Genomic DNA, 40,706 nt, shown 5'->3' on the forward strand with positions numbered 1-40,706 from the left:
CAGGCGCCGCGGCGCGGGATCAGGTCGCGATCAATCTGAAGGACGGCCGCACAGTTGCGGGCGAACCAGTCGCCCGCGCCACCGGCCACCCGTCCCGGCCGCTGACCGACCAGCAACTGCATGACAAGTTTGCCGACTGCCTGCAGGCCGGTCGGTCTCCGATCCCGGCGGACATGCTGTTCCACCGCCTCGCCTCACTGCAATCCATGACCGCCCGCGACCTCACCGCTCGAGCGTGACCCGCCTCGTTCGACGGACCGTGCTTGGGTCGGCCCTGGCGGCGCCGTTTATCCGCACCGCCCGCGCCGACCCGATCGAGATGCGCGTGTCGGTGGACACCACCCCCAGCCACGGGCGCACGCAGTCGATCGCCGACTTCGTGAAGAAGCTGGAAGCCGCGACACGGGGCCAGATCGTCCCGCGCCTGTTCGACAGCGGGCAGCTTTTCGCCGACCGCGACGTGATCAAGGCGCTGGTGCTGGGTCAGGTCGAGATGGCCGCGCCGGGAACCTGGCTGGTCTCGGCCTACGTGCCGGACGCTGATCTGGCGCAGCTTCCAGTGTTCTATGGTCAGCCCGTTGATGTCATCCACCGGGCGATCGACGGCATTCCCGGCGATCTGGTGAACCAGCAGATCACCAGCAAGCTGCGGGTCGCCATCCCCGGCCGCTGGATCGACCTGGGCTACACCAACTGGTACAGCACGCGCCGGCCGCTGACCTCGCTGAACGACCTGAAAGGTCTGAAGATCCGCAACGGCGGCGGCTTCGCCCAGGCATGGCGCGCGCGGTTCTTCGGCGGCATCCCCAACCTGACGGCCTGGCCGGACGTGCCGCTGGCGCTGTCGCAGGGCACGTTTGACGCGTTGCAGAGCACCGACGAAAGCTGCGCCAGCGCCAAGCTGTGGGACGCCGGCCTGCACTTCGGGCTGATCGACCACCAGTTCATGGGCGATTACATTCCGATGATCAGCGGCACCTTCTGGTCCCGCCTGACCCCGGCGCTGAGGATCCTGATGACCGACCTGTGGGCCGCCAATGTCGGCGCCTATCGCGACAACCTCGCGGCGGCGCAGGACAAGGCCGAAGCCACGTTGAAGGCCCGCAACGTCCGGCTGACCTATCTGGCGCCCGAGGAACTGGCCGAACAGCGCAACCGGATGATGGCGGACCAGGAAAAGGTCGCGCACGAGATGAAGATTTCCCCCGACATCCTGGCCCGCGTCATGGAGGCTGCCACCGCGTCGAACTAATGGTTGGTCATATTCGGAAACCAGCGGCGTTCGCCGCCTCCAGCAAGTCGCCACTCTCATTTCCCACCCGAGCCCGTTCGGCCGCCATTCGGATCGTGTGCCCTGTCAGGAGAGGCGCCAGGGTGCGAGGCACGGTCTTGTCGAACAGCATCAGGGCCACGACCTGCCGCGGCTTGATAAAGCGCCAGGACCGTCCGCCCAGGACCGTCCGCCCAGGACCGTCCGCATCGCATGATCGATTGATCGCAGGGCGCTCTTCACGCCCGAAGCGAGAGTTATGCCGAAGCCAACAAGCTATCCCCGCGGCATCCGCCCCTCGATCGGATAAGCCGGATCATTATACCCCGGCGTCGATGGATGCCCGGGGGAAACCAGCCCGTCGATCAGCGCCTCATCCGCCGCATCCAGCCGATACGACATCGCACCAACGTAATCCTCCCACTGCGCTTCGGTCCGCGGACCGCCGATGGCCGCCGTGACGAAACGGTTGTTCAGCACCCAGGCCATGGCGAATTGGCCTGGCGAAACCCCGCGTGTTCGCGCATGATCGGCGATCCGACGGGCGATCCGCAGGCTGTCCGGCCGCCATTCCGATTCCAGCATCCGCCGGTCCTGCCGCCCCGCCCTGGTGTCCGCCGCCGGCGGCGCGTCGGGTTGATACTTGCCGGTCAGCACACCGCGCGCCAGCGGGCTGTATGGCACCACGCCGAGGCCAAGATAGCCGCAGGCTGGCAGGTGCTCGGTCTCGACCTCCCGGTTCAGCGCATTGTACAGCGGCTGGCTCGCCACCGGCCGATCGATGCCGGCCTGGTCGCACAACCGGCAGATTTCGGCGATCCGCCAGCTTCGGTAGTTCGAAACGCCGAAACCGCGGATCTTGCCGGCGCGGATCAGGTCGGCCAGCACATGCACGGTTTCCGCAAGCGGCGTTGAATGATCCTCCTTGTGCAGGTACAGCACGTCGATCGTGTCCACCGCCAGCCGCCGCAGGCTGGCCTCCACCGCGTGCTGCACGTGGCGCCGCGACAGGCCGCGCGCGTTCGGCCCCTGCCCCGTCGGGTTGGCGCATTTCGTCGCCAGCACCCACCACGACCGGTGCTCGCTGATCGCTCGCCCGACCGCTGCCTCCGACCGGCCGCCGCTGTAGGCGTCCGCCGTGTCGATGAAGTTCACCCCCTGATCGCGCGCCCGCGCGACAATCCGCTCCGCCGTCGGATCATCCGTCGCACCGCCGAACATCATCGTTCCCAGACACAGCGGCGAGACCTTCAATCCGCTCGCACCCAACGACCTGTATTCCATCGCCCCGCTCCCGTTGCCTCCGCCGAATTGCCCCTGTCAAGCCTGACCCGGACAGGCTTGAATACAAGCATGCAAACCCGATCGACCAGCCCACCGTCCCTGGCCTCGCTGTTCCTCAGCTTCGTCAGCATCGGCATGATGAGCTTCGGCGGCGGCGTCGCCGCCTGGACGCGGCGCGAGGTCGTGCAGAAGCGCGGCTGGCTCGATGACCAGCAGTTCCTGTCGGGCTACGCCCTTTCGCAGCTCGTGCCGGGCGCCACCAACGTCAACCTGGCGGTGTTCATCGGCACCCAGATGCGCGGCGCCGCCGGCGCGCTCGCCTGCTTCGCCGGCCTGACCGCCCTGCCGATCGCCATCGTGCTGCTCGCCGGCATGCTGTACCTGCACGCCCGGTCGAATACCGGGTCGGCCTGGCTGAGCGGCGCGCTTGCCGGCATGGGGGCGGTCGCAATCGGCCTCAATCTTGGCACCGGCGTGCGACTGGCGGTCCGCAACATCAACGGCCTGGTGCCGGTCCTCGTGACCGCCGCCGTCACCGTGGCGATCGGCATCCTGGGATTCCCCCTGCTGCGCGTGCTGCTGGTCATGCTGCCGGTCAGCCTGCTGGCCGCCTGGCTGACGCGCCCGTCATGAATCCGGTGCTGCTGCAACTGGCCGGCCTGTTCGCGATGCTGTCCGTGCTGGCCTTCGGCGGCGGCACCAGCGTGCTTCCCGCCATGCAGCGCGCCGCCGTGGACCAGCACCACTGGCTCACCGCCAGGGAATTCCTCGACATGTTCGCGATCTCCCGCGCCGCGCCCGGTCCGGGATCGCTGATCGTGCTGCTGATCGGCTTGAAAGCCGCCGGACTGATCGGCGCCGCGGTGTCCTTCATCGCCATGTTCGCGCCCTCCTGCCTCGCGGTTCACGTGGTCGGCCGCTACTGGCACCGCGCCGCGCGCTCCACCTGGCGCCCGCTGGTGGAGCGCGCGCTGGCACCGGTCGCCGTCGGCCTGACCTTCGCCAGCGGCCTGGCGCTGATGCGCGGCACCGAGGCTGGCTGGCTGCCGTGGAGCATCACCATCATCAGCACCGCGCTGTTCGGCGCGACGAACACCAATCCCATTCTGCTTTTGGCCCTGGGCGCGGGCACATTGTTGCTTGTTGGATCGTGACCACACGCCGTATAGGACAGATACGGTTGTCATTGGGGGAACAATGCCATTTTGGGTTGAAATTTTGATGCATCCGTGCAACCAAAATGTCCTGCGCCACACCATCGTCAAGGCGTCGAGCGGCCGTCGCGCGGCCGCTGACGACAAGGGCGATTGCCAACATTGCCAAGACGACCGACCGGCTCGGACTCGCTTGCATCGCCGCGCACGTCGCTAGCCGATGCCGGATCACGCGCCGCGGAACCCGGCCGCCGCCGGTCCGCCCGTCGACCCGCGGGAGGCCGCGATCATGCGGTCGATGGCTGGGTTCTTCGACGCGGACTGGTATCGCGCCCGCAACCCCGACATCAGCGCGTCCGGCCTCGACCCGCTCCAGCACTTCATTCGTCACGGCGCCGAGGAAAGGCGCGATCCCAACCGATTCTTCGACAGCGCCTGGTACGACGAGCACTATCCGGATGTCGCGGCGAGCGGGCTTCATCCGCTGCTGCATTACCTTGCGGCGGGGGCCGCCGAACTGCGCAATCCGCACCCCCGGTTTGATGCCGTCCACTACGTCGATCAGCATCCCGAGGCAGCGCCCAACCCGTTGCTCTACCATCTGCGAGAAGGCGAGGCGCGCGGGTATGTAACGGAAAGGATTGTCGAGATCGGCGGTTACCTGCCCTCCGAGGAGCCGGCTTTGCCGCTCCCGCACCGGGTGTTCGCCGACATTGTCATTCCGGTTTATCGCGGCCTGGAGGAGACCCGGCGCTGCCTGAACTCGGTCCTGGCGGATAACAATCGGCCGCTGGGACGCATCATCGTCGTCGATGACTGCTCACCCGAGCCGGGGCTGACCGAATGGCTCCGGGACCTGGCGGCCGACGGGCACATCTACCTGCTCCGCAACCAACGCAACGTCGGTTTCGTTGCTTCGGTGAACCACGGCATGGCAGCCGCCGCGGAGCATGATGTCGTGCTGCTCAACAGCGACACGGAGGTACCGGACGGCTGGCTGAACCGCTTGATGGCGCAGGCTTATGCCGACGCGCGGATCGCCAGCGTCTCGCCGCTGTCCAACAATGCGACGATCTGCAGCTACCCGGACAATGCCGGCGGCCCGATCGCGTTCGGGCAGACCCTGGCGCGGATCGACGCGGCCTGCCAAACCGCCAATGCCGGGCGCTGGGTCGACGTGCCGACGACGGTCGGCTTCGCCATGTATATCCGGCGAGAGGCGCTGGCCGACGTCGGCGACTTCGACGCCGAACGCTTCACCGTCGGCTACGGCGAGGAGAATGATTTCTGCCTGCGCGCCAGCGCCCGCGGCTGGCGGCATCGGCTGGCCTGCGATACGTTCGTCTATCATAAGGGCTCGGTCAGTTTCGGCGACAGGATGCGGACGCTGTCCGCCCGCGCCATGCAACTGATCCTTGAACGCTTTCCCGGCTATACGCGAAGCATCGCCCAGCACGTCGCCCTGGGCGCCGCCGATCCGTTCCGCTTCGCCCTGACCGCGGCGCTGTTCCGGACATCCGGGCTGCCGGTCATCCTGATGGTCACGCACGGCATGGGCGGCGGCATCCGGCGGCACATCGACGGCCTCGTGGCGCGGTATCACGACGCCGCCCGCGTGCTGCTGCTGGAGGCAACCGACCGGGGCGCGGCGCTTTCGGTTCCGGCCCTGCCCCACCATCCGGTGCTGAGCCTGCCGGCGGACCGCATCGACGATCTGATCCTGCTGCTGCGGTCGACCAACCTGTCCCGCGTTCACATCCATCACCTGCTCGGCCTCGACATCGACATGCGCCAACTGATCCACCGGATCGGCGTGCCGTTCGACGTGACAGTGCACGACTATTACGCGATCTGCCCGCAGATCAACCTGCTGCCCTGGCGGCACAGCCTGTATTGCAATGAACCGGACGTCGCGGCCTGCAACGACTGCATCGCCCACCGCGCTTCCCATGGCGCACGCGAGATCCTGGTCTGGCGAGCGGAGCGGGCCTGGCCATTCCACGAGGCCGACCGGGTGCTCTGTCCGAGCGCCGATGTGCTGTCGCGGCTGCAGCGGTACGGTCTGGCCGACCGGGCCGTGCTCGCACCGCATGAACCCGTCGCCGCGGGCCCCTGGAATCTATGCGTCCCATCGCTCGCCCACACGCGCCTGCGGATCGCCGTGCTGGGCACCCTGGTCGATCACAAGGGTGCCCGCACCGTCGCCGCCGTGGCCGAGGCGGTCGATCCGAAAACCACCGAAATCCACCTGATCGGCCACACCGACGGCCCGTTTCCGGACGCGGCGCGAAAACGCATGAAGATCACCGGACGCTACGACGATGCCGACCTGCCGGCGCTGATCAGGTCGATCGCGCCGCACATCATCTGGTTTCCGATGACCTGGCCGGAGACGTTCAGCTACACCCTCAGTGCCGCGGTCGACGCCGGTGCCGTCATCGCCGCCACGCGGATCGGCGCTTTCAGCGAACGTCTCGAGGGACGGCCGCTCACCTGGCTGGCCGATGTCGCGACCGCACCCCGATCCTGGGTCGCGCTTTTCGAGGACATCCGCGCCGCATTGCGCAAGCAAGGTCCGATCGACGACACCCCGCCGCGGCCGCCGGTCGCTGACTTCTATGCCGAGCGGTATCTGCTTCCCGCCGAGGTGCCCACGATTTATCCGCCGCGCCCGCCCAGGGGACAGTTCAGGGGACAGCCCAGGGGACAGCCCAGGGAACACCCACGTCGACGTGTCGCCATCGTGCCGGAGCGTTTCGAATCCGGTTATCCGACGCCCCGTGCCTATGTCCGGCTGCTCCAGCCGCTGCTTTACCCGGCCATCGCGCGCGATGCCGACGTGCGGGTCACGGACGCCAAGGGCGTGTTCACCGAGGCGGCCGATGTCATCGTCACGCAACGATGTGCCATTTCCGACATTGAGGCGGTGAACGCCGTCTCGGCGCATGCCCGCCGCACCGGCGCGGCTTTGGTGTTCGACCTCGACGACGATCTGCTGGACGCTCCGCGCACCCACCTCGACGCGCGGGCGCGGCGTATCAGGGCGCACGCCGTGCGCCGCATGCTGGATGTCGCGGATGTCGTCTGGCTGTCCACGGCTGGCCTCGCCGCGCGGCTGTCGTCGATCCGCCCGGACGCGGTTCTGCTGGAAAATCGGCTGGACGAGCGGATCTGGACGCAGCCGCCTTACGGACCCGTTCACGCCGAGCCGGTGCGCATCCTCTGCATGGGAAACAGCACGCACGACCAGGAATTCGCGATGATCCAGCCCACGCTGCTGCGGCTGAAGAACGAATATGGCGGCCGGTTGGTGATCGACATACTCGGGATGACCAGCCGGCATGAACTCCCGGCCGGGCTGAACCGAATTCGCCCATCGATCCACGCCAGCCAGTCCTATCCAGGATTCGTCAACTGGCTCACCGCGGCGCAGCCGGCTTGGCATATCGGCCTGGCGCCGCTGCTCGACACGCCGTTCAACCAGGGCAAGTCCTGCATCAAGGCGCTGGACTACGCCGCGATGGGCTTGCTGGTCCTGGCCTCCGACACGCCGGTCTATCGCGGCTCGGTCGCTGACGGACCGGCCGGTCAGCTTGTGTCGAATTCGCCCGAGGCCTGGTATGCCGCGTTGGACTGGCTCATGCGGAACCAGGATATGCGCCGCGCCATGATGGCGCGGGCGCGGGATGCCTTCCTTGCCCACGGCACCCTGGCCGGCCAGGCGGCGGCGCGGCGCGATGCCTGGATGCAGGCGCGATCCGCCAGACGCGCCGACACGGCCGCCTGAGGCCGCTGAATGAGATTCATGCCAACCAACATGACGGCTGACCCATTAGCAGGTCTCATCCTGCCAGAATGGTGGCCCCGCTCGCCTGACCACGTTCCGCATCGAGCTTGACGAATGGCCAGCGACTCACCCGAGCCATCCGTTGTCGCCTCCGAAGCCGCCAGCCAAGCTGGTTTCAGCCGACTGGCGGCGGCATTTGTCGATCCAGCCTGGTACCTGGTCAGGCACCCTGATATCGCGGCGGCCAACATCGAGCCAGTGCGGCACTTCATCCTTCATGGCGCCGACGAGAAGCGCGACCCAAACGGTTTCTTCGACAGCGCGTGGTACGCCGGACATTATCCGGATGTCGCCACCAGCGGATTGAATCCGTTGCAGCATTACCTGTGGACAGGTGCGGCGGAGCTGCGCAATCCGCATCCCAGGTTCGACGCCGTCTACTATGTCAACGAGCATCCGGAAGCCGCGGACAACCCGTTGCTCCACCACCTTCAGGTTGGCCAGGCGCTCGGCTATCCGACCGAAAAGCCGTTTGACATCCGCGACTACCTTGCATCCCGGCATTCGGCACTGCCGCTTCCGCGCAAGCTCGTGGTCGATGTCATCATCCTGGTCTCCGGGGGCCTGGAGGAGACCCGACGCTGCATTGCCGCCGTTCTGGCGGACCAGGGCAAGCCGCTGGGACAGGTGATCGTGGTTGACGACCGGTCGCCCGAGCCGTCGCTGATCGGTTGGCTGCGGCAGTGCGCCGCGGACAGGCGGATCCATCTGATACGAAACCCGCGCAAGGTGGGGTTGATCGCCTCGGTGAACCGCGGCATCCAGGCCGCCGGCGACCATGATGTCGTGGTGCTGAACACCGACATGGTGGTTCCCGCCGAGCTTCCCCCCGCTGGGCTTCCCCCTGCTGGGCTTCCCGACAGGGCGGCGGTGCCGGATGGGTGGCTCCGCCGTCTGGCCGCTCAGGCCTACGCCCGACCTGGGATCGCCACCGTCTCGCCATTCTCGAACACCGCGACGATCTGCGGCTATCCGGATCGTGCGGGCGGCCCGACCGTGTTCGGGCAGACCGCGGCACAACTCGACCAGGCATGCCGGACCGCCAATCGCGGCCGCTCCATCGACGTCCCCACGACGCTGCTCTTTTGCATGTACATGCGCCGGCAGGCGTTGCGGGAAGTCGGTCTATTCGACTCCAGGCATGCCTCCCTCGGCTTTGGCGCGGATAAGAAATTCTGCCTTCGTGCCACCGCCATGGGCTGGGGGCATCGGCTCGCCTGCGATATCTTCGTTCACCATCAAGGTTCTGTCAGCGGCGGCAACCGATCGGAGAGAGCGTCCAGCGGCCTCCACGCTGCTTCAACTGACATGTGTAATGACTCGCAAACCCTTGGCAGGACCCTCGCCCAGCACGTGGCCCTGGATGCGGTCGCGCCGTCTCGCTTCGCCGTCACCGCGGCGTTGTTCCGCGCGTCGAACCTGCCGGTCATCCTGATGATTTCGCACGGCCTAGGCGGCGGCGTCCGGCGGCATATCGACGGCCTGGTCGAGCGCTATCGCGACACCGCGCGCATTCTGCTGCTGGAAGGAACCAGCCGCGGCGCCGCGCTGTCGCTGCCATTGCTGCCCGAACATCCGGTTCTGACACTGCCCGCGGATCAGATCGACGACCTGGTCATTGTGCTGCGGTCGATGAACCTGTCCCGCGTCCATGTCCATCACCTGGTACGCATGGACATCGACATACGCCGGCTGATCCACCGCCTTGGCGTGCCGTTCGACGTGACGGTGCACGACTACTACGCGATCTGCCCGCAGATAAACCTGCTGCCCTGGCCGGAGAGCCTTTATTGCGGCGAGCCGGACGTCGCGGGCTGCAACGCCTGCATCGCGCATAATCCCGGCGCCCATGATGCACGGGACATCGTCTCCTGGCGACGGGAGCGCGTTTGGCAGTTCCAGGAGGCGGAGCATGTCATCTGCCCGAGCGCGGACGTGAAAACCCGGCTCCAGCGTCATGGCCTGGACGCCCGCGCGATTGTCGTTCCGCACGAACATGCGACAGCGGCAGAGTGTTCTGTTGCTGTAGAAAAACCATCAGGACCGTCTCCTCGCGCGCCGCTTCGGATCGGCCTTCTCGGAGCGCTTGCGAATCACAAGGGTTCGCGTGCGGTGGCGGCCCTGGCGGAGGCTGCCGCGCCTGGAACGCTCGAAATCCATCTGATCGGCTATCTGGAAGATACCTTTCCGCAACCAGCAGCCAGGCTAATCAAGCAGACCGGCCGATACAACGAGGAAGACCTTCCAAGGCTGTTGCGCAAGGTCCGGCCGCACGTCGTCTGGCTGCCATCTTCCGCGCCGGAGACCTACAGCTACACGCTCAGCGCCGCGATCGCCGCCGGCCTGCCGATCGTGGCAACGAAGCTGGGGTCCTTTCCCGAACGTCTGGCCGGACGGCCATTCTCATGGTTGGTGGACCATCGGGCATCGACGAACGACTGGATCGCGGTGTTTCACGAGGTGCGGCGGGCGTTGCGGGAACACACCGGAAAATCCCCCGCGTGGCCCAGGCAGCCGGGCCCGGATTTCTATGACGACCGTTATCTTGTGCCAAGGCCGCAGCCTGTGCCAACCGGGGATCTACCGGCCGCGCGCCTGCGGGGTGGACGCCCGCCGGCTGGACGTCCGCTGGTGGGGCTCAGCGCGAAGCCGATCATCGCGATCGTGCCCGAGCGCTTCGACAACGGCGCCTTGTCGCCCTGTGCCTATATCCGCTTGCTTCAGCCGCTCGACCATCCCGCCATCGGCGATGGGTTCAGGCTGATGTTGGCCGATGCGGACTCGGTGCTGGATTGTCAGGCGGACATCATCGTGACGCAGCGTTACGCGCTGCCCGACATCGCCGCCGCGGACGCGCTGGCGGCGCATGCGCGGCGGACCGGTGCGACCCTGCTGTTCGATCTGGACGATGACCTGCTGAATATCCCCCGCACGCACCCCGATGCGCGGGAACTGCGCCCGCGCGCCAATGTCGTGCGCCGCATGCTGGATCATGCCGATGTCGTCTGGGTTTCCACGCCGAACCTGGCGGAGCGGCTGTCGTCGATCCGCGAGGATGCGGTGGTCATCGAGAACGGGCTGGACGAGCGGATCTGGAACCACGCAGACGCGCCGCCGCCGCTCCAGGTCGATCCGGTGCGCTTCCTGTGCATGGGAACCAGCACGCACGACAGTGACTTCGCAATGATCGCGCCGGCACTCGGCCGACTGAAGGCGGAGTATGGCGACCGGGTGAGCGTCGACGTCCTTGGCATGACCAGCCAGACCGATCTTCCGGCCGGGGTAAACCGGATTGGCACCTCGATCCACGCGCGGCAGTCCTACCCTGGCTTTGTGCATTGGATGAATTCGGTGCGGCCGGCCTGGCACATCGGTCTCGCGCCCTTGCTGGACACGCCGTTCAACCGAAGCAAGTCGGCGATCAAGGCGATGGATTATGCCGCGATGGGCATGGTCGTGATGGCGTCGGACACGCCTGTCTATCAAGGCTCCATCACCGACGGTCCCGCCGGGCAGCTTGTCCCGAATGATGCTGGCGCCTGGTATGAGGCGCTGGCTTGGATGGTACGCGACCAGGATCTACGCCGGTCGATTGCCCTCCGGTCACGCGCGGCGTTCCTGGCCCGCGCCAGCCTGGCTAGTCAGGGCCAGGCGCGACGGGACGCCTGGATGCGGCTTTCGCACGCTTACCGTGGCATCACCGCGGCCTGACGCTCCGCGACTTGCCGTCGGCGGGTCCAACGCCCACTATACAGACATGAAACGGCTGGCTCATCTTTCGGAACGCGGCGTCATCACGGTCGAAGGCGACGACCGCGTCGCGTTCTTGCAAGGACTGGTGTCGAACGACGTCGCCGCGGCGAAGCCCGGACAGGCGGTGTGGGCCGCGCTGCTGTCGCCGCAGGGCAAGTGGCTGGCCGACTTCTTCGTCTTCGCCGTGGACGGGTCCCTGAAGCTGGATTGCGAGCGGGCACAGATCCCCATGCTAATCCAGCGCCTGGCCCGCTACCGCCTGCGCATGCGGGTGGCCTTGGCGGAGGATGTGCAGTCGCAAGTGTATGTCGCCTGGGGTGGCCAGCCGGGCGTCGCCGGTGCGGTCGCGCCTGATCCGCGCTTGCCGGATTTTGCCTGGCGCATTCTGTCCGCCGCCGACCTTCAAACCAATGCCTCGCCCGTGGACTGGGACCGCCACCGGCTGAACGCTGGCCTGCCGGACGGGTCTCGCGACATGGAAACCGACCGCAGCGTGCTGCTGGAGGCCGGCTTCGATGAACTCGCCGGGGTGTCCTGGACGAAAGGCTGCTACATGGGACAGGAACTGACGGCGCGGACGAAATACCGCGGCCTGGTCAAGCGGCGCCTGGTGCCGGTGGCAATCGACGGCCCGCTTCCGCCACCCGGCACCCCGGTGCTGCGAGACGGCGTCGAAGTCGGCACCATGCGCTCCAGCCTGGATCAGTCCGGTCTTGCCATACTGCGGCTCGATAGCCTCGGCCACCCACTGCACTGCGGCGCGGCACGTCTCATCCCCCAGATACCGGCCTGGATGCACCTGCCCGAAGCCGCATCGGCGCGGGTTTAGGGGTTGAGCATGGGCCAAGGAAGACCAGGGCGCTGCCCTGGACCCGCAAAGGGGCGGATGCCCCTTTGATCCCCGTCCAGGGGTTTGGCGGAGAGGGGGCGACACAGCCGTTGCGATCGCCTCGGTCGCCCCCTCTCGCCCAAACCCCTAAATGGGTTGCAAGGGCGTCAGCCCTTGGCGGGGTCGAGGGGCAGAGCCCTCGCCTGCCTTGTCGCTGACGCCCACCATGCCCTAATCCAACGCCGCATGTGCCTCGGCTGGCGCGGCGGAGCTCAGGCGGGGGCGGCGCATCAGCAGGAGCAGCAGGAGGGACGGCAGGGTGGTGAAGATCATCATCTTGTAGTCGTCGATATAGGCGATGATCTGCGCCTGTTGGTTGACGATGTGGTCGAGCGCCGTCGCGCCATGCGGCGAAGCCGGATTCCAGCTTCGGCTGACCGCACCGCCGCCTTGCAAGGCACGGTTGAACGGCGTTACCAGGGCGCCGATCTGCTCGTGCAGGACCTGGGTGTTGCGCGCGAGCATCGACGTGGTCACCGAGACGCCAACCGCGGCGCCGATGTTGCGGAACAGGCTGAACAGCGAAGCGCCATCTGTGCGGTATTGGCCGGGTAGCGTGGCGAAGGCCAGCACCTGCAGCGGCAGGAAGATCGAGCCGATGCCGGCGCCCTGCACCATGATCGTCACGATGATCCGCCACTGCGCCACGTCCGGCGTCCAGGTGGTCATCTCCCACAGCGACCAGACCAGCGACAGGATGCCGCAGGCCATGATCTTGCGCGGGTCGATCTTGGTCGCCAGCCGGCCGCAGGTCATCATGGCAAACATCGTGCCGATGCCGCGCGGCGCCATGATCAGGCCGGCCGCTTCCACCGGATAATTCGCCAGGTTCTGCAGCCAGGGTGCCATCAGCGATGAACTGGACACCAGGATGGTGCCCGCCGCGAACATCATCACGACGCCGGCGGCGAAATTGCGGTCCTTGAACAGCAGCGGCGGGATGAACGGCTTCTTGGCGGTGATCATGTGCACGATGAACAGATAGATGCCCAACCCGCCGAGTATGGCCTCGGTGATCACTTCGGTGGAACCGAACCAGTCCTGGTCCTGGCCGCGGTCCAGCATCATCTGCAAGCCGCCGATCCCCATCGACAGCACGCCGAAGCCGATCCAGTCGAAGCGCATGTTGAAGTTGGGATGCGAGCGCGGCATGAAGAACAGCAGGCCCAGCGTTGCCAGGATGCCGAACGGCAGATTGATGTAGAAGACGAAGCGCCAGTTGTACATCTCGGTCAGGTAGCCGCCCAGGGTGGGTCCCAGGATCGGCCCGACCATCACGCCAACGCCCCAGATCGCCATCGCCTTGCCGCGCTGCTCGATCGGGTAGATGTCCATCATGGTGGACTGCGACAGCGGCACCAGGGCCGCTCCGAACACCCCTTGCAGCAGCCGGAACACCACCATCTGCGGCAGCGACTGCGCGGCGCCGCACATCATGGAGGTGATGGTGAAGCCGACCAGGCAGGTGATGAACAGGTATTTGCGGCCAAACCGCGCCGCCAGCCAGCCCACCGGCGCCGTCATGATCGCCGCGGCGGTGATGTAGGAAGTCAGCACCCAGGTGATCTCGTCATAGGTCGCCGACAGGCTGCCCTGCATATAGGGCAACGCCACGTTGGCGATCGTCTGATCGAGCGCCTGCATCAACGTCGCGCCAACGGTGCACAGCGTGATGATCAGCCGGTGCGGCACCTGATCCTGGGATACGGACGCCATCGGTCAGGCTGCCCTGAAGGTCACGGGCGACATCCCGCTGCCAACGCCTTTTTCGTCGTGGCGCGGCCGATCCGGGCCACCCATGCCAGCATGTGCCACGACCGGTGCATTCGGCAGCCGTGGCCATGGTCGTGACAAAACACGGAGCGGCACGATAAAAACGATTCTGATCAACCCGACTATACCTTGGTCTGACAGCCTTACAGACCGGTAATAAAGCTCTTGATCCGGCTTGCCAACATGTCCATCACGAACGACTTGGTCAGCACGTGCATGCCTTGGGCCAGTTGACCATGCCGAAGCGCGGCGGTTTCGGCACATCGGTGATGAACAGCACCTTCAACTCTGGACGCACCGCCCGCCCTACATCGGCGCCTCACGCGCCTCGCAGACCAGCGTAACCCGTTAACAAAATATTAGGCATTCCGCCGCATGCTTCGCCGTCATGCAGGCACGGCGATATCTTTCCTCGAGCCTCCTGGCAGGCTTGTCGCTTTGTATCGCCGAGAGCGCCACGGCGCAGATGCTTCCGTCGCTGTTTCCCGAGGGTGTGCCCGGATACGACACCGCACCGGGCGTCACTGTCCAATCCCGCCTTCATCCCGACTTCACCCCGCTGGGTCTGCGCGACGGCGCCTTCCAGATCTTTCCTTCAATTGACGAATCGATTGGCTACAACAGCAACGTGCTGCCTGGTTCGGCGGGACGTGGTAGCTGGCAGGTCACCACCGCACCCGCGCTGATCTTCGGATCGGACTGGCCGCGCGACCAGGTCGGCGCCGCCGTGACCGTGCAGAACACGCGCTACCTCTCGCTGCCCAGCCAGGACCGCACCGATGTCAGCGCCTCCGCCGGCGGCCGGATCGACATCGGCGAGGATCAACTCACCATCGCCGCGGCCCATGCGTCGCGGCACGAGGACCGTGGCGAGATCGACACGATCATCAGCGACCGCCCGATCGCCTTTCAGGTCGACGACCTGCGCGCCGCCTACACGCTGACCGACGGAAGCTGGAGCCTGACGCCGAACCTGGACGTAGCGAACTGGCGGTTAAACAACACCACGATTTTGGGACTGCCGGCGAGCCAGGCCTACCGCGACCGCATCGTCGGCCAAGGTGATCTGACCCTCCGCTATGAATTGGCACCGTTGCGGAACATCCTGTTCGTGGCCCGCGCCCTCGGCCAGGATTACACGCACATCCCATCCGGCCAGCCGTCCACCAATTCCCACGCATTTCAGGTCCTGACCGGGTTCGATTTCGACGCCAACACGGTCTGGCGCTGGCGGCTGCTGCTGGGCGGCGAAACCCGCCAGTTCACCGCCTCGGTCTACCGGCCGCAGAACACGCTGATCGCTGAAGCCGAGGCAAGCTGGTCGCCCAGCGGCATGACCACGATCCACGCCGGCGTCAGCCGCGACACGCAGGACGCCGCGCAGGAGGGCATCGCCGGCCTGACCTATTCCACCGCGCGTCTGACCGTCGACCACGAATACCTGCGCAATGTCATGCTGACAGCGTCGGTCGGCCTCCAGCAGGCGGACTACTTCCAGGGCGGCCGCCAGAGCGGTTTCACCGCCGGCGCCGGCGTCACCTGGTTGCTGAACCGGTCGGTGCGCCTGTCGCTCACCTACGACCAGACCGATCTGCATGGCGGTTCGGCCTCGGCGCAAACGTCCGCAACGCGAACGTCCGAGTCGCAGAGCCTGGCGACCGGTTACAGCCGCAGCCTGACCCTCCTGACATTTCATTTCGCACTATGATCAGCTCTCGCCTGCTGCTTGGCCTCGACTTTGCTGATCTGACGGTGGACCAGGCCGCCTCGCACATCGCCGCGCGCCCGCCTCTGGCGCCGTTCTCTTACGTGGTAACCCCGAACGCCGATCATCTGGTGCGCCTGGCTGGCGACCAGACGCTGCGCGCGATCTATCATGGTGCCGCCCTGTGCCTGCTGGATTCTCGTGTCGTCGGCGGTCTCGCCCGTCTGCTCGGCCTGACCGCACCTCAGGTCGTGACCGGAAGCGACCTGACCGAACGGCTGCTGGCGAACCACGTCCATTGCGGGGAGCGTATCACCATCGTCGGCCTGTCGCCGGCCTGGTTACCGAAATTGTGTCACCGGTACGGACTGGCCGAACCCGCGCATTTCGACCCGCCGATGGATTTCGACAAGGATCCGGCCGCGTTCTCCGCGACGGTGGACTTCGTCCGCGTCAATCCGGCGCGGTTCGTCTTCCTGGCGGTCGGTTCGCCACGGCAGGAACACCTTGCCGCCGCCATCGCCGCGACCGGTGCCGCCACTGGAACAGGGCTATGCATCGGCGCCGCCCTGGCCTTCCTGACCGGGGCGCAGCGCCGGGCTCCGGTGGCGATGCAGCATGCGGGGCTGGAGTGGCTGTTCCGCCTGGCGACCAATCCAAGGCGGATGGCGCGGCGCTACCTGATCGATAGCCCGCGCATCATCGGTCTGATGCTGCGACAGCGCCTTGCGGATGGCGAAGCCGGCCGAGCACCTCGTGTCTGATGCGAGTGACAAATGATCCGCGGTGCGCCTTGTCGTTGCGCGCCACATAGGCGGCAGCCGCCCGCGGCAGCATCCGGCTGCCATTCCGGCTGCCCTTGCGTGGCGCCATGCCGCGCGCCGCCGACAGCGCCCGCAGGGTCTGGATCAGCAGCCCGTTGCGCAATCCCTTCAGCAGGTAGCCCATTGCCCGCGGCGCCAGTTCAGCCCAGCGCCGGCCCAGTTTCAGCTCGATATACAGGCGGTTCCGCACGAAATAGAACCATCTGTCGGCGGACCAGGCGACGCGCCGCTCGGCGCTGACCTTGTGACGGATCACGATGTCGCCGCGGTAGCGCACCCGCCAGCCAAGCGCGATGGCGCGCAGGCAGAAGTCGAACTCCTCCCAGCAGAAGAACAGCGTGCCGTCGTAGCCGCCTGCCTGTTCCCACGCCGTCCGGCGCAAGGCATGGCCGGCGCCGACATAGGTGACCGTGTCGAAGCACTCGCCGGCGCAGGGCAGCAGGCTGTTGGGATAACCCCAGGATCCGATATCGTCCCGTCCATCGGCATGGGTGACGATCCGGCATCCCACCGCTGCCAGACGCGGTTCGGCATCCAATGCGATCAGCATCCGTGCGACCGTGTCGGCGGTGGCGAATTCCGCATCGTTGTCCAACGCGACGATCACGCGCCCATGCCCCTGCCCGGAGGTCAGGTTGCGGCCGCCCGCCACACCAAGGTTGCCATCGGCCGCCAGCAGGGTCGCGTCGGTCCGGCCGCGGACCTCCGCCGCCAGACGGTCCAGCGCCTGGGGCCGAGACCCCTGGTCGAGGATCGTCAGATGCGCCGAAAGACCGGTCTGGCCGAGTGCGGATCGGATGGCGGCGATGGTGTCTTCCACCCGATCCAGTGAAAGCATGATCATGTCCACGTCGTAGCGGCCGACCGGTGGGGCGCCGGCACCGGCGACGTGACGGATTGTCACCGGCCGAGCGCTGATATCAACGGGTGGTGAAACAATCGTCTGGAAACTTGTTTCTTGTCCAAACAACAGGCTCAGGGGCGTGACGTTGCTTGCCTGTTTGGCGGCCGGTGCTCCAGGCAGGCTCATGGGCCGCTCGAAAGGCATGCTTATGCCGCTAGTCCGCGGCTTTCCCCGGCTGGAATGCTGTCGATCAATGCACACGTCGCTTGCGCCAGCACGCTGCGCTCTCGATGTCACAACGGATTGCATCGGCCGCTCCTCAGTTGCAGCCGCTATTCTTCCATTGACTTCGAGACCATCCCGTTCGTGAATGACCAGGTCTGGCCGATCAATGACTGCCGAGGAAGGTGCAGAAGTCATTCCGGGTACTCCAGCGGCGGGATTGCCAGATACGCAAGTCGTTTCAATTCCTTGCGGCCGCGCGAGACCGAATCCAGGATCAGCCCACAGGCCAGCGACAGGAACCCCAGCAGCACCAGCCCGGTGGAAAGCAGCGCGGTCGGCAGCCGCGGCACCAAGCCGGTTTGAACGAACGTGACCACCACCGGAATGCCAAGCCCGATGCCACCGGTCAGCAGTATCAGTGCCGCGAGGGAGAACACCTGCAACGGCCGCTCCTGCTGGATCAAGGTCGCAATTGCCCGCAGGATGCGGATCCCGTCCATCACCGTGTTGAGCTTGGACGCGGAGCCGGTGGCACGATTGCGGTAGGCCGTCCGCACCTCCACGACCGGCATGTGCAGCGCCAGCGCATGAACCGAGAATTCCGTCTCGGTCTCGAACCCGACCGAGAGGGCGGGGAAGGATTTCACAAAGCGTCGGCTGAACACCCGGTAGCCGGATAGCATGTCGCTGATGCCGCCGCCGAAGGCCCAGCCGACCAGGCCGCTGAGCACCATGTTGCCAATGCGATGACCGCGCCGATAGGTGTTTCGCGTCGCGCCGAAGCGGGCGGCGATGACCATGTCGAGTTGCCGATCTATCAGCAGCTTCAGCATGGCGGGTGCGGCAGCCGCATCGTAGGTATCGTCGCCGTCCACCAGGACATACACATCCGCATCGACATCGGCGAACATGCGACGTACGACATGGCCCTTGCCCTGAAGACCTTCCTGCCGCGCGATCGCTCCGGCGGCCCTTGCATGCAGCATCGTGCTGTCGGTGGAGTTGTTGTCGTAGACGTAGATCGTCGCGCCGGGCAGGGCGTTTTGGAAGTCCGTGACAACCTTGCCGATCGCCGCTGCTTCATTATGGCAGGGAATCAGAACCGCGACACGCGGCTGGTTCGCCACAAGCCCAAACCGTTCCTCCAGCGATCTTTCCTCGGACAGCCAGCGCGTGGCGTCCTGTAACGAGGTGATGCCGAGCGGCGGCCTGTCGATGACAAGCGTCATGATAAATGCGGTCTCATCTAATAGGCGTTCAGCATGCGCGCCACCGTGACAATGGTGCGGCATAGGATCATCAGGTCGGTGCTTAGGCTCCAGGTCGCGATGTACTCGAGATCGCTGTCCAGGCGGCGCAGCAGTTTGTCCTCGGTGTCGGTTTCGCCGCGCCAGCCGCGCACCTGTGCCAGACCGGTCATGCCGGGCTTGACGCAATGACGGGCGGCGTAGCGGTGGGTGATGCGTTCGAAGGGACGGCCGCCGGCGCAGGTGCCGATCGCATGCGGCCGCGGACCGACCAGCGACATCGTGCCGCTCAGCACGTTCAGAAGCTGCGGCAGTTCATCCAGCGATGTGCGCCGCAGAAACCCGCCGATCCGGGTGACGCGCGGATCGTCACGGGTGGCTTGGCGCCAATCGGTCGGGCTTTCCGCCGCATGGCGCATCGTGCGGAACTTCAGCATGACAAACCGGCGTCCGTCGCGGCCGATACGCTCCTGCCGGAACAGCGCCGGCCCTTGGCTTGTCAGGCAGATCAGGCTGCCAACCACAAGCATCGGGATCATCAGGACCATCAGTGCGGTCAGCGCGAGGACGATGTCCTCGGCGCGTTTGGCAATGGCCCTGCCGATGCCGAGCGGGATCGCCGTGCGCGTGAACGGAGTCCGAAAGGAGATCGGGCGCAGGGCCACGTCGCCATCGGTGTAAGCTAGCCGGTCAAAGCTTCGGGGGCGCAAAACAAACATGATCGGCTGCATCTATGGGTTACTGTGCAGCCAGGATCGGGCACGAACTTTAGAGTTTGGTTAACGAGACACGCGCGAGTAAGCAGGTTCCATTATTTATTTTCGATAAGCGGCGACTGTTGGAACAAACTATGAATCACCGGACTGAAGTACAGCCCGGTGATTATGTGGAATGGAGCATGTAATATCAAGCAAGATATAGATAACTGGTCGGCGAGTTAGAGCGGTTTTCGATCAAGTTGCACCAATCCGTCATGGACGCGCTTGTTCCGGCCATCCGCGCACAAACACTGGGGGCAGATGGCCGGGACAAGCCCGGCCATAATGGATTAGAACAGATTGAGCTGAATCGCCTCCATCACGCCGCCACCACCTGTTCCACCGCCACCGCTCGGCAGTCCATCTCATATTCCAGGCCGATCACCGGCGGCCGGCAGAAATGCCAGGTCAGGCCATGCCTGGCGGCACCGCGCGAAACGATCTCATCACCCAGAAAAGGATGCAGATCGTGCACGGTATAGACCTGCACCCCCGTCGTTGCGTCCCAGGTGGCGCCGAGCGACGCCATGCGCTGCTCCATCACCTCCAGGACTTAGCGCGCTTTTTCCGCGATCGCGTCCGCCCCGGTCTCGCCATGGCGGACCGTCTTGTCGCGGTACGGCCCGCTGCCCTCCCGCGCTTCCCCGCTGCCGGCGCATACGAACGAGTGTGCCGAACCGGTCGACGGAGTCACATAGCAATACGCGTGGAAACTGGGCGTCGCGGGCGGGTTCAGTTCAGGGCACACGTTGCTCCGCGCCACCGGGTTACGGTCATCCGCCACGATCCCCCACCGCTCCAGCGTGCCGACATAGTCGCGGTTGAACGCGGTGAAACCGGCGTCGGTGAAGGGCGCCGGCGACCGCAACTCGCAGGCACAGAACGCTGTCAGCGGCAGGCCGGCGGCGGTCAGGCCCGCCTCGATACGGCGAAATCCCTCGCTCAAGGGAATCGGGTTGGCACAGCGCACGCGCTCGATGGCGAAGCCCGGCAGCGCGGCGACGCCGGCGGAGTACTGGAACGGGCCTGGAAGGTAACGATATCCCACGCGATCAACCGTGTCGGTCATGAGAATTCCCCGATCGTGCGACGTTGCAAAGGCCCCATTCAGTCGGCCGGAGGCACCGCTTCCGCCTGCCGCGCCTGCTCTCGGTCACGACGCTGGATCCGGCGCAGGTGGAACAGTTCCCAGACCAGGAACCCCAGCACCATGAACTCGCCGACCGCCCATTCCCACTGCACACCGCTGGGCCATCTCATGCCGCCGACCGCACCCCGGACGCGTCCGAGTCCGCGGCGGTGGAAGGCGCCTGCACCTTGCGCTTGGTGGTTGCTGCGATCAGCCAGCCCGAGTAGCTCAGCAACACGAACAGCAGTGCACCGAAATCCAGCGGCGTCAGGTATTTCCGGCCGCCAAACACGAAGTAGAACAGTGACATCTTCAGCGCGAAAATCCCGACAAACAACAGGATTATCGGCCGAACGATCTCACCCATCGCGGCGAATTCCGGCCGCATCGCGCCCGGCGCGACCACGGCGCGCAACCGGCTTCGGCGTTTCATCACGCCGGATACGATCAGCCCAAGCCCGAGTGCGAACAGTGCCACTCCCAGCCAATCATGCATCTCACGCCTCCTTCAGGTTCGAATCCGCTCCCGTTGTTCCATCCGCTCGAACAGATCGATTGTCCAACGCAGACGTTCCACCAGATCCCACCATGGCGCCGCCGCATCGCTGAAGCCCGCGTGCGGCGTCATCTGCACCACCGCCTCTACCAGGAAGGCGCCCTCCGGCACCGATGCGGTGGACAGCGGTCGCAATGGCAACAATATCCCACTCAGGCCGGTTGCCAGCACCCAGGCCTTGCGCCGCCCGGATACCACGGCGCGTTCGGATATCGCGTCCAGCCCCCGGCGGCTCACTTCCTGGCCGATCTCGGCATAGAGCAGCCGTGCGGCGCCGATACCAAGACGGCAAGCCAGCGGCAGCCGCGCGATCCCGGCGCCGGCCCGACGATAATACTGGTCCGCGGTCGTCAACAACCGCCGGATCACCCGGCCGAGTGCCGGGCTGTGCCGCGGGGCGGCGAGGAAGCCATCCGGATCGATGCCTGCCTCGAGCAGCCAATCCAGCGGCAGATACAGGCGTCCGTTGCGTGCATCATCGCCCACGTCGCGGGCGATGTTGGACAGTTGCATCGCCACCCCCAGGTCGATCGCGGCGGCCAGGCGTTCGGCGTCCCGCACGCCCATCAGCACCGCCATCATCGCGCCGACGGTGCCGGCCACGCGAACGGCATAGCCGTGCAGCGCGGACAGCGTCTGATAGCGGCGACCTTCCGCGTCCCAGGCAAACCCCTCCAGCAGCGCTTCGGGCAAGGCGCGCGGAATGGCGAAGCGGTCGACAATCCGGGCGAAGGCGCGGTCGGTAGCCAGCGGCAATGGCCTGCCGTCGTAGGCGAGCGCCAAGCGTTCGCGCAGCCATTGCAGGCTTCCACCCCCCCCACCCTGATCGATCGCATCGTCCGCCACCCGGCAGAACGCATACAGCGCGACCGCCGGATCGCAGACCGACTTCGGCAAAAGCCTCGACGCCACATCAAAGCTCTTGGACCCGCCGCGCAGCAGCACGCGGCAGGCCGCCATATCGGCGGCTTCGGTCTCAGACCAGAGCTGCGGCATGTGGCACCACGCGATCAAGCACTTTGGCGGATGACAAGACGCCCGGAACGCCGGCGCCGGGATGCGTGCCGGCGCCGACCAGATACAGGCCGGCGACATCCTCGCTGCGGTTGTGCGGCCGGAACCAGGCACTTTGCGTCAGCACTGGTTCCAGCCCGAAGGCACAGCCCTGCCAGGCCAGCAGCCGGTCCTGGAAATCCAGCGGCGTCATCAGTCTGGAGCTGATCACATGCCGCTCGAGCTCCGGCAGCACGGTCGCCGACAGATGCGCCGCGATCGCCCGCCGATAAGGTTCGGCCGCGGTACGCCAGTCCGTCTCGCCGATCAGGTTCGGCACCGGCGACAGCACGTAGAACGCATCGCACCCAGGCGGCGCCAGGGATGGATCACTGGCGGTCGGGCGGTGCAGGTAAAGCGAGAAATCCTCCGCCAGCACCTTGCGCTTGAAGATGTCGCGCAGCAGGTCGCGGTAGCGCGGGCCCAGCAGGATGGTGTGGTGCTGCACGTCCTCATAACGTCTGTCGGTGCCGAAATACCAGACGAACAGGCTCATGGAGTAGCGCGACCGGTCCAGCTTGCGGTCGGTCCAGCGGCGGCGGGACGCAGCCGGCAGCAGCTTGCGATAGGTCCAGGCGGAATCGGCGTTCGAGACCACGATGTCGGCGGTGATGGTCTCGCCCGAGGCCAGCCGGATGCCATGCGCGCGCCCGTCGGCCATCAGGATCCGCGCGACCTCGGAATTGTAGCGGATGCTGCTGCCCTGGCCCTCAATCAGGTTCGCCAGGCCGCCGACAACCTGCCCTGTGCCGCCCATGGCAAAATGTACGCCCCAACGCCGCTCCAGATACGGGATCAGCGTGTAGATCGCGCTGGCGGTGAACGGATTGCCGCCGATCAGCAGCGGATGGAAACTGAAGACGATGCGCAGCCGCGGGTCCTTGATGAATTTGCTTACCACGGCATGGACGCTGCGATGGCCGCCGAGACGAACCAGGTCGGGCGCGATGCGCGCCATGTCGCCCAGGGAGCCGAACGGGACATCGCCCAGTTGCTCGAAGCCGATGCGGCAGGTCGTCTCACTCAGGCGCATGAAGCGCTCGTAGCCGGCGACATCGCCGGGCGACAGGCGGGCGACCTCAGCCCGCATGGCATCGGGATCACCGGTGTAGTCAAAGCTGGTGCCGTCGTGGAAACGGATCCGATAGAACGGCGAGACCGCCTTCAGCGTGACATCGTCGGTCATGCTCCGGCCGCACAGGCGCCACAGCTCCTCCAGCAGGAACGGCGCCGTCAGGATCGTCGGTCCTGCGTCGAAAGTGAATCCGTCCTGCCGAAACACCGAGGCTCGGCCGCCGGGCGCCGCAAGCTTCTCCAGCACGGTGACCCGGTAGCCGCGGGCGCCAAGCCGGATGGCGGCGGCCAGCCCGCCCAGGCCGGCGCCGATGACGACCGCGTGGCGGGCCGGCAAGGAGCGGCACGACGGCAGATCAAGCCCGGAATCTGTCAACCAGTCCATGCAAGGAGTGTAAACCCAAGCTGACAGTCCTGACCAGAGGGGTGTCACCCAAACCAGCGGTCGTGCAGGTCCACCAGATGCGCGACCCCCGCCGCCGCCAACGCCGCTGGCACACAGGGCCAGGCCACACCGGCGAGCGCCGCTCGCAGGGCTAGCAGCAGGCAGATGCCGGGCAGCAACAGGTGCCCAACGGCCCGGGGGCGCAAGCCATGTCCCGTGCGGCGGTACCACAGTGTCAGGGCCGCGGCCTCCAACACCGTGAAGACCAGAATCAGATCGATCAGGTGCGGCGAGGTAAATGCTTTTTCAATCGCCAGGAGCATCGTTTCGCCTGTCACAGAAGTTTAAAGTCGTCCATCGCCGGCCGCCCGGTGATATGCCGCCAATGGTGCCACAGCAGACGAGCGGCGAGTGACCGGACCGGCTGCCAGGCGACCGCAAGCTCACGCAGCGCCTGTGGCGCCGGGCGAGCGGACAGCGACTTCAGGTCGGCCAGCGCCGCCGCCAGCGCGACGTCGCCGGAGGGAAACACATCCAGCCGATCAAGCGCGAACAGCAGGTAGATCTCCGCCGTCCAGCGGCCCATGCCCTTGATCGAGGCAATGGTGACGATTGCCGCCTCGTCATCAAGCAGCGCGATCCGGTCCGCGCTGAGCGTGCCGTCCAGGAAGGCGGCGGACAAGGCACGGGCGTGGATAACCTTTGGGCGCGACAGGCCGGCGGCGCGCAGGGCCTCGTCCGGCAGCCCGATCAGGCTGGCGGGATCGAGCGCGCCGGGGATCGCTCGCAATCGGCCCCAGATTGCCGCGGCGGCTTGGTTGCTGATCATCTGCGCCACGATCGCCTGTAGCAGACCGGGAAAACCAGGCTCGCGCCGCCGCCATGGCAGCGGACCAGCGCGGTCCAGAATGACGGCGAAGTCCGGATCGAGGCGGATTAGGGTATCAATCGCGCCAAGCGCGGCCGGTGGCGGTTGGGGGATGTCCATAAAGGCCGGTTTAACGGGACGCTTGCCAAAGTTGCGGCGGCTCTAGCTCGCTCCGGCTGGCGTCAACCAGATCCCATGGTTCCAGCAATACCATTTTTGCCTGCTACGATATGACCGCCGCACAATGTTCGTCTATCAGACTGGGCTTGCCGGTCGCTAGCTCGACTGCATGGTCGTAGTAGACCCGTCCGTCAGAACCCTTTGAACGAATGGTGCGGATACGCCCGTTCATTATTCTCAGTGTTGTAATCAAGGCGAACCCGCCGGCCCGCACCGCGGTAAATCGGATGATGTCATTATCCATGATTTCGGCCGAACTGACGGTATCCACAAGTGCCAGAGTACGACCATCAAAGGTCACCGTATGGATGATCGCCCCATCAATCACGTTCCAGCTCACACGGGGATTGTCGGGTGCTGGTTCGCGTTGGCAATCCGGCGACCAGGTGCCAATCAGGCCGAACGTCCGGAACGCCTCGACCGGCCCGGTTTCCGCGAATGCCGAACAGGTCCACAGAGCGAGAACGGCAACGGCAGCCGGGATGACGAGCGGAGGTGAACCCTGCTTATGCACGATCTGGACCCTAAACCAGTCATTCTGCGCGCATGGTCGCGGCATCTCGTTGCCACATGTCAGCAGCACTGACGCCTGGCGCGGGTGCATCTAACAGCTTTAAATCGCTCTCCCCATGGCTTTGCGCCTGGTGGCTCATGCGCGGTGCCCTTTACGCCATTGGTACAACACGACCAGTCCTAGGCTCGGCGCCGACCCAGCGCGCAAGATTGCTGACGATGTAAGCTGCATGTTCCCAACGCTGCGTGAGCCGGTTCATGCCTCAGCTAAAGCATGAACCACTCGCGCAGCGGTTGATGGCGCCGTTCAGAACTGTTTCACCCAACCCGTTCGATCCGCGCAGTATGCGGATCCATTGTGAACTTGGCCACCAAAGATCCTTCTTGCGTTGTCAGGCTGAAACCAACCAAGCCGTCCGAGGTGGCCGCAACATCCGTGACCTTCCAGGTGTGGTTGCCATTCCACAGCAAGAACGCCTCGGCGACCTTCTGCACATCAGCGGATGAAAGGGCCCGGTCCTCCTGCCGATAGATCAGCGCAAACGCGCGCCTGCCGCCCACTGGGCCTCCCATGCGACCGCTCCATGGGCGGCCATCCATGCCGGGGCGCGGATGGTGGCCCCAGCCCATCCAGTGATGGCCATCCGCCGGCCCGCCATCGGCGACCGGCCTCGGCGGCGGAGCCGGCTGCGCTTGCGACAGCACCGATCCGGTGGCGATCCCCCCGATCACGAAAGCCGCGGCGGCAGCAATGATAGCCTGGCGCATTCGATATCTCCCTGAAAGGCAACCGCCGCATACATGACCCTTCAGCACGGCCATGGTCCGCTCTGTCAGGCGACGAATTGCAATAAAGTGCAACGGTCGTTCCTTCCGGCCGAACCTGGGCCTATGTTACAATTCATGGACCAGACGCCCCACATCCTCGTCGTCGATGACGACCGCGAAATCCGCGATCTGCTCGCCCAGTTCCTGGAAAAGCAGCGCCTTCGCGTCACCGCCGTGCGTGACGGCAAGGAAGCGCGGCGTGCCTGGCTCAATGGACATTTTCAGCTTGTCGTGCTGGACCTGATGCTGCCAGGCGAGTCCGGGCTGGAACTGGCTCGCTGGCTGCGCACGCAGGGCGAGATCCCGATCGTCATGCTGACCGCGATGGGCGAGGAGACCGACCGCATCATTGGCCTCGAACTCGGCGCCGACGACTATATGCCCAAGCCATTCAACCCGCGCGAACTGCTCGCCCGCATCCGCGCGGTGCTGCGCCGCGCCGGTGACACCGTCGAACCGCGCCACGGCGTCTCCATGCGCGGCTACAAGTTCGGCGGCTGGGCCCTGGAACCCGCTCGCCGCCGCCTGTTGAACCCGGATGATGTGGAAGTCCCGCTGACCGGCGGCGAATTCGACCTGCTGCTGGCGCTGGTCGAGCGGGCCAACCGGGTGCTGACGCGCGACATGCTGCTCGACCTGCTGCGCGGCCGCCAGGCCGGCCCGTTCGACCGGGCGATCGATGTCGCGGTATCACGCCTGCGCCGCAAGCTGGAGGATGACGGGCGCCACGCCCAGCTCATCAAGACCGTCCGCGGCGGCGGCTATGTCCTGGCGGCAACGGTGGAGCGCGCGTGAGAAGTAGCCAATGGAAGTTCAGGCTCTGGCCCGCCAGCCTCGCCGGCCGCACCGCTTCGGTGCTTCTCATCGGCCTGATCATTGTCCAGGGGCTTGGCCTGACCATCCATGCACTCGACCGGATGGACGTGCAGCGGCTTGTCCAGGCGCGCGATCTGGCGATGCGCGTCGTCAGCCTGTACCGCACCATCGTGCTGACCGATGACGCGCGTCGCCCGCAGATCCTGAAGGAACTGCACCGTGGTCCGGAGTTGAGCGCCGTTCTCAGTCCGCTGCCACCCGACGTGAACCTGCCGGGGATGCCGCCGATCGAGCAGCGCCTGCTGCGCATCAACATGAGCCTGCTGGTCGGCGGTGGCCCGCAGATCCGCTGGCGTGAATTGGTGTTCTACGGCAATCATCCGATGCGGCGGGTGGTCATCGGGATGCATCTGCCGGACGGCGAATGGCTGAACGTGAGCGGCACGGTTGAGCCGCTGCGTCCCTGGGACTCGCCCACATTCCTGGTCGCCTTCGTGCTGATGACGGTGACCGCCGCGGCGCTGACGCTGTGGACGGTGCGCCGCCTGATCGCACCGGTGCGCACACTCGCCGAAGCGGCCGAGGCGTTGGGCCGCGACGTAAATGCGCCGCCGCTGCCGGTGGATGGCCCGACCGAGGTCGCCACCGCCGCGGTCGCGTTCAACACCATGGCCGCCCGCATCCGCCGCTTCGTGCAGGACCGCACCGAACTGCTGACCGCGATCGGGCACGATCTGCGCACGCCGATCACCCGGCTGAAGCTGCGCGCGGAATTCGTCGAGGACGACGAGCAGCGGGCAAAGATCCTCGTCGATCTGGAAGAGCTGGAGGCCATGGTCTCCGCCACCCTGGCCTTCGGTCGCGACGCGCGGACAACCGAGTCGGTTTCGTCGATCGATCTCGCTGAACTCCTGCGCACCATCCTTGACGAGGCCGGCGATGCTCGGCCGGACGTGCAGGAGAAACTCGGCTATGACGGTCCGGCACACATGGCCGTGCAGGCAAGGTCGCTGTCGCTGAAACGGGTTTTCGTCAATCTGGTCGCCAACGCGATCAACTACGGTGGTTCGGCCATGGTCCGGCTGCTGTCGCCGGATAATCGGCTGGTGGTGGTGGAGATCGAGGATGAAGGCCCGGGGATCGGACCGGCGGACCTCGAGCGGGTATTTGAGCCATTCCATCGCGGCGAGCCGAGCCGGAACCGGGAAACGGGCGGGGTTGGACTGGGTCTGCCGATCGCCCGCAATATCATGCGGGCGCATGGCGGCGACGTGATCCTGGCGAACCGTCCGACTGGTGGGCTGAGGGCCACGGTCACGCTGCCGGTCTAAAGCGTGATCGCCTGAGGCCGACGCAATCAGAAGGCGTGAATCACGCGATCAGACAATGCGTTAAAGCGCGACTTCTGGGTCAACCTAAACCAATCGCGCTTTGAAGCGGCTCGCATCGGCATGAAAGGTGGCACCACCGAGGTGTCACAGCTTTCGCCGACCGGCATGACCTACTTCACCGCAGCCGTCTTCTCCTCCGGCATATCCGTCTCCCATCCGCCCCCCAGCGCCTTGTAAAGCGCCACCAGGTTCGACGAGACCGTCGTCGTGCTGTCCGCTAGTTGCTGCTGTGTCGCCAGCAGGCTGCGCTCCGCGTCCAGTACCGTCAAGAAATCCGCCACGCCTTCCTGATATCGGCTCTGCGCCAGCGCGAGCGCCTTGTGGTTGTCCGCGACTGCCTGGATCAGTTCGTCCCGTCGGCTCTGCTCCGCCTTATAGGCGGTCAGCGCGTTGTCCACCTCGTGCCAGGCCTGCAACACCGTCTTCTGGAACGTCACCGCCGCTTCCTGCTGCTGCGCCTGCCGCAGTTGCAGGGTGGAGCGCAACTGGCCACCCTGAAAGATCGGGATCGTCAGCCCCGGACCAAGTGCGTACTGCCTGGAGGCCAGGTCGAAGACATGGTTCAACTGCAGCGACTGCAAGCCGCCCGACCCGGTCAGGTTGAGCGTCGGATAGAAGCTGGCCTGCGCCACGCCGATGTCCGCGGTGGCGGCATGAAGCTGTGCGTCGGCCTGACGGATGTCCGGGCGACGCCGCACCAGCTCCGATGGCAGCCCCACCGGCACCAGTGGCGGCACCGGCGGCACCGGCTGGGCGACCGCCAGATCGGCCCGCAGCGCGTTCGGCGGCTGCCCAAGCAGCAAACTCAGCGCGTTGATCAGTTGCGCCTCCTGCTGCTCCAGCGCGGGGATCTGCGACAGCGTGGTGCGCAACTGGGCGGAGGCGTTGGCGACATCCAGATCCGTCGTCACGCCGCCGGCGGCACGCTGCTGCGTCAGGTCCCGGCTCTGCCGCGCGGTGTGGACGTTGTCGCGGGCGATCCGCAACTGCGACTGCACACCGCGAAGCTGGATGTAGTCGCGCGCGACCTCCGCCAGCGTGGACAGCAGCGCCGACCGCCTGGCCTCCGTCGCGGCGTCGGACGACGCGGTGGCGGACTCGACGGACCGCCTGACACGGCCCCACAGGTCAACCTCCCACGACGCATCAAAGCCACCCTGCCAGATGTCAAACGGTTGCAGACCGTGGCTCGATACCCCGCCGGTGCTGAAGCCGGGCGCCCCGCTGGCGCCCGCGGCGCTGGGAATTTCCACGAAGACACCGTGGTTGCTGGCCTGCTGGCGGACATACGACGCATTGCCGCTCAGGTTTGGAAGCTGCGAGGCACGGGCGAAGCGAAGCTGGGCGCGCGATTCGGTCAGGCGGATGGCGGCAAGCTGGACATCAAGGTTCTCCCGCGCCACGCGCCGTTCCAGCATGGTCAGGCGCGGGTCGTTGAACAGGGTCCACCAGTCGACATCGATCGGTTGGGCGACCGGGATGCTCTCCGGCGGCTTCGTCACTGGCAGCCTGGCGTTCTCCTTCGGGCCGGCGAACCACGAGGCCGGCGACGCCCAACTCGGTCGCGTGAAATCCGGGCCCACCGTGCAGCCGGTCATCGCCAGCAGGCCAATGACGAGCGGACATCTTCTTATTGACATTGGATGCACATCCCGGACGCGGACCACGGCGATCAGGCTTGCAACGTGATCGCCGGAGGCTGATCCGTCAGCAGGCGTGAATCGCGCGATCAGGCAAAGCGTTAGACCACGATTGGACACGCGCGATGAGGCAACCTGGAACGATCATGGTCTAATGGGCGGCCGCCGATCCCTTCGGCATGCGCGGCAGCAGCAGCACGGCAGGACAGACCAGCAGCGCCAGCAGCCCAAGAAGCCAGAATATATCCAGATAACTCATCACCGATGCCTGTGCTTGCACGACCGCACTGATCGGAGCAAGCGGCGTGTTCCAGCCGAAGCCGTTATAGGCGGTTATGTGCTCTGCAAGCCGCGCATGGTGGAACTGCGTCCGCTCCTGCAACATCGTTGCGGTAAACGATACACCGACGCTGCCGCCCAGGTTGCGCATCAGGTTGAACAGCGCCGAAGCCTCATTCGTCCGGTTCGGCGGCAGCCCGACATAGGATATCGCGCTGAGCGGAATGAACAGGAAGGGCAGCCACACCACCTGGGAGATGCGGACCTCGGAAATGCTCCAGAAGGAAATCCCCAGGTCAAGGCTTGAAGCGCGCAGCAATGACCAGCCGGTGCCGAGGATCGCCATCAGGATCAGCCATTTCGGCTGGATGATCCGTCCCGTCAGGATACCCGCGATCGGCATTAGCAGAAGGGTAAAGATGCCGCCGACACCCAAGGTCAGGCCGGCGCTGGTGGCGCTGTAACCCAGCAGCGTCTGGGCAAGTTGCGGCAGAAGCTGCGTCGTGCTGATCAGCAGGAAACCCACCAGGAACATCAGCCCGCAGGCGGTCCCGAAGGTGCGGTGGCCGAGCAGCCGCACATTCACCACCGGCTGCGGATGGCGCATTTCCCAGACGATCAGACCGCCCAGGCAGACCGCGCTGATCACCCCCAGGATGGCGATGAAATGCGAGGAGAAGCCGTCATCCTGCTCGTAACGGTCGAGCATGATCTGCAACGCGCCGAACCCCAGCGCCACCAGGGCGAAACCCAGGAAATCGATATGCAGGCCCCTCGCCAGCAGGTCCCGCCGTTCGCGCTTCAGCACCTCCGGTTCGGTCACCAGCAACTGCACCAGGACCAGCGAGAGCAGCCCGACCGGCAGGTTGATCAGGAAGACCCAGTGCCAGGAGAAGCTGTCGGTCAGCCAGCCGCCCAGCACCGGCCCGATCGCCGGGGCGCTGACGACGGTCAGGCCGTACAGCGCGAAGGCCTGGCCGCGCTTTTCCGGCGGAAACGTGTCGGCGAACATCGACTGCTCGGTTGGCGCCATGCCGCCGCCGCCAATGCCCTGCATGACGCGGGCGAACAGGATCATCGACAGGGAAGGAGACAGCGCGCACAGCAGGGAACTGACGGTGAACAGCGCCACGCACAGCATGTAGAAGCGCTTGCGGCCGATGACATTGGACAGCCAGCCGCTGATCGGCAGGACGATCGCGTTCGACACCAGATAGCTGGTCAGGATCCAGGTGGATTCGTCCTGGTCCGCCCCCAGGCTGCCGGCGATGTGGCGCAGCGCGACGTTGGCGATGGTGGTGTCCAGCACCTCCATGAAGGTGGCGATCGACACCACCACGGCGATCAGCCAGGGGTTGCGGTCGCCGGCCGCGGATCGGGGAAGCCTGGGATCGGGCACGGTTCAGATGTCCCGGACGCTCGGCACCATTATTGCCCGCGCACCGACGGCACCATCATCGCACGCGCACCGACGGCACCATCATCGCACGCGCACCGACGGCAACTCATTGCACGCGCACCGACGGCAACTCATTGCACGCGCACCGACGGCAACTCATTGCACGCGCACCGACGGCACGACCGACATGCCCGGCGCCAGGGAAAAATCCTTCAGCCGGTCGTCGTCGAAGACAATCTTGACCGGCACGCGCTGAACGATCTTGACATAGTTGCCGGTGGCGTTTTCCGCCGGCAGGACGCTGAACGCCGATCCGGTGCCAGCCTGGAAGCTGTCCACCTTGCCATGCAGCGTGACCGACGAGACCGCGTCGATCGATAGCTCCACATCCTGCCCGGGCCGGATCGCGGCAAGCTGGGTTTCCTTGAAGTTCGCCGTCACCCAGCGGTCGTCCTGAACCAGGGCAAACAGCGCCTGGCCAGGATTGACATAGTTGCCGGTCTCGACCGTGCGATGCGTGACGATGCCGCTGACCGGTGCGACGATGGTGCAATAGGAAAGCTGAAGCCGAGCGGTTTCCGCGTTGGCGGCGGCCTGCTTGACGGCGGCCTGCGCCGCCAGCACCTGCGCTTCAGAGGCATGCACCTGCGCCTGCGCACCGCCAACCGTCTGCCGGTTGGCGTCCAGCTTCGCCTGCGCCGCATGGAAAGTCGCTGTACTGGTGTCGATCTGTTGGCGACTGACCGCGCGCGGATTGATCGCCTGAAAACGGTTGTAGTCCTGACGTGCCTGCAGCAGGTCGGCCTCGGTCACGATAACGTTGGCCTTCGCCTGGTCCACATTCGCCTGCTGCACCTGAACCTGGGCCTGCGCCTGCTGCAACGACGCCTCGGCGCTGACCTGCTGCGCCTGCGCCTGATCCAGTTTCGCCTGATAGTCGCGCGGGTCCATGGTCACCAGGATCTGCCCGGCGGCAACATGCTGGTTGTCGGTGAACATCAGTCCAGTCACCTGACTGGCCACGCGCGACGCCATCTGCGTGGTGTAGGCATCGATGAAGGCGTCATCCGTGGTTTCGAAATGGCGCGCATCCAGCCAGTAAATCGTGCCGCCCACGATCACCGCGACCAGCACGATCCCGCCGACCACGAACCCGATCACACGCTTCAGCCGGCGGGGCTTCCGCGGTGGAAGGCCGCCGGGGCTGAAGCCCTGATCGTCCTGCGGAGGCCGCATATCGAGTGTCTGGTCATCCATCGGCCTGGCTCCGCTTGACGAATTCCGCCCGCCCCGCAAGATTGACCGAACGGTTCGGTCAGTTCGCCGATCACGTCACCAACTCGTGGACTTGTCAAGACGATCCTGGGGTCGAAAGGTTGCCGGATGGACATCATCAGCCCACTCACGCCGGAGAAGCGGGCACAGATCCTGCGCGGCGCGGCGAGTGTCTTTGCCGCCGATGGCTATCAGGGAGCCAGCATGGCGCGGATCGCCGCCGTGGCCGGGGTTTCCAAGGGCACGCTTTATAACCATTTCGACACCAAAGCGGCGCTGTTCACCAGCTATGTGCGGGAAGAGTGCGACCGTAACCTGGCCCACATCTTCGACAGTGCTGATCACGCCGGCGATCCGGCCTCGGTGTTGCGCGGCATTGGTCGGCGCATCCTCCGCATGATGCTGTCCGATGTCGGGCTGGCGATCTACCGCGTGGTGATCGCCGAAGCCGCCAGGTTCCCCGACCTCGCGGCCGGCTTTTTCGCGGCCGGCCCCGCCCGCGCGATCGGCTTCATGGCTGCGTGGCTGGCCGAGGAAACCCAGCGTGGGCGGCTGGCCGTGGCCGATCCGGCCTTCGCGGCGGAACAATTCTTCAACCTGTGCCAGACCAGCCTGGTGCTGCGCCGCAAGCTGGAAATGGTGCCCGACCCGTCGGCGGGCGAGATCGACCGCGTTGTGGAGGCGGCGATCGCGATGTTCCTGCGGACCTATCGGGTCGAGGTCCAGACATAAAGCACGCATCGTTTCGTTTGAGACAACCGGTCCGATGCGCGGCGCGCGGCACGGCCGGCGATACGTGAACCGCCGCCGGCCAGCAAGGAAGACCGGCGAGAGATCAGCATCGTGCGACCCTTGCCTGGCTCACATTCCGCACGGCACGCATCGCAACCTTCATCCCGCCATGGCTTTGCGGGGCATCAGTCAGCCTATGCTCGGCCAAGTGCTCTCACACGTCGGAGTGGTGATCGTCCATATGGCGATCTTCACAACAGGCAAGCCCTCACGCTCGCGACCGGCTTTTCCTTGTGGCCGGACCCAGCCGTGCGACTGGCTTCATGGCCAAGAACTGATCGCGACGGTCAATTGGCTATCTGGTGTCCCCTGACCGAGGTGCCACCATGACGCTCATACGCGGCCATAACGTCTTCATAGTACTGGACATCCTCCTGAACGATGCTACGGGCATAGTCCTGGTCATCCGGCGGGAAATCTTGCAGCGACACGAACTTTTTAGAGCTGTTCAGCCTGCCACCAGGGGTGGAGGAAACACTCCATTTCTGCTCGGACCAGGCGTCAAGCCGCTGCAATTCGACCACCTCCAGATCATGCGCCACTGTCTGAAGCACCGACCGCTTGTATGAATTGCCCCCCAGGAACGCGCAGACCACGTTCGGCACCACAACGCCTGGATTTCGCAGGATCTGGCGTGCCAGTTGCCTGATCGCGTCCTGCGAATACTGCGGACAAGGACTTTCAATGGAAAACAATTTGCGCCAGCCTAGCGTATCCGGCGGGATTGGGTTCTCATCGGAGAAAATGCGCATCAGCGTGTAGTTGATCTGCGATACAATCTGCTCCAACGGCTCCCGTACGACGGTGAAGACCTGATCCTGATAGCGAATGCCGTTACCATTCCATTTCTGGAAAGTGCCGAGATGGGTATGGCCGGAAATAAAGATCGTGTCGGAGCACGCGATCTCCAGAACGATATGTTTCATGGCCGCGAAAATCTGCTTAGGCTCGGGCGTCAGCGTGCGATCAAGCAAGTTGGTGTTGATCGATGGATAGCGGCATATCAGGTGAGTCGCTAGATCAACCCCGGCGGTCTTCGGAATATGCACGAAATAAAGTCGGCGCTTTTCCGGGAAGGATCGCAGAATGTGGGCAGCCAGATTCTCCTGAAACTCCAGGCTTGAAAGCGCCGCGATAAACGTTGGAATCGCACGGTCGTTTGCTGCCGGCAGTGCCGCCTCGATCGTGTCGGGCGGCCGGTTATGCACGGCATGATAGATTTGCCGCGGTGACATGTCCGCGACGCCCGAATCCTGCAAAAGCCGGTGAAGGCCGACTTCGGGACGATAGAACCTGAACATCTCGAACATCGCCCGAAGGTCGGCCGGACCACATTGCACGGCGGCAATACTCCTTATCAAACCCGGTCCACCGACCTGTCCCGGCCAGAGGTTCGGTTAAGTCCGTTGATGACGTATGAATTCCTGGAAACCGTGATCAGCGCTGGAGCAGGACCGTGGCGCGCGTGTGACAGTGAGGCTAATTACCCTCATACCGTGTATGGCTGCAACTTTATACTGACGTGCGGTATCTCACGGCTGATCAGACGATATGTCGCGTCATCACCGGATAGTCGGCTGCCAGCCGACAATGCACAGGACGATCCGGTTAGAGCGTGATCGCCTGAGGCTGACCCAGTCAGAAGGTGTGAATCACGCGATCAAACAATGCGTTAAAGCGCGATTCGTGGGTCAACCTAAACTAATCGCGCTTTAATGGCGCGGCAGCCACAAGCTTGCCGCCATGACGGCGCCATTAGACTCTGTCTGCGTCTCTTTCCGCAGCCGGTCGAGAGCGGCTCGGCAGGTTCACCCGCCGCCAATTTTCGGGATCAGATAGATCTCGCTGCCGGCTTGCAGTTGCGCCGCATAGGCATCTTGGAAGATCTCGCCATCGATGGCGACCGCCATGCTTTCCTCGACCTGCTTGCCGAACCCGGGAAACCGCCGCTCCAGCTCCAGCACCAGCCGACGAAAATTCGTCGCCTCGACCTCGAATTCTGTCTGTCCGCCGGTGAACTGCTGGCTGACGGAACCCGAGGCGAGGATGACGGTCGGCATCCGAGAGGACTGCTTACCCGGCCGCGTCGAACGCCGCGCGCAGCTTCGGCGGCGACATCGGCAGGTCGGGCATGCGCAGCCCGGTGGCGCCGCGGATAGCATTGGCGATCGCCGCCATCGGCGGCACGATCGGCACCTCGCCCACGCCGCGGGCACCGAACGGATGGCGCGGATTGGGCACTTCCACCAGCACCGCCTCGATCATCGGCACGTCGGAGGCGACCGGCACCCGGTAATCCAGGAAGCCAGGGTTCTCCATCTGGCCCTTGCTGTTGTAGATGTATTCCTCGTTCAGTGCCCAGCCGATGCCCTGCGCCGCGCCGCCCTGGATCTGGCCTTCCACGTAGCTGGGATGGATCGCCTTGCCGACGTCCTGCACCGCGGTGTAGCGCTCGATCGTCACGTGCCCGGTTTCCTTGTCCACCGACACGTCGCAGATATGCGCGCCGAAACCAGGACCGGCGCCCTGCGCGTTCAGCGACACCTCGGCGATGATCGGCCCGCCGGTGCGGGCGGCCTTCACCGCCAGGGTCGCCATGTCCAGCGGATCGAACGCGCCGGCGTTCGATCCGGCGGGATACGCCGCGCCGTCCTTCCACTCGACCGCCTCGACCGGAATGTCCCAGGTCTGCGCGGCCCGGTTCTTCATGTCGGCGACCACTTTCTCGGCCGCCTGCGTCGCCGCCATGCCGGTGGCGAAGGTGACGCGCGACCCACCCGTCACATGGGTGAAGCCGATCGATGCGGTATCCGCCACGATAGTGCGAACCGTGGTCGCCGGCACGCCCAGCACCTCGGCCACCATCATGCCGATCGAGGCGCGTGAGCCACCGATGTCCGGGCTGCCGGTGGCGGCGGTGACCGAGCCGTCCTCGTTCACATGCACCTGCGCCGACGACTCGCCGCCGATGTTGAACCAGAACCCGGTCGCCAGACCCCGCCCCTGCCCTGGCTTCACCGGCGACTTCCAGTGCGGGTGCGCCTTAACCGCTTCCAGCACGGCGGTAAAGCCGATGTTCTGGTGGGTCGGGCCGTAATGCGTCTTGGTGCCGTTCTTCGCCGCATTCTTCTCCCGCAACGTCAGCGGATCGATGCCCAGCTTCAGCGCCAGCTCGTCCATCGCGCTTTCCACCGCGAACGAGGTGATCGGCGCGCCCGGCGCCCGATAGGCGGCGACCTTCGGCCGATTGCTGACCACGTCGTAGCCGACAACATCGACGTTCGGCAGGTCATACATGGCAAAGCCGCACATGCAGCCCGGCCCAATGGGGGAGCCGGCAAAGGCGCCCGCCTGATACTTCAGCACCTGCTTGGCCGCGACGATCGTGCCATCCCGCTTGGCGCCAATCTTGACCTCCATCACCGCGCCGGAGGTTGGGCCAGAGGCGCGGAACACGTCCTCCCGCGTCATCTGCATCTTCACCGTCCTGCCGGACTTCCTCGACAGCGCGACCGCCACCGGCTCCAGATACACCAGCGTCTTGCCGCCGAAGCCGCCGCCGATCTCGGCCGGATTGACCCTGATGTTGGACATGTTCATGTCGAGCAGCTTGGCGGTGTAGGCGCGGACCATGAAGTGGCCCTGGCTGGAACTGTGGATCTGCACCTGGCCGTCCGGCGAATACGTTGCCAGGCAGGCATGTGGCTCGATGTAGCCCTGGTGTACCGGCTGGGTGGTGTAGCGGCCCTCGACGATCACCTCGGCGTCCTTGAAGCCGGCCTCGGCGTCGCCCTTTCGAAATGTCACCACCTTGGCGATGTTCGACGGCCTGGTCGGCTTCGGCTCGACGCCGGTGGTGAACATGTCGTCGTGCAAGACCGGCGCATCGGGCGCCATCGCAGCCTCCACGTCGATCACGTGCGGCAGGATCTCGTACTCGACATCGATCAGCGCCAGCGCCTGGTCGGCGATCGCCTGGGTGGCGGCGGCGACGGCGGCCAGCGCATGGCCTTCGTAAAGCACCTTGTCGCGCGCCATGACGTTCAGCGCCAGGTCGCGAAAATTCATCGGACCTTCACCGACGAAGGCTTCCTCGGACGGGATCTCCGGAAAATCCGCCGCGGTGACGACGGCCCGCACGCCGGCGAGCGCCTCGGCCTTGCTGGTGTCGATCGACACGATCCGGGCGTGCGCGTGCGGCGAGCGGAGGACCTTCCCCCACTGCATCCCGGCTGCCCGCGTGTCGGCGGCGAACACGGCGCGTCCGGTGACCTTGTCCGTCCCGTCCGGACGGATCGGACGCGAGCCAACGACCTTCAGGCTGGAATCGATGTAGTTCATCAAACGGTCTTCCCTCGCATTTCGGCGGCGGCGTCCATCACGGCGCGGATGATCTTGTCGTAGCCGGTGCAGCGGCACAAGTTGCCGGCCAGCCAGTAGCGCGCCTCGGTCTCGGTCGGGTTGGGATTCTCATCCAGCAGCGCCTTGCTGGCGACGATCAGGCCAGGCGTGCAGAAGCCGCATTGCAGCGCGGCGTGCTCCAGGAACTTCTGCTGCACCGGATGCAGTTTTTCCCCGGTGGCGATGCCCTCGATGGTGGTGATCGCCGTGCCTTCGGCTTCGACACCGAGCATCAGGCAGGCGCAGACCAGGCGGCCGTCGACGATGATGGAGCAGGCGCCGCAGTCGCCCGAGGCGCAGCCTTCCTTGCTGCCGGTCAGCCCGATCTCATCGCGCAGCACATCCAGCATGGTCTGCTGCGTCTCACACAGGAACTCGGCGGATTCGCCGTTGATGGTGGCGGATACGTAAGTCTTCGGCATGTCAGTGTGTCTTTCCAATCGTTTTAGCCCAGGTCGCTTCACCGTGGCTCATCTGGCCCAGTGCCGCCTGGCTTTCGGTGGTCTGGCCGTAGATCGTCTTGCCCTGGGCGCGGTCGAAGGCGATAGCGGCGGTGCGCCGGGCGAGCACGCCGGCGATCTTGGTGCGGAAGTCGATGGTGCCGCGCTTGTCGCTGATCGGTTTGGCGGCGGCCTGCGCGGCGGCATCCAGCTTCGCCAGTGTGTCGGCGTCCAGGGTTCGGCCGATCAGCACGTCCGCCGCGGCCGGCACCAGCAGCACGGTGGGTGCGACGGCGCCGAACGAGACGCGGGCGGCGGTGCAGACGCCAGCGGTGTCAAGCGTGACGCTGATGCCGCAGCCGACCACGGCGATGTCCATCTCGGTGCGCGGGATGAAGCGCAGGTAGGCATCGGAGGACCGGGCGGGGCGCGGCGGCAGGCGGAATTCCAGGATGAATTCATCCCGCCCCAGGGAAGTGCGGCCGGGGCCGAGCGGAATCTGCTCCACCGGCACCTCGCGCCGGCCGTTGGGTCCGACCACCACGGCGACGGCGGCGGCGGCAAACAGCGGCGGCACGCTGTCGGCGGCCGGGGAAGCATTGCACAGGTTGCCGGCGAGCGAGCAGCGGCCCTGGATCTGGGTGGAACCAATCAGGTCGAGCGCCTCCACCAGGCCAGGCCACGCGGCTCTCAGTCCAGGATGCGATTCCACCTGAGCGCCGGGCGTGGCGGCGCCGATGACGAAGCCACCATCGTCTTCGCGAATGCCGATCAGGCCAGGAATTTTCTTCGTGTCCACGATCAGGTCAGGCTTTGTTCGGCCGGATCGAAGCTGAACCAGCAGGTCCGTCCCGCCGGACAGCACCTTCGCCACACCGGATGCTCCGGCGAGCAGTCTGACCGCATCATCCACCGAAGTGGGCGCGGCGTAGCTGAGATTGGGCATCGTGGCTCCCGTCAATCGCGTTCAGGTTCCCAGTCTGGTTGTCTGGGCTTGAACGCGAACGGTAGTCCATGTAGCCCGACAGGTCGAGGGGCGGCGGACGACCCACCAGGGCGATCGCTTGAGTGGTTGAGGGATTCCCGTACGGGCTAGAATCGGATTCATAGGAAGCCTCTCATCAGGAGGTCTCTATGTCCATGCCAAGCCAGCCCTGCTTCTTGTCCCACTTCGCGGCCCTCCGGGACCCGCGCCAAGCGACGAAGGTGCTATATCCTCTACCGGAAATCCTGTTGCTGATGCTCTGCGGGACCATCGCCGGTGCGGACGACTTTGTCGAAATCAGCCTGTGGGGCAGCGAACGCCAGGGCTTCCTCCGCCGTTTTCTGCCGTTCAAGCACGGCATCCCGAGCCACGACACATTGTGCGACGTGATCGCGGCGATTGATCCTGAGCTGTTCAAGACATGTTTCCTGACCTGGGTAGACGGGTTGCGGACTGACACGCCCGAGATTATCGCGATCGATGGCAAGACCTCGCGTCGCAGCCATGCCCGCGGCAAAGGGCGTCTGCCGCTGCATACGGTGTCCGCCTGGGCGACGCGTCAGCGATTGGTCCTTGGACAAGAGGCGGTGTCGGCGAAATCCAATGAGATCACCGCCATTCCTGTGCTGCTGCGTCGTCTGGAACTGGCCGGCGCGTTGGTGACCATCGATGCCATGGGCACGCAGAAGGAGATTGCCCAGACGATCATCGAGGGTGGTGGCGATTACGTGCTGGCCTTGAAGGAGAACTGGCCAGCGACCTATGCCGAAGTGGAAACCGTCTTTGCCGATCCACCACCAACGCTGACGCTGCAAAGCTTCGAGACCGTCGATGGCGACCATGGCCGGATCGAAACCCGCCGCCATACGATCTGCCACGACATCAACTGGCTGTTCGCCGAGCGGCGTCATCCGGGCGAATTTGCATTCCCTGGCCTGACCGCCATCGGCATGATCGAAAGCGAAACCGAGCGGGGCGGCGTTATCCAGACAGAAACCCGATACTACCTGTGCTCAACCAAACTCAGTGCCGAGACCCTCGCCAGGGTCGTGCGGAGCCACTGGGGCATTGAGAACCGGCTGCACTGGGTGCTGGATGTGGTATTCCACGACGATTTGGCGCGCCTGCG

36 protein-coding genes (1 of these 36 running past the window's edge) are annotated in these 40,706 nt (G+C 65.4%); 13 read left to right on the forward strand and 23 right to left on the reverse strand.

The genetic code is table 11. The features are described 5' to 3' along the window. On the forward strand, positions 1 to 239 hold the 3' end of the coding sequence (locus tag ACQY4S_RS02845) for an MmgE/PrpD family protein (protein ID WP_428483681.1). Its footprint begins 1,105 nt before the window's first position; only the last 239 of its 1,344 coding nucleotides appear in the window; its start codon lies beyond the left edge, outside the window; the stop codon is at positions 237 to 239. Further along, complete coding sequence (gene dctP, locus ACQY4S_RS02850; RefSeq protein ID WP_428483682.1) at positions 236 to 1,252, forward strand: TRAP transporter substrate-binding protein DctP; 1,017 nt, start codon at positions 236 to 238, stop codon at positions 1,250 to 1,252. The genes ACQY4S_RS02845 and dctP overlap by 4 nt, the downstream gene beginning before the upstream one ends. Positions 1,253 to 1,546: 294 nt before the next feature. Here dctP and ACQY4S_RS02855 read toward each other — a convergent pair whose 3' ends face one another. Continuing rightward, positions 1,547 to 2,554: an aldo/keto reductase gene (locus ACQY4S_RS02855; RefSeq protein WP_428483683.1), complete on the reverse strand. Its 1,008-nt coding sequence runs from the start codon at positions 2,552 to 2,554 to the stop codon at positions 1,547 to 1,549. 69 nt (positions 2,555 to 2,623) lie between these two features. On the opposite strand from ACQY4S_RS02855, the gene ACQY4S_RS02860 reads away from it, so the two are divergent. From ACQY4S_RS02860 to ACQY4S_RS02880, 5 genes are all read left to right on the forward strand, one after another. Further along, positions 2,624 to 3,187 (forward strand): chromate transporter, encoded by a 564-nt coding sequence (locus ACQY4S_RS02860; RefSeq protein ID WP_428483684.1) that lies wholly within the window; start codon positions 2,624 to 2,626, stop codon positions 3,185 to 3,187. Beyond that, complete coding sequence (locus ACQY4S_RS02865; protein ID WP_428483685.1) at positions 3,184 to 3,708, forward strand: chromate transporter; 525 nt, start codon at positions 3,184 to 3,186, stop codon at positions 3,706 to 3,708. Before ACQY4S_RS02860 ends, ACQY4S_RS02865 begins: the two co-directional genes overlap by 4 nt. 220 nt (positions 3,709 to 3,928) lie before the next feature. Then, complete coding sequence (locus ACQY4S_RS02870) at positions 3,929 to 7,495, forward strand: glycosyltransferase (RefSeq protein ID WP_428483686.1); 3,567 nt, start codon at positions 3,929 to 3,931, stop codon at positions 7,493 to 7,495. A gap of 114 nt (positions 7,496 to 7,609) precedes the next feature. Further along, a complete protein-coding gene (locus ACQY4S_RS02875; RefSeq protein ID WP_428483687.1) occupies positions 7,610 to 11,266 on the forward strand; it encodes a glycosyltransferase in 3,657 nt (1,218 codons plus the stop codon). Positions 11,267 to 11,312: 46 nt separating this feature from the next. Beyond that, the gene (locus tag ACQY4S_RS02880; RefSeq protein WP_428483688.1) at positions 11,313 to 12,137 is read left to right on the forward strand and encodes a YgfZ/GcvT domain-containing protein; all 825 of its coding nucleotides are present in this window, start codon (positions 11,313 to 11,315) and stop codon (positions 12,135 to 12,137) included. A gap of 231 nt (positions 12,138 to 12,368) precedes the next feature. Here the strand turns inward: ACQY4S_RS02880 and ACQY4S_RS02885 are convergent, their stop codons facing one another. Further along, on the reverse strand, positions 12,369 to 13,913 hold the full coding sequence (locus tag ACQY4S_RS02885) for a DHA2 family efflux MFS transporter permease subunit (protein WP_428483689.1): 1,545 nt from the start codon (positions 13,911 to 13,913) through the stop codon (positions 12,369 to 12,371). A gap of 487 nt (positions 13,914 to 14,400) precedes the next feature. Here ACQY4S_RS02885 and ACQY4S_RS02890 point away from each other — a divergent pair, with 487 nt between their 5' ends. After that, on the forward strand, positions 14,401 to 15,678 hold the full coding sequence (locus ACQY4S_RS02890) for an outer membrane beta-barrel protein (RefSeq protein ID WP_428483690.1): 1,278 nt from the start codon (positions 14,401 to 14,403) through the stop codon (positions 15,676 to 15,678). Beyond that, positions 15,675 to 16,439: a WecB/TagA/CpsF family glycosyltransferase gene (locus ACQY4S_RS02895; RefSeq protein WP_428483691.1), complete on the forward strand. Its 765-nt coding sequence runs from the start codon at positions 15,675 to 15,677 to the stop codon at positions 16,437 to 16,439. The genes ACQY4S_RS02890 and ACQY4S_RS02895 overlap by 4 nt, the downstream gene beginning before the upstream one ends. On the opposite strand, the gene ACQY4S_RS02900 is transcribed toward ACQY4S_RS02895, so the two are convergent. From ACQY4S_RS02900 to ACQY4S_RS02960, 13 genes are all read right to left on the reverse strand, one after another. Continuing rightward, a complete protein-coding gene (locus ACQY4S_RS02900; protein WP_428483692.1) occupies positions 16,375 to 17,529 on the reverse strand; it encodes a glycosyltransferase family 2 protein in 1,155 nt (384 codons plus the stop codon). The genes ACQY4S_RS02895 and ACQY4S_RS02900 overlap by 65 nt on opposite strands. A gap of 230 nt (positions 17,530 to 17,759) precedes the next feature. Beyond that, complete coding sequence (locus ACQY4S_RS02905; protein WP_428483693.1) at positions 17,760 to 18,797, reverse strand: glycosyltransferase family 2 protein; 1,038 nt, start codon at positions 18,795 to 18,797, stop codon at positions 17,760 to 17,762. Positions 18,798 to 18,814: 17 nt separating this feature from the next. Next, a complete protein-coding gene (locus ACQY4S_RS02910; RefSeq protein WP_428483694.1) occupies positions 18,815 to 19,534 on the reverse strand; it encodes a sugar transferase in 720 nt (239 codons plus the stop codon). Positions 19,535 to 19,892: 358 nt separating this feature from the next. Further along, on the reverse strand, positions 19,893 to 20,102 hold the full coding sequence (locus tag ACQY4S_RS02915; protein WP_428483695.1) for a hypothetical protein: 210 nt from the start codon (positions 20,100 to 20,102) through the stop codon (positions 19,893 to 19,895). Between the two features lie 24 nt (positions 20,103 to 20,126). Continuing rightward, positions 20,127 to 20,642: a 2-amino-5-chloromuconate deaminase CnbZ gene (cnbZ, locus tag ACQY4S_RS02920; RefSeq protein ID WP_428483696.1), complete on the reverse strand. Its 516-nt coding sequence runs from the start codon at positions 20,640 to 20,642 to the stop codon at positions 20,127 to 20,129. A 38-nt stretch (positions 20,643 to 20,680) separates the two neighbouring features. Further along, positions 20,681 to 20,833: a hypothetical protein gene (locus tag ACQY4S_RS02925; protein WP_428483697.1), complete on the reverse strand. Its 153-nt coding sequence runs from the start codon at positions 20,831 to 20,833 to the stop codon at positions 20,681 to 20,683. Continuing rightward, positions 20,830 to 21,198, reverse strand: a complete 369-nt coding sequence (locus ACQY4S_RS02930) for a hypothetical protein (protein ID WP_428483698.1) — start codon at positions 21,196 to 21,198, stop codon at positions 20,830 to 20,832. The genes ACQY4S_RS02925 and ACQY4S_RS02930 overlap by 4 nt, the downstream gene beginning before the upstream one ends. 12 nt (positions 21,199 to 21,210) lie before the next feature. Further along, the gene (locus tag ACQY4S_RS02935) at positions 21,211 to 22,254 is read right to left on the reverse strand and encodes a phytoene/squalene synthase family protein (protein ID WP_428483699.1); all 1,044 of its coding nucleotides are present in this window, start codon (positions 22,252 to 22,254) and stop codon (positions 21,211 to 21,213) included. Continuing rightward, the gene (locus tag ACQY4S_RS02940; protein WP_428483700.1) at positions 22,235 to 23,770 is read right to left on the reverse strand and encodes a phytoene desaturase; all 1,536 of its coding nucleotides are present in this window, start codon (positions 23,768 to 23,770) and stop codon (positions 22,235 to 22,237) included. Before ACQY4S_RS02940 ends, ACQY4S_RS02935 begins: the two co-directional genes overlap by 20 nt. Positions 23,771 to 23,814: 44 nt before the next feature. Then, positions 23,815 to 24,093 (reverse strand): hypothetical protein, encoded by a 279-nt coding sequence (locus ACQY4S_RS02945; protein WP_428483701.1) that lies wholly within the window; start codon positions 24,091 to 24,093, stop codon positions 23,815 to 23,817. A gap of 11 nt (positions 24,094 to 24,104) precedes the next feature. Further along, on the reverse strand, positions 24,105 to 24,758 hold the full coding sequence (locus ACQY4S_RS02950) for a DNA-3-methyladenine glycosylase family protein (protein WP_428483702.1): 654 nt from the start codon (positions 24,756 to 24,758) through the stop codon (positions 24,105 to 24,107). 103 nt (positions 24,759 to 24,861) lie between these two features. Continuing rightward, on the reverse strand, positions 24,862 to 25,422 hold the full coding sequence (locus ACQY4S_RS02955; RefSeq protein ID WP_428483703.1) for a hypothetical protein: 561 nt from the start codon (positions 25,420 to 25,422) through the stop codon (positions 24,862 to 24,864). 227 nt (positions 25,423 to 25,649) lie between these two features. Then, complete coding sequence (locus ACQY4S_RS02960) at positions 25,650 to 26,153, reverse strand: hypothetical protein (protein WP_428483704.1); 504 nt, start codon at positions 26,151 to 26,153, stop codon at positions 25,650 to 25,652. A gap of 81 nt (positions 26,154 to 26,234) precedes the next feature. On the opposite strand from ACQY4S_RS02960, the gene ACQY4S_RS02965 reads away from it, so the two are divergent. Further along, positions 26,235 to 26,954 (forward strand): response regulator, encoded by a 720-nt coding sequence (locus ACQY4S_RS02965; protein WP_428483705.1) that lies wholly within the window; start codon positions 26,235 to 26,237, stop codon positions 26,952 to 26,954. Continuing rightward, positions 26,951 to 28,306: an ATP-binding protein gene (locus ACQY4S_RS02970; protein ID WP_428483706.1), complete on the forward strand. Its 1,356-nt coding sequence runs from the start codon at positions 26,951 to 26,953 to the stop codon at positions 28,304 to 28,306. Before ACQY4S_RS02965 ends, ACQY4S_RS02970 begins: the two co-directional genes overlap by 4 nt. Positions 28,307 to 28,476: 170 nt before the next feature. Here the strand turns inward: ACQY4S_RS02970 and ACQY4S_RS02975 are convergent, their stop codons facing one another. The 3 genes from ACQY4S_RS02975 to ACQY4S_RS02985 all read right to left on the reverse strand — a co-directional run bounded on the left by ACQY4S_RS02975 (position 28,477) and on the right by ACQY4S_RS02985 (position 32,941). After that, positions 28,477 to 30,006 (reverse strand): efflux transporter outer membrane subunit, encoded by a 1,530-nt coding sequence (locus tag ACQY4S_RS02975; RefSeq protein ID WP_428483707.1) that lies wholly within the window; start codon positions 30,004 to 30,006, stop codon positions 28,477 to 28,479. 151 nt (positions 30,007 to 30,157) lie between these two features. Beyond that, the gene (locus ACQY4S_RS02980) at positions 30,158 to 31,684 is read right to left on the reverse strand and encodes a DHA2 family efflux MFS transporter permease subunit (protein ID WP_428483708.1); all 1,527 of its coding nucleotides are present in this window, start codon (positions 31,682 to 31,684) and stop codon (positions 30,158 to 30,160) included. Between the two features lie 156 nt (positions 31,685 to 31,840). Beyond that, positions 31,841 to 32,941, reverse strand: coding sequence for an HlyD family secretion protein (locus ACQY4S_RS02985; RefSeq protein ID WP_428483709.1), 1,101 nt, complete (start codon positions 32,939 to 32,941; stop codon positions 31,841 to 31,843). Positions 32,942 to 33,067: 126 nt separating this feature from the next. Between ACQY4S_RS02985 and ACQY4S_RS02990 the strand changes: the two genes are divergently transcribed. Further along, positions 33,068 to 33,691: a TetR/AcrR family transcriptional regulator C-terminal domain-containing protein gene (locus tag ACQY4S_RS02990; protein WP_428483710.1), complete on the forward strand. Its 624-nt coding sequence runs from the start codon at positions 33,068 to 33,070 to the stop codon at positions 33,689 to 33,691. A gap of 347 nt (positions 33,692 to 34,038) precedes the next feature. Here ACQY4S_RS02990 and ACQY4S_RS02995 read toward each other — a convergent pair whose 3' ends face one another. The 5 genes from ACQY4S_RS02995 to ACQY4S_RS03015 all read right to left on the reverse strand — a co-directional run bounded on the left by ACQY4S_RS02995 (position 34,039) and on the right by ACQY4S_RS03015 (position 39,538). Next, positions 34,039 to 35,061, reverse strand: a complete 1,023-nt coding sequence (locus tag ACQY4S_RS02995; protein WP_428483711.1) for a hypothetical protein — start codon at positions 35,059 to 35,061, stop codon at positions 34,039 to 34,041. Positions 35,062 to 35,559: 498 nt separating this feature from the next. Further along, positions 35,560 to 35,811, reverse strand: a complete 252-nt coding sequence (locus ACQY4S_RS03000) for a MoaD/ThiS family protein (RefSeq protein WP_428483712.1) — start codon at positions 35,809 to 35,811, stop codon at positions 35,560 to 35,562. Positions 35,812 to 35,824: 13 nt separating this feature from the next. Continuing rightward, positions 35,825 to 38,092 carry a xanthine dehydrogenase family protein molybdopterin-binding subunit gene (locus ACQY4S_RS03005; protein ID WP_428483713.1) on the reverse strand — a complete coding sequence of 756 codons (2,268 nt, stop codon included), beginning with the start codon at positions 38,090 to 38,092 and terminating at the stop codon, positions 35,825 to 35,827. Next, on the reverse strand, positions 38,092 to 38,574 hold the full coding sequence (locus ACQY4S_RS03010; protein ID WP_428483714.1) for a (2Fe-2S)-binding protein: 483 nt from the start codon (positions 38,572 to 38,574) through the stop codon (positions 38,092 to 38,094). Before ACQY4S_RS03010 ends, ACQY4S_RS03005 begins: the two co-directional genes overlap by 1 nt. Before the next feature lies 1 nt (position 38,575). Then, positions 38,576 to 39,538, reverse strand: coding sequence for an FAD binding domain-containing protein (locus ACQY4S_RS03015; RefSeq protein ID WP_428483715.1), 963 nt, complete (start codon positions 39,536 to 39,538; stop codon positions 38,576 to 38,578). A gap of 188 nt (positions 39,539 to 39,726) precedes the next feature. Between ACQY4S_RS03015 and ACQY4S_RS03020 the strand changes: the two genes are divergently transcribed. Next, the coding region (locus ACQY4S_RS03020) for an ISAs1 family transposase (protein ID WP_428483112.1) at positions 39,727 to 40,706 on the forward strand (980 nt) is incomplete at its 3' end.

Origin of the sequence: Rhodopila sp. (assembly GCF_965276935.1) — a bacterium.
Lineage (GTDB): Bacteria > Pseudomonadota > Alphaproteobacteria > Acetobacterales > Acetobacteraceae > Rhodopila.

Coding starts and splice junctions, on each gene's coding strand:
- ACQY4S_RS02945 (WP_428483701.1), bottom strand. CDS start 24,093: ATGCTCCTGGCGATTGAAAAAGCATTTACCTCGCCGCACCTGATCGAT.
- ACQY4S_RS02885 (WP_428483689.1), bottom strand. CDS start 13,913: ATGGCGTCCGTATCCCAGGATCAGGTGCCGCACCGGCTGATCATCACG.
- ACQY4S_RS02950 (WP_428483702.1), bottom strand. CDS start 24,758: ATGGACATCCCCCAACCGCCACCGGCCGCGCTTGGCGCGATTGATACC.
- ACQY4S_RS03015 (WP_428483715.1), bottom strand. CDS start 39,538: ATGCCCAATCTCAGCTACGCCGCGCCCACTTCGGTGGATGATGCGGTC.
- ACQY4S_RS02915 (WP_428483695.1), bottom strand. CDS start 20,102: ATGGCGTCGCTCGGCGCCACCTGGGACGCAACGACGGGGGTGCAGGTC.
- ACQY4S_RS02870 (WP_428483686.1), top strand. CDS start 3,929: ATGCCGGATCACGCGCCGCGGAACCCGGCCGCCGCCGGTCCGCCCGTC.
- ACQY4S_RS02895 (WP_428483691.1), top strand. CDS start 15,675: ATGATCAGCTCTCGCCTGCTGCTTGGCCTCGACTTTGCTGATCTGACG.
- ACQY4S_RS02965 (WP_428483705.1), top strand. CDS start 26,235: ATGGACCAGACGCCCCACATCCTCGTCGTCGATGACGACCGCGAAATC.
- ACQY4S_RS02995 (WP_428483711.1), bottom strand. CDS start 35,061: ATGTTCGAGATGTTCAGGTTCTATCGTCCCGAAGTCGGCCTTCACCGG.
- ACQY4S_RS03000 (WP_428483712.1), bottom strand. CDS start 35,811: ATGCCGACCGTCATCCTCGCCTCGGGTTCCGTCAGCCAGCAGTTCACC.
- ACQY4S_RS03010 (WP_428483714.1), bottom strand. CDS start 38,574: ATGCCGAAGACTTACGTATCCGCCACCATCAACGGCGAATCCGCCGAG.
- ACQY4S_RS02935 (WP_428483699.1), bottom strand. CDS start 22,254: ATGCCGCAGCTCTGGTCTGAGACCGAAGCCGCCGATATGGCGGCCTGC.
- ACQY4S_RS02860 (WP_428483684.1), top strand. CDS start 2,624: ATGCAAACCCGATCGACCAGCCCACCGTCCCTGGCCTCGCTGTTCCTC.
- ACQY4S_RS02880 (WP_428483688.1), top strand. CDS start 11,313: ATGAAACGGCTGGCTCATCTTTCGGAACGCGGCGTCATCACGGTCGAA.
- ACQY4S_RS02955 (WP_428483703.1), bottom strand. CDS start 25,422: ATGCACCCGCGCCAGGCGTCAGTGCTGCTGACATGTGGCAACGAGATG.
- ACQY4S_RS02875 (WP_428483687.1), top strand. CDS start 7,610: ATGGCCAGCGACTCACCCGAGCCATCCGTTGTCGCCTCCGAAGCCGCC.
- ACQY4S_RS02855 (WP_428483683.1), bottom strand. CDS start 2,554: ATGGAATACAGGTCGTTGGGTGCGAGCGGATTGAAGGTCTCGCCGCTG.
- ACQY4S_RS02985 (WP_428483709.1), bottom strand. CDS start 32,941: ATGGATGACCAGACACTCGATATGCGGCCTCCGCAGGACGATCAGGGC.
- ACQY4S_RS02865 (WP_428483685.1), top strand. CDS start 3,184: ATGAATCCGGTGCTGCTGCAACTGGCCGGCCTGTTCGCGATGCTGTCC.
- ACQY4S_RS02930 (WP_428483698.1), bottom strand. CDS start 21,198: ATGCATGATTGGCTGGGAGTGGCACTGTTCGCACTCGGGCTTGGGCTG.
- cnbZ (WP_428483696.1), bottom strand. CDS start 20,642: ATGACCGACACGGTTGATCGCGTGGGATATCGTTACCTTCCAGGCCCG.
- ACQY4S_RS02960 (WP_428483704.1), bottom strand. CDS start 26,153: ATGGCCGTGCTGAAGGGTCATGTATGCGGCGGTTGCCTTTCAGGGAGA.
- ACQY4S_RS02975 (WP_428483707.1), bottom strand. CDS start 30,006: ATGTCAATAAGAAGATGTCCGCTCGTCATTGGCCTGCTGGCGATGACC.
- ACQY4S_RS02910 (WP_428483694.1), bottom strand. CDS start 19,534: ATGTTTGTTTTGCGCCCCCGAAGCTTTGACCGGCTAGCTTACACCGAT.
- ACQY4S_RS02925 (WP_428483697.1), bottom strand. CDS start 20,833: ATGAGATGGCCCAGCGGTGTGCAGTGGGAATGGGCGGTCGGCGAGTTC.
- ACQY4S_RS02940 (WP_428483700.1), bottom strand. CDS start 23,770: ATGGACTGGTTGACAGATTCCGGGCTTGATCTGCCGTCGTGCCGCTCC.
- ACQY4S_RS02900 (WP_428483692.1), bottom strand. CDS start 17,529: ATGAGCCTGCCTGGAGCACCGGCCGCCAAACAGGCAAGCAACGTCACG.
- ACQY4S_RS03005 (WP_428483713.1), bottom strand. CDS start 38,092: ATGAACTACATCGATTCCAGCCTGAAGGTCGTTGGCTCGCGTCCGATC.
- ACQY4S_RS02990 (WP_428483710.1), top strand. CDS start 33,068: ATGGACATCATCAGCCCACTCACGCCGGAGAAGCGGGCACAGATCCTG.
- ACQY4S_RS02905 (WP_428483693.1), bottom strand. CDS start 18,797: ATGACGCTTGTCATCGACAGGCCGCCGCTCGGCATCACCTCGTTACAG.